The sequence below is a fragment of the Bacillus sp. BML-BC051 genome (assembly GCF_019656175.1).
Classification (GTDB): domain Bacteria; phylum Bacillota; class Bacilli; order Bacillales; family Bacillaceae_G; genus Bacillus_A; species Bacillus_A mobilis.
This window is the reverse complement of the sequence record NZ_BPLI01000054.1, coordinates 1-57,671: the sequence shown is the minus strand read 5'-3', so window position 1 is coordinate 57,671 and position 57,671 is coordinate 1. Positions and strand designations below refer to the sequence as shown.

The window sequence follows — 57,671 nt, the reverse complement described above, 5'->3', positions numbered from 1 at the left end:
ACCGTTTCGAGCCGCTGTAATAGATGTTGGGAAGGATTCCATAGTTGTGCAAGTAACTGGTACGCAGGAGAAAGTAGAAGCATTAATTGAATTACTTCGTCCATACGGTTTGAAAGAAATTGCTAGAACAGGTGTAACAGCATTTACGCGTAGTATGAAAAAACAAGATAAGCAAGTTATGTTAATTCAATAATCATTTAAATATAGGGGGAAATGAAAATGGCAAAAGTTTATTATGAGAAAGATGTAACGGTAAATGTATTAAAAGAAAAGAAAGTAGCAATCATCGGATACGGCTCGCAAGGTCATGCGCATGCGCAAAACTTGCGTGATAACGGATTTGATGTAGTAGTAGGTTTAAGAAAAGGGAAGTCTTGGGATAAAGCGAAAGAAGATGGATTTTCTGTATATACAGTAGCAGAAGCAGCAGAGCAGGCTGATTTAGTAATGATTTTACTACCTGATGAACTGCAGCCAGAAGTATATGAAGCAGAAATTGCACCAAATTTGCAGGCAGGAAATTCTCTCGTTTTTGCACACGGATTTAATGTTCACTTTGATCAAGTGAAACCACCAGCGAATGTAGATGTATTTCTAGTAGCGCCTAAAGGCCCAGGGCATCTTGTACGCCGTACGTTTGCTGAAGGCGGAGCGGTTCCTGCATTATTCGCCGTATACCAAGATGCGACAGGAGTTGCGACTGAAAAGGCACTTTCTTATGCTGATGGAATTGGAGCGACGAGAGCGGGCGTATTAGAAACGACGTTTAAAGAAGAAACAGAAACAGATTTATTTGGAGAGCAAGCTGTACTTTGCGGCGGAGTAACTGCGCTAGTAAAAGCTGGATTTGAAACGCTAGTTGATGCAGGATACCAGCCTGAACTTGCATATTTTGAATGTTTACATGAACTAAAACTAATCGTTGACCTTATGTATGAAGGCGGACTTGAAAATATGAGATATTCAGTTTCAGATACAGCGCAGTGGGGCGACTTCGTATCAGGACCACGCGTTGTAACGGAAGATACGAAGAAAGCGATGGGTGCAGTGCTAGCCGAAATTCAAGATGGTACATTTGCAAGAGGCTGGATTGCAGAGCATAAAGCAGGAAAACCGAATTTCCATGCGACAAATGAGAAAGAGAATGAACATGAAATCGAAGTAGTTGGACGTAAATTACGTGAAATGATGCCTTTCGTACAGCCGCGAGTAAAGGCAGGGGTCAAATAATATGAAGCAGATTTTTTTCATGGATACGACGCTACGTGATGGCGAACAATCACCAGGAGTGAATTTAAATGAACAAGAGAAATTGCAAATTGCAAGGCAATTAGAGAGACTGGGTATTCATGTCATGGAAGCTGGCTTTGCAGCAGCTTCCGAAGGGGATTTTCAATCGGTAAAACGCATCGCAAATACGATTCAAAATGCTACAGTTATGAGTTTAGCTAGAGCAAAAGAAAGTGATATTCGAAGAGCATATGAAGCGGTGAAAGGTGCTGTATCTCCCCGTCTACACGTATTTTTAGCTACGAGTGATATTCATATGAAGTATAAACTTTGTATGTCAAAGGAAGATGTGTTAGATAGTATTCATCGCTCGGTTACACTTGGGAAATCGTTATTTCCGACAGTACAATTTTCTGCAGAAGATGCAACAAGAACAGCAAGAGATTTTTTAGCTGAAGCAGTAGAAGTTGCGATTCGTGCAGGAGCAAATGTAATTAATATTCCAGATACAGTTGGATATACGAATCCAGAAGAGTATTATTCTCTTTTTAAATACTTACAAGAATCCGTTCCTTCATATGAAAAAGCAATTTTCTCTTGTCATTGTCACGATGATCTTGGGATGGCTGTAGCCAATTCATTAGCTGCGGTTGAAGGTGGAGCGTTGCAAGTAGAAGGAACAATTAATGGAATTGGAGAAAGAGCAGGGAATGCGGCGTTAGAAGAAGTCGCAGTTGCTCTTCATATTAGAAAAGATTTCTATAAAGCGGAGTCTTCTATGACGCTAAAAGAAATTAAAGCGACGAGTACACTAGTAAGCAGATTGACAGGTATGGTTGTACCGAAAAATAAAGCGATCGTTGGAGCGAATGCATTCGCTCATGAATCAGGAATTCATCAAGATGGTGTATTAAAAGAAGTGACAACGTATGAGATTATTGAACCGGAGCTAGTAGGCGAATCTCAAAATCTATTTGTACTTGGAAAACATTCTGGACGTCACGCGTTTACAGAAAAAATGAAAGAGCTTGGCTATGAATTTACAAAGGAAGAACGAGATGCGGTGTTTGAAGCGTTTAAAAAATTAGCTGATCGTAAGAAGGAAATTACGGAGGAAGATTTACGTGCACTTATGCTTGGTGAAGCAGCATTTGCGGCTCAGCAATATACCATTACACAACTGCAAGTACATTTCGTATCAAATAGTGCACAATGCGCGACAGTTGTGCTAAAAGATGAGGAAGGAAATGTATACGAAGATGCAGCTACTGGCTCTGGTAGTATTGAAGCGATTTATAATGCAATCCAAAGAATTTTAGGATTAGAATGTGAATTGGCGGATTATCGCATACAATCTATTACACAAGGTCAAGACGCACTAGCTCATGTTCATGTTGAATTAAAAGAAGGAACGCATCAAGTATCAGGTTTTGGTGTCGCGCAAGACGTATTGGAAGCGTCGGCGAGAGCATATGTCCATGCGGCTGGGAAATTAAAATCTTTTATCCAGCTTGTGAAGTAAGTGGTTGATAGGTGAAGAAGCTTTCCTCACCTATCTGATTAAAGTTCTGAAAATTCAGTTAAAAGGAGTGTTGAAATTGGAAAAACGTATCGTTTGTTTAGCTGGTGATGGTGTTGGCCCGGAAGTTATGGAAAGTGCGAAGGAAGTATTGCATATGGTAGAGAGATTATATGGGCATCGTTTTCATTTGCAAGATGAGTACTTTGGTGGGAGTGCTATCGATTTAAATGGGCAACCATTACCACAACGAACGCTTGCCGCCTGTTTAGCAAGTGATGCAGTTTTACTAGGAGCAGTTGGTGGACCAAGGTGGGATAGTGCGAAAGAAAGACCAGAAAAAGGATTATTAGCTTTAAGAAAAGGACTCGGCGTATTTGCGAATGTTCGCCCTGTAACGGTAGAAAGCGCAACGGCACATTTATCGCCATTAAAAAAGGCTGATGAAATTGATTTCGTTGTCGTTCGTGAATTAACAGGCGGAATTTATTTTTCTTATCCGAAAGAACGAACGGACGAAGTAGCAACCGATACACTTACGTATCATCGTCATGAAATTGAACGTATCGTTTCGTATGCTTTTCAATTAGCGAGCAAGCGGAAGAAGAAAGTAACATCGATTGATAAGGCGAATGTTTTAGAGTCTAGTAAACTATGGCGAACTGTGACAGAAGAAGTAGCACTTCGTTATCCAGGCGTTGAACTAGAACATATTTTAGTAGATGCCGCAGCGATGGAATTAATTCGAAATCCAGGACGGTTTGATGTAATTGTAACGGAAAATTTATTTGGAGATATTTTGAGTGACGAGGCTTCCGTATTAGCTGGATCATTAGGGATGCTTCCATCAGCAAGTCACGCGGAAAAGGGACCTTCATTATACGAGCCTATTCACGGATCAGCACCGGATATTGCCGGGAAAAATAAGGCGAATCCAATTGCAATGATGCGCTCTGTTGCAATGATGCTTGGGCAATCGTTCGGATTAACGAGAGAAGGGTGTGCAATTGAAGAAGCAATTTCTGCAGTCCTTACATCAGGGAAATGTACAGCAGATATCGGGGGAACTGAAACGACAACTTCATTTACGAAGGCAGTTATGCAAGAAATGGAAGAGCAAGCGTTAGTAGGGAGAGGAAGATAATGGGGAAAAGGTTACTAGATAAACTTTGGGAAAGACATATAGTTACGACAAACGAAAATGGGTTGGATTTATTATATATCGATCTGCATCTTGTCCATGAAGTAACGTCACCGCAAGCCTTTGAAGGCTTGCGGCTTACAAATCGAAAGGTCCGTAGACCAGATTTAACATTCGCAACGATGGATCATAATATTCCAACGAAAGATGTTTGGAATATTACCGATCGCATTGCGAAACAGCAACTAGATACACTTCGTGAAAATTGTAAACAATTTCAGGTGCCGTTAGCGGATATTGGAGATGAAGAGCAAGGGATTGTTCATGTTATCGGACCAGAACTTGGGCTCACGCAGCCAGGAAAAACAATTGTTTGTGGTGATAGTCATACAGCAACACACGGTGCGTTTGGCGCGCTAGCATTTGGCATTGGCACGAGTGAAGTGGAACATGTATTGGCGACACAAACGTTATGGCAACGTAAACCGAAAGCGATGGGCATTGAGTTAAAAGGGAAATTACAGAAAGGTGTTTACGCGAAAGATATTATTTTGCATCTCCTTTCAAAGTACGGTGTAGCAGTTGGAACCGGATACGTAATGGAGTTTTATGGAGAGACAATTGGAGCTATGGAGATGGAAGAGAGAATGACGCTTTGTAATATGGCAATTGAAGGAGGAGCGAAAGCTGGTATTATAGCACCAGATGAAAAAACATTTGCTTATGTAAAAGGACGTCAATATGCACCGAAAGACTATGAAACTTTCGAGAAAAAATGGTCTGAACTGTATACAGATTCAGATGCGATTTATGATTTACATATTTCAATTGATGTGGCGGATTTAGCACCGTACGTTACGTGGGGAACAAACCCGAGTATGGGTGTTCGTATTGATGAAAAATTGCCAGAAAAGCATGATGCAAATGACGAAAGAGCATTTTCTTATATGGGATTAAGCCCTGGACAAAGTACGTATGACATTCCAGTTCAGCATGTTTTTATTGGATCTTGTACAAATTCCAGGCTCTCTGATTTAGAAATTGCTGCATCTGTTGTGAAAGGAAAAAAGGTAAAAGAAGGTGTGCGAGCACTCGTTGTGCCTGGATCGAAAAGAGTAAGAGAAGCTGCGATGCAAAAAGGACTACATCACATCTTTGAAGAAGCAGGATTTGAATGGAGAGAACCTGGATGTTCAATGTGTCTTGGAATGAATCCAGATCAAGTACCTGAAGGAGAACATTGTGCTTCCACTTCAAACCGTAATTTTGAAGGAAGACAAGGAAAAGGAGCACGAACACATTTGGTTAGCCCAGCAATGGCGGCAGCAGCTGCATTATATGGTCATTTTGTTGATACTAGAAAGGAGAGTTATGATGGAGCCATTTCGTATTCATAAAGGTACTGCCGCAGTACTGATGAATGATAACATTGATACAGATCAAATTATTCCGAAGCAATATTTAAAGAGAATTGAAAGGACGGGATTTGGAAAATATTTATTCGATGAATGGCGTTATGATAATAACCGCCATGAAAACCCTAATTTTCCACTTAATGCACAAGATAGAAAAGGAGCAAGTATATTAATTACAGGTGATAATTTTGGTTGCGGTTCTTCAAGAGAACATGCTCCATGGGCGCTTGCTGATTATGGTTTCCGTGTTATTATCGCTGGCGGGTTTGCAGATATTTTTTATATGAATTGTATGAAAAATGGTATGTTACCAATTGTAATGGATAAAGAAATGCGAGAACAACTTGTCAAAGCGGATGCGAGAGAACAAATAGAAGTAGATTTAGAGAATGAAGTCATTACAACGAGTACGCACAAGTTTCATTTTACAATCGAGAAAATGTGGAAAGAGAAATTATTAAATGGTCTAGATGAAATTAGTATTACAATGCAATATGAACAAAAAATTGTAGAATATGAAAGGGAAGTAGCTTTATATTAAGAAATAACGGAATGTTCGAAATGTATTTACATTCAGAATTAAGTATTATATACTATGTAAAAAATCAGAGGAGAAAGGGAGTAAGTATTATGAATATCGTGCAACCTCTTGAAATGCTTACACAACTACATCATCATACATAAAGCCCTTGAACCTAGCGTGAAAACGTGTAGGCACAAGGGTTATTCCCGTTGTACCTACACTCTACTAAAGAGCCTTGTAGGTATTTTGTCTACAAGGCTCTTTTTATTTTCGGTTTAGGTGAATGAAATAGGCATACATTAGAAAGGGAAAGGTGTGAGAATTTAGATGACAAAATGGAAACGGGCAAATCCAAATGGAACGAGAGACTATTTATTCGAAGAATGTACGTTAATTGAAGAAGTGGAGCAAAAATTAAGACGTACTTTTTTAGAGCGAGGTTATGAGGAAATAAGGACACCAACAATAGAATTTTATGATGTGTTTGCCTTTCAAAATAGACCGATAGATGAAGAAAAGATGTATAAATTTTTTGATGAAAAGGGACGTATTATCGTCTTGCGTCCAGATATGACAATTCCTTTAGCGAGAGTGATGGGAACGCAGAGGTGGGATACGCCGCTAAAACTGACGTATGGCGGGAATGTATTTCGGGCGAATGAGTCCCTTACTGGAAAATATAATGAAATTATACAAAGTGGTATTGAAATTATTGGGATTGATAATGTAAGAGCTGAAATTGAATGTGTTATAAGCGTCATTCAATCACTTCAAAAGGTGAAGGTGCAATCTTTTACAATAGAGATTGGGCAAGTGCAGTTATATAAATGTATTGTCAAAAAGCTCTCCATTCATGAGGAAGAAGAGAGAGTACTTAGAACATATATTGAAAGTAAAAATTATGCTGCTCTATCAAATTTTATTAGAGAAAAGAAATTAGATCGATGTGATGAAACAGTAAGATTACTTGAGAAATTGCCAAGGCTATTTGGGAATTTAGAAGTGATTGAGGAAGCAGAAAAACTCGCCTCAAGTAATGAAATGAAAATGGCCATCGCAAGAGTGAAAGAAATATATGTAGCCATTGAAAAACTAGGCTATGGATCTTACATATCAATTGATTTAGGTATGATCCAACATCTAGATTACTATACAGGAGTTATTTTCAAAGGGTATATATATGAAATTGGAGAAGAAATTGTTAGTGGTGGAAGATATGATGAGTTAATTGGAAATTTTGGAGAAATGCTGCCGGCTGTTGGACTCGCGGTGCAAGTCAATCAAATTGTGAAGGCGCTGCAAGAGCAGCAAGAACCATATGAACGAAAGAGAATAGATATAATCATTCATTATGAGTTAAATAGATTAGCAGAAGCGGAAAGATTACGAAGTTTACTTCAAAAGGACGGGAAAAAAGTAGAGCTATCCTTATTCTCTAATGTAAACGACACCTTTCAATTTGCAAGAAAAAATCAAATAGTAACGGTCGTTGAGGCGAAGAATGAATCATTAGTGGAATATGTATGGAAAGAGAAATGGGTAGTCCAGAAAGAAGGAGAAGCCTCATGCGTAACATTCAAATTGCGTTAACGAAAGGGAGATTAGAAAAGCATGTGATTCCACTCTTTGAGCAAATTGGAATTGATTGTTCAGAGCTCAAAAATAAAGGGCGAAAGCTTGTCTTTCAAAGTAAGAATACAGATATCTCATTTATTTTAGTGAAAGCAGTAGATGTTGCTACTTATGTAGAACATGGAGTAGCGGATATTGGGGTCGTTGGAAAAGATATTTTAATGGAAAATGAGAAAGATATTTATGAAATGTTGGATTTAGGAGTAGGCGTGTGTAAGTTTTGTGTAGCTTCTATTCCTACTTATAATCCGAAGAGCTACCGGAAGAAACGTATTGCAACGAAATATCCCCATATTACTTCTAACTATTTTCATGATAAAGGAGAGGATGTAGAAATTATTAAAATAGAAGGTTCTGTAGAAATCGCTCCTATTCTTGGATTGGCAGATGCAATTGTTGATATTGTTGAAACAGGAACAACATTACAAGAAAATGGACTCATTGTATTTGAAGAAATGTGTTCTATATCTGCTCGAATGATTGTAAATAAAGCTGCATTAAAAACTAAAAAAGACGAAATATTCAGTATTGTAAATATGATGGAGCAAGAAATTTTGTCAGGAAAATAGGGGGACTTGAAATGGAGATCGTTTGTGAAGATTTTCAAAAGGCGTTATCGAAAATAAAATTGCTACGAGAAAACGCTAATATAATAGAAGAAACTGTTCAAAGAAGTGTAAGAGAGATCGTTCAAAATGTAAGGGAGAATAGGGATGAGGCCCTATCTTTTTATACAAACAAGTTTGATGGTGTAAAGATGAAAGAGTTTCGTGTAAGGGAAGAAGAAATAGAACGAGCGAGTATGTTCGTAGAAAATTCATTTTTAGAAGCGTTACAAGAGGCGAAGAAAAACATTATATCGTATCATGAAAAGCAAAAAAGGCAATCTATATTCGATTGCGAGAGTAAAGGCATCATTAGGGGACAAATTATTCGGCCGTTAGAAAATGTAGGAGTATATGTGCCAGGGGGAACTGCTTCGTATCCTTCGTCAGTATTAATGAATGTATTACCAGCGAAACTCGCTGGTGTGAAAAAGATTGTAATGGTAACACCGCCGAGAGAAGGAGGAATTGATCCACATATTTTAGTTGCCGCAAGTCTTGCAGGGGTAGATGAAATGTATATGATAGGTGGTGCGCAAGCAATTGCTGCTTTAGCATACGGGACGGAATCGATTCCGAAAGTGGATAAAATAGTTGGACCAGGAAATTTGTACGTCGCTCTAGCAAAACGAGAAGTGTATGGAATAGTAAATATCGATATGATTGCTGGACCATCAGAAATTGTAGTTATCGCTGATGAAACCGGCAATGCAAAATATATTGCTGCTGATTTATTATCACAGGCAGAGCATGACGAGAGAGCGACAGCAATTTGTATTACAACGAATATAGAGTTAGCAAAAGAAGTAGAAAAAGAGATAGAAAGACAGTTAGAAACATTACCAAGAAGCGAAATTGCACGTGAATCGATAAATAGAAATGGAGCCATTTGTATCGTTCCCTCTTTAGATGAGGCACTACAATTATCGAATGAAATCGCCCCGGAACATTTAGAGTTACATATAAAAGAACCGATGAATGCACTAGCTTACGTGAAACATGCAGGATCTATCTTTCTTGGACCGTATGCGCCGGAACCACTTGGCGATTATGTAGCAGGACCGAATCATGTGTTACCGACAAGTGGAACGGCAAGGTTTTTCTCACCGTTATCAGTCGATGATTTCGTGAAAAAATCAAGCTTTCTGTCTTATACAGAGGAAGCGTTAAGAGATGTACAACATCACATTGTAGAACTTGCGAATAAAGAAGGGTTACATGCGCATGCGAGAGCAATTCAAATAAGATTTGAGGAGGAAGAATAATGCGTGAGTCCAGTCAAATACGTGAGACGACAGAAACAAAGATAAAATTAAGTTTGCAGCTTGATGAAGGAAAGGATGTTTCTGTACAAACGGGAGTTGGATTTTTTGATCATATGCTAACTTTATTTGCAAGGCATGGAAGATTCGGTTTGCAAGTGGAGGCGGAAGGCGATGTATTTGTTGATGCACATCATACAGTTGAAGATGTTGGAATTGTGCTTGGAAATTGTTTGAAAGAAGCATTGCAAAATAAAGAGGGGATTAACCGTTATGGCTCTGCTTATGTACCGATGGATGAATCTTTAGGTTTTGTCGCAATTGATATAAGCGGACGCTCGTATATTGTATTTCAAGGAGAATTAACGAATCCGAAGCTAGGGGATTTTGATACAGAACTAACAGAAGAATTCTTTAGAGCAGTTGCTCATGCTGCAAATATTACATTACATGCTCGCGTTTTATATGGAAGTAATACACATCACAAAGTTGAAGCATTATTTAAAGCATTTGGTCGAGCGCTTAGGGAAGCAGTTGATAAAAATGCCAACATTACTGGTGTAAATTCAACGAAAGGGATGTTGTAATTGATTGCTATTATAGATTATGGAATGGGAAATATTCGTAGTGTAGAACAAGCATTAAAATATATTGGAGCAGAGTACATCGTAACGAGTGATAAAGAAGAGATTTTTAGAAGTGATGGAGTGATTTTGCCAGGAGTAGGTGCATTTCCAAAAGCGATGGATGTATTGGAAGAAAAAGATTTAGTGTGTGTATTAAAAGAAGTCGGGCGTTCAGGAAAACCGCTTCTAGGCATTTGCTTAGGAATGCAACTTTTATTTGAAAATAGTGAGGAACTACAAGACTGTAACGGATTAAGTTTATTGCCAGGTGTTATTCGAAAGCTAAAAGTCCCTTATAAAATTCCACATATGGGATGGAATGAGCTAAAGAAAGAGGGAGAAATAGCGCTTTGGAATGGAGTAGAGGACGGTTCATTCGTATATTATGTCCACTCTTATTACGCAGATTGTCCTAATGAAATTGTATATGGAATAAGTGAATATGGATTGAAAGTACCTGGTTTTGTAGCGAAAGGAAATATATACGGCGCACAGTTTCATCCTGAAAAAAGTGGTGACATTGGGATGCAAATGTTGAAAAATTTCAAAGGGGTGGTAGAAGCATGGAAATCTTCCCAGCTATCGATTTAAAAGAGGGACGATGCGTTAGACTGTATCAAGGAGAGTTTAGTAAAGAAACAGTAATGAATGAAGACCCGGTTGCGCAAGCGATTATATTCGAAAAATCAGGAGCGAAAACACTGCATATTGTTGATTTAGATGGTGCAATTGCTGGGGAGTCAGTAAATTTGCTCGTTATTGAAAGGATTTGCAAGGCAGTACGTATTCCAGTGCAAGTAGGAGGAGGTATTCGATCACTTGTAGCGATAGAGAAGTTATTGTCAGTAGGTGTAGATAAAGTGATTTTAGGAACAGTTGCTCTTTATGATAAGGAATTTTTAGAGGAAGCAGTTCGTCTATATAAAGAAAAAATCATTGTTGGAATTGATGCGAAGAATGGTTTCGTAGCAACGAGAGGCTGGCTCGACGTGTCTGAAATTTCTTACATTGATTTAGCGAAGCAAATGGAGAATGTAGGTGTTCAAACGATTGTGTTTACAGACATTTCGAAAGACGGAACACTTGCAGGGCCAAATGTAGAGCAATTGGAGTTACTACAAAAAAGTGTTACTATTCGTCTTATTGCTTCTGGAGGAGTGGCATCTATTCAAGATGTGAAAAAATTAAATGATATGAATATATACGGCGTCATAATTGGTAAGGCTCTTTACGAGAAAATGATTAATTTAGAAGAAGTGTTAGAGGTAACAAAGTTATGTTAGCGAAACGAATTATTCCATGTCTAGATGTGAAAGAAGGGCGAGTCGTAAAAGGTGTAAATTTTATAGGATTACAAGACGTCGGTGATCCTGTTGAAATAGCTGCTTTATACAATGATGCGGGAGCAGATGAAATTGTATTTTTAGATATTACGGCAACGCATGAAGGACGAAAAACAATTATCGATGTTGTAGAACAAACAGCTTCGAAAGTATTTATTCCTCTTACAGTTGGCGGGGGGATTTCAAGTGTTAAAGATATGTACAATTTACTAAGAGCTGGAGCGGATAAAGTTTCAATTAACTCAGCGGCAGTGCGAAATCCAAAGCTAATCAAAGAAGGGGCAGAACACTTTGGCTCACAATGTATTGTTGTCGCAATTGATGCTAGAAAAATAGTAGAAGATAAGTGGAATGTATATGTGAACGGCGGAAGAGTTGATACGGGAATGGATGCAATTGAATGGGCAAAGCGCGTTACCGAGCTAGGGGCAGGCGAAATTTTGTTAACGAGTATGGATGCAGATGGAACGAAAAATGGATATGACCTTGGTTTAATAGAAGAAATTTCAAAAAGCGTTTCCGTACCAGTCATCGCGTCAGGCGGGTGCGGTCATGTTGATCACATTATAGAAGTCTTTCAAAAGACAACAGTTGATGCAGCGTTAGCGGCATCCATCTTTCATTACGGTGAGGCGACAATGCAAGACGTAAAGAGAAAATTAAGAAATGCAAACGTTGAGGTGCGGTTATGAAACCAAACTTTGCAAAAGGATTATTACCAGCAGTTGTAATGGAAGAAGGTACAAACGAGGTTTTAATGCTAGCTTATATGAATGAAGAAGCATATGAAAAAACGCTAGAAACGAAAAGAACATGGTTTTATTCTCGTTCAAGAAGGTCGTTATGGAATAAAGGAGAAACATCAGGAAATGTCCAATATGTGCAATCGCTTTATCTAGATTGTGATCAAGATTCAATCGTTGTTGTCGTAAAACAAGTAGGACCTGCTTGTCATACAGGAGAGAAAACGTGTTTTCATTATAAAATTATATAGGGGGATACATATGGGAAACGCCTTTACATTACTATTTGAAACAATTGAAGAACGAAAGAGAAATCCACTTCCTGAATCGTATACAAATTACTTGTTTTCAAAAGGAGAAGATAAAATTTTAAAGAAAATTGGTGAAGAATGCACGGAAGTAATTATCGCATCTAAAAATAATGATAAAGAAGAATTAGTGAAAGAAATGGTGGATGTATTGTATCACTGCTTCGTTTTATTAGCCGAAAAAAATATATCATTAGAAGATGTTATGGAGGAAGTGACAGAAAGAAATGGGAAGCTTTCGCGAGTAGGGGACAGAAGAGACATAGATACATTATAAGGGGGAATATAGATGAAGGTGGATTATCACATTCATTTAGAAGAAGGGCCATATTCAATAGGGTGGCTAGCTAAAATAAATGAATCATTGCAACAGTATGAACCGCTTAAAGAAGAAAAACATTCTATGGAATGGCTTGTGAAAACACAAGAACGCCTGCAAAGACGTGTGAAAGAAGGGCCATTTACAACGAAATGGATTGATTTATATTTAGAAGAAGCTTTGCGAAAAGGTATAAAAGAAGTTGGTATTGTCGATCATTTATACCGTTTTTATGAAGCGAAAGAATACTATGAAAGATATGTCGATATTAGTGATTCTAAGCTTGGTCGTTTACAGAAGGAATGGCTAGATCAAGTAAGGGTAGCATCACTACATGATTTTACAAAGGCAATAGAAGAAGCGAAAGAACGTTGGAGTAAACGAGGCGTGACGCTTAAACTTGGAATTGAAGCGGATTATTTTATTGGTGGTGAACAAGAATTACAATCTTTACTAGCATTAGGAGACTTTGATTATGTAATTGGTTCTGTCCATTTTTTAAATGGCTGGGGATTTGATAATCCAGACACGAAAGAATATTTTAAGGAGCATGACTTATATGCTTTATATGATACGTTTTTCAAAACGGTTGAGTGTGCAGTTCGCTCTCAGTTATTTGATATAATAGCTCATCTTGATAACATAAAAGTATTTAATTATCGGTTAGATGAGAATGAACAACTTTCGTATTATAAGGAAATTGCGCGTGCATTAGTAGAAACTAATACGGCAACGGAAATAAATGCAGGATTGTACTATCGCTATCCTGTGCGCGAAATGTGTCCGAGTCCACTATATTTACAAGTATTAGCTAAGCACGAGGTTCCGATTACTCTCTCCTCAGATGCTCATTATCCGCATGATTTAGGAAAATATGTGGAAGAGAATATAAAGATGTTACGTAATCATGATATTTCACACTTAGCTACCTTTACGAAACGAGTAAGAACGATGAGATTACTGGAAGAAGAAGTATCCATTTCAAAATGATCACGATTTTTTGATGAAAACTCTCCTTTTTGTTCAAAATAAGAAAGAATAAAAAGGAGGGTAAGAAATGGCGAAACAACAAAATAAACAAAATGTACAAAGTGCACAGCAACAAGCGTATACTTCTGAAACGAATGCTACATCTCAATCCGTTATTGAGGAACAAATTAGTGATACAGTTGCAGAAGGAACGATCGATGTGAAGCTTGGAAAAGAATCGCAAGAAAAAGCATAAGAAGAGGGGAGACTTGCATCTCCTCTTTTTTTATGGAAAAGTGTCGATTTTCAAAACTATAATCAAATTCCTTGGTTTTTATATGTGGATTTCTTACAATGAAAGATAAGAGGTATCTTATTTTCTATAGAAGAGGTGTTAGTAGTGGCGAAAATATTAGTAGCAGGAAAAATTCCAGCAATCGGATTAGAACTATTAAAGGATCATGATGTAGAAATGTACGATAAAGAGGCTTTAATTTCTTTAGATGAATTAACAGAGCGTGCAAAAGATAAAGATGCATTGTTAAGCCTACTTTCTACAAAGGTGACAAAAGAAGTAATTGATGCGGCACCTAATTTAAAAATTATTGCAAACTACGGTGCTGGTTACGATAATATTGATTACTCGTATGCCGGAGAAAAAGGCATTGCGGTAACGAATACACCGAAAGTATCAACTGAAGCGACAGCAGAATTAACATTTGCACTTCTTTTAGCAGCTGCACGTAGAATTCCGGAAGGTGATACGCTATGTCGTACAACTGGATTTAACGGATGGGCACCATTATTTTTCTTAGGCCGTGAAGTACATGGGAAAACAATTGGAATTATTGGCCTTGGAGAAATCGGAAAGGCAGTTGCAAAGCGTGCGAAAGCGTTTGGAATGAATGTTTTATATACAGGACCAAATCGAAAACCTGAAGCTGAAAGTGAACTGGAAGCAACATATGTAACATTGGAAGAATTATTACAAACAGCAGACTTTATTACAATTAACTGTGCGTATAATCCGAAATTGCATCATATGATTGATGAAGAACAGTTTAAAATGATGAAGAAAACAGCGTATATTGTAAATGCTTCACGTGGACCAATAATGCATGAAGCGGCACTTGCTCATGCATTAAAAACGAATGAAATTGAAGGAGCGGCTCTTGACGTGTTTGAATTTGAACCAAAAATTACTGAAGAGCTAAAAGGATTAAAGAATGTAGTACTTGCTCCTCACGTAGGAAATGCAACATTCGAAACGCGTGATGCGATGGCTGAAATGGCAGTAAGAAATATTTTAGCCGTATTAAACGGTGAAGAGCCTGTAACACCTGTAAATCAAAAAGCAGTAGTTACAAAATAAAAAGAAACCTTCCGAAATAGGAAGGTTTCTTATTTTTCTTTATTTGCTCTTTTAGATGGTCTTTGTCTAAGAAATTGAGATAGCATATACAAAATATATAGTGGAATAGCAATGAATAAGAAAACAGAAAAGTTACCGATCCCTGTTTGGTACATTGTGATAATGCTACCAACTAAAAATAGTGTAATAATGATGCTATATCGTGGAAGTGGTACATCTTTTAAACTTGGGATACGAATGCGGCTCACCATTAAAAATGCGAACGTTACAAAGACTGTAATAAGAACGATTTTTGGAATGATATGTGAAAATAATGTTAAGAAAGCAACAAGCCCTCCCGCTGCTGTAATCGGTACCCCAGTGAAATATTTCATTGAAGTAGAAGATGGTGTTACATTAAATCGTGCTAAGCGATATGCTCCGAAAAGAGGGAATAGTCCCGCTATGTATAGTCCGATGATTCCGTAATTGGAGAAAGATGTGTAATACATAAGAACAGCAGGTGCTGCACCAAATGTCACGACATCCGCAAGTGAGTCAAGCTCTTTTCCCATTTGTGAATCAACGCGTAATAAACGAGCAACACGCCCATCAAGACTATCTAACATCATCCCGATAAGTACTAAAATAGCAGCTGATTTATAATATCCTAAAGATGCATAGCCGATTGACAAGAATCCACTATATAAATTTCCGAGCGTAAATAAGTTTGGAATAGCTGCTCTATACAAAATCTGATCCCTTGCTTTCTGTAATAAATTCTTAATTAGTGTATGAAATTTTACTTATTTTATCATACCATAAATTTCTTCCTCATACGAAAGAAATTCCCAATTTGTGAAAGATTTCATAGAAGAATGATTTGAAAAATAAGTAAAAAAAGAAGCAACTTTTATAAAGTTGCTTCTAGTACTACTCAAATTTCGTTGTCATTGTTCCAGTTTTATAACGATTGTTAGGATCGAAACGTAATAAATCTCCATAAATGAGTTTATCGGAGAGTTTCAATTCAGTTTTTGCTTTTTCAATATTTGGTTGGCATAATGAAATGTCAGCTTCTTCACCTGTATTTCGTTTATAACACATGTTTTTTGTATACACATAATCTTCCGAAACGAAGCTACCATCACGCATTACCATAAGTGGATCTTTTTCTTTAATAAATAAGTCAGTTCCAAATTCAACGGATTGATTTGTTTTAATACCGAGTAAATGAAGTAGTGTTGGTTTAATATCAATTTGACCAGATACTTTAGAAATAACTTTTCCTTCTTGACCAGGTACATGAATAATGAGAGGGACGCGTTGTAATTGCATAGAATCAAACGGTGTAATAGCGTCTTTCCCAAGGAACTGGGCCATAGCTGCATTATGGTTTTCTGAAATGCCGTAATGATCTCCATAAATGACAATAACAGAATTATCATACAGTCCTTCTTCTTTTAACTGTTTAATAAATAATTTAAGAGCTTCATCCGTGTAACGAACGGTTGGGAAGTAGCGGTTTACAACACCACTTTCCGAATTAAACTCATCAACATATTGATCTTCTGGATTTAGAAGAAATGGAAAATGGTTTGTTAAAGTAATAAATTTTGTATAGAACGGTTGTGGTAAAGATTTTAGCTTGGGAATCGATTGTTCAAAGAACTCTTTATCTTTTAATCCCCAACCGACAGACATTTGTTCTGTGCCTACGTAATCATTTAAATTAAAGTAACGATCATATCCAAGTGCAGGATACATTACATCACGATTCCAAAACGTTTTATCGTTTGAATGGAAGACAGCAGAAGAATATCCGTATTTCTTTAATTGCTCTGGTGTAGCTGTATATTCATTTGTTGCGTGAGTAAAGAATACAGAACCGCGGTCTAACGGATAGAGTGAATTTTCAACGATAAATTCAGCATCAGATGTTTTACCTTGTCCCGTTTGATGATAGAAGTTATCGAAATAAAAACTATCTTTAATAAATTCATTTAAAAATGGAGTAATTTCTTTTCCATTTATTTTTTTATTAATAACAAAACTTTGTGTAGATTCCATGGAAATCAAAATAACATTTTTACCTTTTGCAGTTCCAAATAAGTTTTTATCAACTTGCTTATCTTTTGAGTCTGTATAGTTTTTAATTTCAGAGAACCCGTCTCCACTTGCAAATACACGTTCAGCTGAAGATTTAGATTGAAGTGTAATATCAAATAGATGATATGTGTATAAACCTAAATTTTTTACGACTGTTTGACGATCAAATGAGCGTGAGAACATTTGTGGTTTATAAATAACGGAAACAACAATTTGTAGTGCTAATAAAGCTGTTACACCGCTAAAGAAAGTTCGCTTCTCAGATCGAGAAAGCGGCGTCTTGTCACAAAATGCCGGGAATTTACGCGAAAGAAACATTAAAATAATCGCATCTGCAAATAAAAGTAATGTTTTGTACGTAAAGAGTTCTTTTATACTCGTCCCTAAATCAGCCATATTATTTGTTTGGAATAAAACTGGGAACGTAACGAAATCGTTATAAAATCCATAAAACATTGCATTTCCAAATAAAATAAAGGACAGTATAAAACTGATTCCAACTATAATGCGGTTTCGGTGTTTAGATGCAAATAAAGCAAAACCAAAAAATAAAAGTAACGCAGCTAGTGGATTAATAAAAAGCATAAATTCTTCAAAGAAATTATCAATTTTAATATCAAATGCTAGCTTGTACACAATATATGTTTTTATCCATAATAAAACGACTGCAACGAGTGCAAATCGCAGTTTTGGAAATAGACGTTGTAGCATAATATACTCCTCTCCTAAAAAGCATGACCGTTCTTGTGAGCCGGTTTGATTAGCGCCTCATTTTATATATACGAACAGTCCTTTATTATTATGTTTATTATACTATGAGTATCATTATACGAAAATAAAAGAGAGTTGTGGGCTTTTTTATAATAATTGAGTAGAAAAAGGGCAGAGGGAGACAATAAAACGGAGTTTCTATGTATGATAATTATCGTGCGCAGAAAGAATCGTGTAATAATACGGAGGTTATAATGCGAAAATTATTATATTTTATAGTATGCAGTAGTGTTATACTTTTTGCTTCACCGAGTGTGTCGGTAGCCCAATATGATGCGCCTCTTATGGAAGATGCCCTTTATTCTGTTTTATTTCCGAAAATAAATAAAGCAATTGAAAAACAATATGGGAGTTTGAAGCCTTATCAATGTCCTAAAATCATCAGTTTAAAAAAAGTGTATAGCGGTACATATTTATTTCAAGCGGTTATTGAAGTGACGAAGTATGAACAGGTTGGTGGGAAGATTGTTCCGCCATTTGAAAAAGTAACAATTACTTTTAATAATGAAGAAGGCGAATGGGAAGTGACAAAGATTTTAGTAAAGCGCTTACCAAATGATACGAAATTAAACTGTAAAAAAACAATATAAAAAATTGTTTGACAAATAAAATGGTCCTTTGGTATTGTTAATAGCAACAATTAGATGTTTGAAAATTAAATAGACTTACCTCATCTACTCTCAAAGGTAGAGGCCGCAATAGGAAAGAGTAAGCTATGGGAGATTTAATGGAATCTGTGATCATAGGTTGAAAGGGACTATTGCCGAAATATAAGAATAACCATCTTATTCATATATTGGGACTGCATTGAATAAATGTAGTACTGTCATAAGATTATTTTATGGAGAGCTATTTGGAGATGTTGATGCGGTTTCTTATTTTGAGGAGATAACAACTCGTTTATTTTTTCAATATATATTTTTCCTAATAAGAAACGCGTGTGAACATTGTTCCGCGCGTTTTTTGTCTATCTAAAAGCGTGCTGCAATGAATAGAAGATTGGGGTTATGAGTTTTAGAGGAAATAAGGGAGGAATTCAAATGTATTTACACGGCACAAGCCGAATCAATGGGCAAGGACACTTAGAAATTGGAGGGTGCGATACGACGCAGCTAGCAAAACAATACGGAACACCACTTTATGTATACGATGAAGAGTCTATTCGAGGAAAGTGCCGCGCGTTTCATCGTGCTTTTAAAGAAAGTGGGTTCTCTTATCAAGTAGCATATGCAAGCAAGGCGTTCTTGTGCATGGAGATGTGCCGAGTAGCTCGTGAAGAGAATATGTCATTAGATGTTGTTTCTGGAGGGGAATTATATACGGCGCTTCAAGCAGGATTTCCAGCATCGCGTATTCATTTTCACGGCAATAATAAAACAGAAGAAGAGATTGTGATGGCGCTTCAGGCGAATATTGGTTGTTTTGTTGTCGATAATTTCTTAGAATTAGAAATTTTGCATGATTTAGCAGGGCAACATGGGAAATTTGTGAACATATTAATCCGTGTAACGCCTGGAGTAGAGGCGCACACACATGAATATATTACAACAGGCCAAGATGATTCAAAATTTGGATTTGGCGTGTCAAATGGTCAAGCGATGCAAGCAATTGAGCTTGCTTTACAAAAATCAAATTATAATGTGTTAGGAATTCATTCACATATCGGATCTCAAATATTTGAAACGGCTGGATTTGTTCGGGCGATTGAAGTTCTTCATCAATTTTTAGAAGAAGTGAGAGAGAGAGCGAACTATGTAGTGAAAGTATTAAATGTGGGCGGAGGATTCGGAATACGCTACACAGAGTCAGATACACCATTAACTCTTGAGACATATGTGCGAGCTGTAACCAGTGCAGTGAGGGAACAATTTACAGCATGTAATTATCCCTTGCCAGAAATATGGGTTGAACCAGGCCGTAGTATTGTAGGTGATGCTGGAACGACAATTTATACAGTTGGATCTGTGAAAGACATTCCTGGTATTCGGAAATATGTATCAGTGGATGGTGGGATGACTGATAACTTAAGACCTGCTTTATATAACGCGCGTTATGAAGCGATGTTAGCGAATCGAGGAAATGATGAGAATGAGGAAGTCGTTTCGATTGCTGGGAAATGTTGTGAGAGTGGAGATATGTTAATTTGGGATATTACTCTACCGAAAGTTGCTTCTGCCGATTTACTAGCAATTTCTTGTACAGGGGCATACGGGTACTCGATGGCGAATAATTATAATCGGATTCGTAGACCAGCTGTCGTCTTCGCGAAAGGCGGCACATCACAAATTGTTGTAGAGCGCGAAACATATGAAAATATTATTGGGAACGATCGCATACGTATTAAAGAATTGGTTTAAAATGAGGAAAAAGGAGTTGTTCGGATGGACAATTCCTTTTTTATAAAATAAAATAATTAAAATATATCGGAAAACTAGGATTGAAAAAAATCAGAATTGTGATAAAATACAAATACAAAGCTTATCAAGAGAAGCGGAGGGAACTGGCCCGACGAAGCTCGGCAACCTGCTTATAGAAAGCAAGGTGCTAAATCCAGCAAAATGGAATCCATTTTGAAAGATAAGGTAAAATATATTACCGAACAGTCTTTTCGAAATGGGAAAGATTTTTTTTATGAATAAAAAGGGGGGGCTGTTCGCGTGAGCGTACGGGAACATTTTGAGGAAGTATCTGAGAAAATTCAAGCGATGCTTGCTGATATGAAATATGGTTCAATTACAATTGTTGTGCAGGATGGGAAAGTCATTCAATTAGAGAAAAGTGAAAAAGTACGTTTAAAGTAAAAAGCGCTGACTAGAAAAACTAGAGGCGGTTTTAACCTATTTTATTAGGTTAAAACCGCCTTTTTGCTTTTACAGGGGGAAAAAACATGTTGACGTATGAAACGTGGGAAGAAAATAATGTTTCATTTTCAGAAGAAGATGAAACAAAAGGCGCGCTATCTGTTTTAAGTTGGGCTTATAAAGAATATGAAAGTGAAATTGTATACGCATGTAGCTTTGGAGTGGAAGGGATGGTACTACTGCACCTTATAAACCAAGTAAATCCATCTGCTAAAGTTGTATTTTTAGATACAAATGTTCATTTTCGCGAAACGTATAAATTAATTCAAAAAGTGCGGGAACGATTTCCTTCATTAAATATTATAGAAAAACAGCCGGAACTTACACTTGATGAACAAGCGAAGTTGCATGGTGAGAAATTATGGGAAAGTAATCCGAATCTTTGTTGTAAAATTAGAAAAATTTTACCGTTAGAAAAATCATTAGCAGCAGAAAAAGCGTGGATATCGGGCTTAAGGAGGGAACAATCAGAAACACGTAAGCATACAAAGTTTATAAATCAAGATCATCGCTTTCAATCTATTAAAGTTTGTCCACTCATTCACTGGACGTGGAAAGAAGTGTGGCGATATGTATACAAACATAGCTTGCCGTATAACCCGCTCCATGATATTGGGTATCCAAGTATTGGGTGTGAGAAATGTACGTTACCTGTAGGAGAGGGTGGCGATTCGAGAGATGGTAGGTGGGCCGGGAAAGTGAAAACAGAATGTGGTCTTCATTACCAATAAGATGAATTTGAAAATAAAGCTAAGAGAGGGTATAGAAAATGAGTACAAGAAACGAATTAATAAATCGAATAGACGAGACATACGACGTATCACAAATTGAAAAAGAAATTGGGCTAGACAACATTGCATTAAGTGATTTAGAGCTATTAGCGACAGGGGGATATAGCCCACTTACAGGTTTTTTAGGAAAGAAAGATTACGATTCGGTCGTAGAAACGATTCGTTTAGCTAATGGGAGCGTTTGGAGTATCCCCATTACATTACCGGTAACAGAAGACGTAGCAGAGAGTCTGAAAATTGGAGAGGAAGTAAAGCTTGTCAGTGATGGAAATATATATGGTGTCATTCAAATAGAAGATATTTTTGTACCAGATAAAGAAAAAGAAGCGTTACTTGTATATAAAACGACGGATGAGGCTCATCCAGGAGTGAAGAAGTTATATGAGCGACCGAACGTTTATGTCGGTGGAGCTATTATTCTTACAAAACGTTTTGAAAATAATCCATTTCCTTCTTATCATTTAGATCCAATTGAAACGAAAGAAGAATTTAAGAAACGTGGTTGGAAAACAGTAGTCGGATTTCAAACGAGAAACCCGGTACATCGTGCTCATGAGTATATTCAAAAATCTGCTCTTGAAATTGTAGATGGCCTCTTTTTAAATCCGCTCGTTGGGGAAACGAAGTCGGATGATATTCCTGCTGATGTAAGGATGGAAAGCTATGAAGTATTACTTCAAAACTATTATCCGAAAGATCGTGTCTTTTTAGGTGTATTTCCTGCAGCGATGCGTTACGCAGGACCGAGGGAAGCGATATTCCATGCATTAGTTAGAAAGAATTTTGGATGTACTCACTTTATTGTAGGACGCGATCATGCAGGGGTAGGAGATTATTACGGTACTTATGAAGCGCAAGAAATTTTTACAAACTTTACAGTGGAAGAGTTAGGAATTACACCGTTATTTTTTGAACATAGTTTTTACTGCACGAAATGTGAAGCGATGGCTTCGACGAAAACATGCCCGCACGGCAAAGAAGATCATGTTATTTTATCGGGTACGAAAGTAAGAGAGCTATTAAGAAATGGTGAGGTTCCGCCAAGTACATTTAGTCGTAAAGAAGTAGTAGAAGTACTAATTAAAGGTTTGAAAAAAGAAGTAGTAACAGAATAAGGAGAGAATGAGATGGATACAAATATTACTTGGCATACAGCATCTGTTTCAAAAGATGAGAGAAGAGTAAGAAATGGGCATCATAGTTTTGTAGTTTGGTTTACTGGTCTATCAGCTTCAGGTAAATCTACGGTAGCGAACGCAGTTGCTCGTAAACTATTTGAAAAGAAGATTGGAAACTATGTACTAGATGGGGATAATATACGCCACGGTTTAAATAAAGACTTAGGTTTTTCTGAAAGTGATCGTATGGAAAATATAAGACGGATTGGTGAAGTGGCGAAGCTATTTGTAGATCAAGGTACTGTTGTTCTTACAGCGTTTATTTCACCATTTCGAGTAGACCGAAAACAAGTTAGAGATCTATTAGCGGCAGATGAGTTTATAGAAGTGTTTGTAAAGTGTCCAATTGAAGAGTGCGAGAAGCGTGATCCGAAAGGGCTTTATAAAAAAGCGAGACAAGGTGATATTAAAGAGTTTACTGGTGTTGATTCACCGTATGAGGAACCAGAACAAGCAGAATTAATTGTAGAAACGCACAAGTATTCTATTGAAGAATGTGCAGAACAAATCGTGAAGTACTTACAAGAGCGTAGTTTTATATAGGGGGATAAAAAATGAGTTATGAAAAAGTATGGGCTAACAATGAAAAATTAAATCAAACTGAGAAAAATAAATTAAAAAAAGATGGATTGGAAATCTTTAATGATATTCCTTACTATGCAGAGAATGGCTTTGAATCTATTCCGAAAGAAGAGTGGGATGCCTTTAAATGGGCAGGGTTGTATTTACAAAGACCGAAAGAAGCTGGTTATTTTATGATGCGTGTAAATATTCCGTCAGGGATTATTACGAACACGCAGGCAGAAGTGCTTGCTTCTATCGCTGAAGATTATGGGCGTGACGTAATAGATATTACGACAAGACAGGCGATTCAGTTTCATTGGTTAGAAATTCATCAAATTCCAGATATTTTTAAAAGATTAGCAAGAGTTGGGTTATCTTCAGCTGGGGCTTGTGGTGATATAACGCGTAATATTACAGGGAATCCACTTGCTGGCATTGATGCAAATGAATTATTTGATACAACGCATATTGTGAAAGAGGTATATGACTACTTCCAACATAATGAAGAGTTTTCTAACTTACCACGTAAATTTAAAATGTCTATTAGTTCTAACATTTATAATTCAGCAAACGCAGAAATTAACTGTGTTGCGTTTACACCTGCTACGAAAGAAATAGATGGTGAGAAAAAAGTTGGTTTTCATATAAAAGTAGGCGGTGGATTATCAGCTCGTCCATATTTAGCTGATGAATTAGATGTATTCGTTTTACCAGAAGAAGTAAAGACGGTAGCGATTGCAATTGCTACGATATTCCGTGATTTTGGATACCGTGAAAAACGTCATTTGGCTCGTTTGAAATTTCTTGTTGCAGACTGGGGAGCGGAGAAATTTAAAGAGAAACTAATAGAGTATGCAGGACCATTGCAAAGTAGAGGAGAAAGTGCTCTAAAAGGCTGGAATGCTGGATACTTTTATGGTGTTCAAGATCAAAAACAAGATGGACTAAAATATGTAGGTTTTAATGTGCCGGTAGGACGTCTACATGCAAAAGAAATGTTTGAGATTGCAAAAATTGCTAAGCAGTATGGAAATGGACAGATTCGTACATGTAACTCGCAAAATTTCATTATTCCGAATGTTCCGCCAGAAAATGTAACGGGTTTACTGAATGAACCGTTGTTTGAAGCAATATCAGCAAGTCCGAAATCGTTTATTGGTCATGCGGTTTCCTGCACTGGTATTGAATATTGCAATCTTGCTTTAGTAGAAACGAAAGAAAGATTGCGAAAAATTGCCGAATACTTAGATACACAAATTGCACTCGATGTTCCGATTCGTATTCATATGGTAGGATGCCCGAATTCATGTGGTCAACGTCAAATTGCTGACATTGGATTACAAGGGGTGAAAATGAAAACGAAGGAAAAAGGAATTGTTGAAGCATTTGAAATATATGTAGGTGGAACGTTGTTAGATGGTGGTGCTTACAATCAAAAGTTAAAAGGGAAAATAGATGGTGAGGAGCTACCTGATGTACTGGCATCATTTATAAGTTATTTCAAAGAGAATAAATTACCAGCTGAAACGTTTTATGATTTTGTCGGTCGTATCGGTGTAGACACATTACAAATAGCGTTAAATACCGTATTAGAAGAAGTAATAGCGTCTTAGGAGGGACAATATGGATTTATATCGATTTGAAGCCGTGTTAGTGAATAGTATTGTTCCGATTGTTGTCGTTGCTCAAAGTGAAGAACAGGCATTTAAGCTCGCGGAGATGGAGCTTGAAAAGCATTTTTTACCGCTGCCAGAAGTAAAGGAAATTTCTCTATTTGAAAAAAAGAAGATTCGAAAAGGTGCGGCATTTGTTATTCATGAGTAGGGAACAGGTAATAGGAAATGATGAAAACTTCCATTCGTATATAAGGATGGAAGTTTCACTTTAATAGTAGAAATGAGGAGAGATGATGGGGAAGGTTTATATCGTTGGAGCAGGTCCTGGTGATCCAGATTTAATTACTGTGAAAGGATTGAAATGTATTGAGAAAGCAGACGTTATTTTATACGACCGTCTTGTAAATAAAGAGTTGCTTTCATATGCAAAGCCTGAAGCGGATTTAATTTATTGTGGAAAGCTACCAAATTATCACACGATGAAGCAAGAGACAATTAACACATTTCTTATTAAATACGCGAAAAAAGGAAAAGTTGTAACGAGGCTAAAGGGTGGGGATCCATTTGTATTTGGTAGAGGGGGAGAAGAAGCTGAAGCGTTAGCGAAGCAAGGGGTGCCTTTTGAAATTGTTCCTGGTATTTCAGCTGGAATAGCTGCTCCTGCTTATGCTGGCATTCCAGTGACACATCGTGATGCGAGTGCAAGTTTTGCTATTGTGACGGGGCATAGGAAAGAAGATGCTGAAGAGGAAGTGAAGTGGGAACATTTAGCGAAAGGTGTAGAGACTTTAGCCGTATATATGGGGGTTAGTAATTTACCCTACATATGTGAACAACTGATGAAGTATGGAAAAGATACAAGTACGCCTGCTGCTATTATTGAGCGGGGAACGACTTCTATGCAGCGCACAGTTGTCGGGACGTTAGGGACAATTGTAGATGTTGCGAAAAAAGAACAAATTCAAAATCCGAGCATGATTGTAATTGGAGAAGTGGTCCGTTTTAGGGAAAAGATCCATTGGTTTGAGAAACAGACGGAAAGTACGTATCAAGTAAGCGGAGTGTTATAAAATGAAAGCCATCTTATATATATGTCATGGAAGTCGTTTGAAAGCCGCTAAAGAAGAAGCGATTACGTTTATTACGTCATGCATGAACCGTGTAGAGGCAAGTATTCAAGAAGTTTGTTTTTTAGAGTTAGCGAGTCCAACGATTGATGAAGGGTTCCGTACATGTGTGAGTCGTGGTGCTACAGAGATTATTGTTATTCCAGTTTTTCTATTAGCGGCAGGTCACGTGAAAAAAGATATCCCGTTTGAATTAGAAAAGTTAAATAATCAATTTTCAAGTGTTAAAGTGACCTATGGTAATCCGTTTGGTGTATCAGAAACACTCGTTAAATCAGTGTATAACGGAAGTGGTATCGAACAGGAAGATAAGAATGAAGTGACGTTACTTCTCGTTGCAAGAGGTAGTAGCGATCCTGAAGTATTAAAAGATATAAACTGGATCGCTTCTTTATTTCAAACGGAAGAGAAAATTAAAAAAGTAGAGGTTTGCTATTTAGCAGCTGCCGAGCCGAAATTTGAGGAGAAGTTAAAGGAAGTTGTAGAACGAAAAGAAAAGAATATCGTTGTACTGCCTTACTTATTATTTACCGGTTTACTTATGAAACATATTGAAAAAGAAGTGCGCCAATATGAGTCGGATGAGATAAAAATAAGTCCTTATTTAGGGAAGAATGAAGCGTTTCAATATATGTTAATTCAGAAAACGAAGAAATTATTGAAGGGAGATCAATATGTATCCACTTACAGTGCGAGTTGAGAAGAAACGTGTTGTTGTCATTGGTGGAGGGAAAGTCGCGGGATTTAAAATTATTCCTTTATTAAAACAAGGTGCGGATATAATTGTGATAAGTCCTGAATTGGATGCGAATTTAGTGAAACTAGTGGAAGATAAGCAAATTCGTTGGTATCAAAGGGAGTATGAAAAAAGTGATATTCAAGGTGCTTTTTTAGTTGTTGCAGCGAGTGGCGATGCCGTATTAAATGAACAAGTTGCTGAAGATAGTGCAGAGAATCAATTAGTAAATGTTATTACGAACCCGGAAAGTGGGAATGTTCATTTTCCGGCGGCGATTCATCGTGGATTACTGAATGTGGCTGTTTCTACTGGAGGAGCGAGTCCGAAACTGGCAAAAAAAATTCGTGATGATATCGCAAATAAATATGATGAGGCGTATGAAGCGTATCTTGATTTTTTATACGAAGTTAGAATAAAAGTGAAAGAATTACAAATAGAGAAAAAGCAGAGAAATATATTGTTGCAAGAAGTGTTAAAATCGATATACATTCAAAATGAACAAAAAAGAGAATTGTTTTTACAAGAATTAGAGAGAAGAGTTCATATAGGATAATGAATAAATTGTACTTTACAACTATAAAAATATAATTTATAATCACAAGTAACTTCAATAGATGAAATCGATGAGCAAGAAGAGTACGTATATTTGATACGGTCAGAGAGCTGGGGTAAGGTGTGAGCCCGGTACGATAAAATATACAGAATGGGCTTGCGAGAGGTATGTTGAACATTGTAGTAGGCAACCCGGGTTCCGCCGTTAAAAGGATAGAGTATCGGAATTTTTCCTGTACTTGAACAAGTGGGATTTATCAATCCAATTGAGGTGGTACCACGGTATTTACATTACATATATCGTCCTCTACATGCATATTTGCGTGTAGGGGACTTTTTTATTTTCTAAAGGAGGTGTGCGAGTATGAAATGAAAGTGTATAATTAACAAAAGTTTAAATATTCAGAAAAGGAGAAATTATGATGAAAGAAACACAGCAATGGACGTCGAAAATAGGCTTTGTACTCGCAGCAGCCGGAGCCGCAGTAGGTCTTGGTGCCATATGGAAATTTCCATATGTTGCAGGTAATGGTGGGGGAGGCGCATTCTTCCTTGTATTTTTACTATTAACTTTATTTATAGGTATGCCACTTCTTTTAGCTGAATTTGTTATTGGACGTAGCACGCAAAAAGAGGCAGTTACAGCATATAAAGTATTGGTGCCAAATAGTAAGTTATATCCTTGGATTGGTCGCATGGGAGTTGTTACTTGTTTTAGTGTACTATCATTTTATAGTGTTGTAGGTGGATGGATTTTACTGTATTTATACTATAGTGTTACAGGAAGCTTCTGGAATGGTGTTGTTGATTACGGGAAATTATTTGGTGAAACAATTTCAAATCCAGTAAGTGCGATTGGAGCACAATTTATCTTCATGCTTTGCACTATTTTTGTTGTAAGTAAAGGTGTCGAGAAAGGGATAGAAAAAGCAAGTAAGTATATGATGCCGCTATTATTTATTTTGTTTATTGCGATTATAGTTCGTGCTTTAACACTCGATGGTGCTTTTGCTGGAGTAGAGTTCTTCTTGAAACCAGATTTTTCAAAGCTAACAGCAGATACGATTTTATACGCGATGGGACAATCGTTCTTCTCGCTAACAGTAGGTGCTTCAGTAATGGTCACGTATAGTTCGTATTTGAAGAAAGAAGAACATTTAGCTAAATCAGCAACATCTATTGTAAGTTTAACTGTTTTTATTACAGTGCTTGCAGGATTAGCAATTTTCCCGGCGATTTTCGCATTAGGCGTTAAGCCGACTGAAGGACCAGGACTACTGTTTATCGTCCTTCCAGCAGTATTTGCAAAAATACCATTTGGACAATTTTTCTTCATTATGTTTTTAGTTTTATTCTTCTTTGCAACGTTAACATCTGCGATTTCTATGCTTGAAATTGTAGTAGCATCTGTTGCGAAAGATAATGAGAAAAAGCGTCCGTCAGCATCATTATTAATTGGTATTCTTATTTTTGCAGTTGGAATCCCGTCAGCATTATCGTTTGGAATTATGAGTGATGTGAAAATATTTGGTAAGACATTCTTTGATTTCGTCGATTTTTCGGTAAGTAATGTATTACTGCCGCTTGGCGTACTAGCCATCTCGCTATTCGTACCAAATAAAATGAGTAAAGAAATGTTAATGAAAGAATTAGAAGTTACGGAAACGAAAGGGAAAACATTATTTAATATTTGGTTCTTCTTGCTTCGTTATGTTATTCCAGTAACGGTAATTATTGTATTTTTAAATGCGATAGGCGTATTTAAAATGTTTGCATAATAAAAAGACGGAGAAATCTCCGTCTTTTTATTATGTTGTAGGTGTATTTAATAAACGATTATATGCTTTATAGGCTGTGACGACTGCGATGAATGATCCGATTAAAAATAATGCGGAGCCGCCAAATGTAAATATCCGGCCGATATACGTCTCTCTAGCTTCTTCTATTTCTTGTAGTAATTGTGTATTCATAGTTGATCACCCCATAAACTATAGGCATTTAGTTTTAGTCTATGTGGAAAGCCTATATTGTGTGAAGTATAAATAAAAAACTCGGTATGCACCGAGTTTTTTATAATCCAATATAAGGAGAGGGGTCAACTGCGTTTGTTTTGCCGACATTCCATTCTCCAAGGTGAAGTTCGAAGTGTAAATGTTGTCCGTATGATTGGCCAGTATTCCCCATAAATCCAAGTTGAGTGCCTTGTTTTACAGTTTGTACATTTGATACAGAACGGCTACTCATATGAGCATATACTGTCGTGTATGTTTTTCCGTTTATACGGTGAGATAAGTAAACAACATTTCCGTAACTAGATGATAATTCTGAGCGAATCACAACGCCGTCAGCAGCGGCAATAATTGGAACAGTTCCTGAAGCTGCGATATCGATTCCTTTATGGTTATCTATAGAGCGCACGCCAAAACCAGAAGTTTTTGATCCAGCTGCTGGCTTAATAAAGCCGCCAATATTTGTATCGTGTGGTGTTGGAGCTGCTTGAGCTGTTTGAGCAGATGTAGTAGCTTGTTTACGAGCTTCCTCTGCCTTACGTGCCTCTTCAGCCTTACGAGCTTCTTCTGCACGTTTTTCTTCTTCAATTGCTTTTTGAACGGCTTGACGCTGATTTTCTAAAATACCTTTGGATTCTTCTAATCCTTCAATCTCTGAATCTACTTTTGCTACTTTCGTATGTAGATCGCTAATAAATGTTTGCTGTTGTTGTTGATTCGTTTGCAACTCTTGTTGTTTTTGAACTAATTTCTGTTCAGCTTCTTTTAGTTGTTGCTCTTTTTTCTCAACAGCCTCTTTTTCTTTCGTCACAGCATTTTGATCAGTTGTTTGTTTTTTCACAATATCAGTATCGTTGTTTAAAATTAAGCTTACAGAGTACATATTATCAACAAGATCAGCGATATTTGTAGAAGTTGTTATTACCTCTGTAATAATATTTGTACGAGGTTTTTCTTGCATAGATTGTAAACGTTGCTTAATAACTTCCTGACGTGTATCTATGTTTGTTTGTAATTGCTCTATATGTTTCTTTTTTTCAGTGATTACTTGTTGAGTTTTACTAATTTCTTTTTTCGTATCGTTTAATTCAGCTTCGTTTTTATTAATAGAAGTAGTTAAATCGTCAATTTTCTTTTGTAATTCTTGAATTTCTTTTTCTATTTGGTCTTTCTCAGCTGATTTATTTTGTAAGTCATTTTGTTTTCCTTCTAATTCAGATTGAATATTAGATAATTTATCTTGATTCGTTTCAGCGTATACGGGTGAAAGTAGCGGAGAAACAAAAATCGTTCCTGCTGCTAAAACACTAAACGCTGCAAATTTCTTTTTCATGGTTGTCTGGCTCCTTTCCCTATGAATGTTATATATCATAAGAAGAAGAGTGTCTATCGTTGTAATCATAATGTAAAGAAAATTTTATAAAATTGCTAAGTTTTGTCGGAATTTATCATCTTTTAATGATAATTGTCATGTTGGATGCGTTTTTTAATTCGTGCAACAAGGATGTATTTTTTGGATTTATTTGTAAAATAAAGGGAAAAATATTTGTTTTATATAGTAAAATAGTAGATAGGAATCCAATAAAACACTGATAAGGAATCGTTCTCATGTGAGGTTTTCTGACATGGGTTTTGTTTTTGTCAAGAAAATTATTTGCGTTCGGGCAAACTTATTTTGTTGTCAGATTTTAAATTTTGATTTATGATTTTTAACAGGGACAAAATGTAGTGAATTGTCGAATAATATGTAATACTCTTAATTTCAAGTTTTATAGAGATAGAATGAGAGATAGAGTGACACATCGAAGAGGGGGTTACAACAAATATGAAAAGAATAGGACTTGCATGGCAAATATTAATAGGACTTGCGCTAGGTATTGCAGTTGGGGCGGTTTTCTTTGGCAATCCGGCAGTGGTGAGTTACTTACAACCAATTGGTGATATTTTCATCCGATTAATTAAAATGATCGTTGTACCGATTGTTGTAGCAAGTATTGTTGTTGGGGTTGCTGGTGTTGGCGATGTTAAAAAATTAGGCCGACTAGGCGGAAAAACAATTATTTACTTTGAAATTATTACAACAATTGCAATTATTGTTGGTCTATTGATTGCGAATATTTTCCAACCAGGAAAAGGCGTAAATATGGAGCAGTTAACAAAGACAGATATTTCAAAATATACACATACGACAGAGCAAGTACAAAGTCATTCATTTGCAGATACATTTGTAAATATTGTTCCAACGAACATTATGAAGTCATTAGCTGACGGAGATATGCTTGCTATTATCTTCTTCTCTGTATTATTTGGTTTAGGTGTAGCGGCAATTGGTGAAAGAGGAAGACCGGTTCTTCAATTTTTCCAAGGTGTAGCTGATGCAATGTTTTACGTAACAAACCAAGTTATGAAATTTGCACCATTTGGTGTGTTTGCACTAATTGGAGTTACAGTTTCTACATTTGGTCTTTCTTCATTAATTCCATTAGGGAAATTATTAATTGTAGTATATGGAGCAATGATTTTCTTCGTTGTAGTCGTATTAGGGATTACAGCGAAAATATTTGGAATTAACATTTTCCAATTCTTTAAGATTTTAAAAGACGAATTGATCTTAGCATACTCTACAGCAAGTTCAGAAACAGTTTTACCGAAAATCATGGAGAAAATGGAGAAGTTCGGTTGTCCGAAGGCAATTACATCTTTCGTTATTCCGACAGGTTATTCATTTAACTTAGATGGATCAACTTTATATCAAGCAATTGCGGCTATTTTCTTAGCGCAAATGTACGGTATTGATTTATCCATTACACAACAAATTACATTATTACTTGTATTAATGCTTACATCAAAAGGTATTGCGGGTGTACCTGGCGTATCATTCGTTGTATTATTAGCGACACTTGGTACTGTAGGTATTCCAGCTGAAGGTTTAGCCTTCATCGCTGGTATTGACCGTATTTTAGATATGGCTCGTACAGCAGTTAACGTTGTAGGTAACTCTTTAGCGGCTGTAGTTATGTCTAAGTGGGAAGGTCAGTATGACGCTGAAAAAGGACAGGCCTATTTGAAAGAGATTTCTAATAAGCAAGCAGCTTAATTATAATTTGAACAAGCTCTCACATAATATGTGGGGGCTTTTCTATATAGAAGGGAAGCGGACGTAATGAAACGTAAATATGGTGACGGTTCTTCGTGGAAGCGACTAATAGAGAAAGATTATACAGTTAAGCAAATAGAAGAAGGAATGCTAGGAATACTGGAAATAAAAAAGGTGAAAGAACCTAGTTGTAAAGAATATGATGGTAAGGAACTTTGTATTGCAGGGAATCAGTTTACGTGGATTCAATATTTCATAGACGGGAAAAACTTTGCGATTACAGCTATGTTAGATGATCAGAAAAAATTAGTGCAATATTATATCGATGTGGCGAAAGAATATAAAATTGACGACCGTGGTTTACCGTATTTTGATGATTTATATTTAGATGTAGTGTTATTACCGAACGGTAAAATGTATATATTGGATGAAGATGAGCTAGAGGATGCTTATAAGAGTGGCGATGTTACAAAAGAAGAGTATGAGTTAGCTTGGTACACTACGAAATGGATAATAGATGCAATAAAAAATAGTGAATTTTATTGGATTTCAATATTGGAAGAAGAAATCAAAAAGTTAAAATGATTGTTGTATTCAAATTTTTGTATAATTACCAAAAAAATCTATACAAAAAATAATTGACTTTTGTTTTGTAAGCGAGTAAAGTTAGGGAAGAAATTATTATTAAAAAATAAATATGAAACCTTCTTATAAAGAGAGGCGGAGGGACTGGCCCTACGATGCCTCGGCAGCGGACTCGATTTCAGAGTGCTGTGCCAAATCCAGCAAGCATGTGCTTGAAAGATGAGAAGAGCGTTCCTTATAGATGTATAAGACCTCTTCTCATTGGAAGAGGTCTTTTGTTATTCATTAGAAAAAGGTTGAAACTAGGGAGAGATGGTACTTTGAAAGAAACGAGAGGAAATGGTTTGGCTTTATTACCACTTGGGATATTTTTGGCGCTATTTATTGGTTCTGGAATTATTACAGGTGATTTCTATAAATTGCCGATACTTGTAGCAATTTCAATTGCTGTAGGAGTCGCTTTAGCGATGAATCGTAAAGAAAGTTTTAATGTAAAAGTAGAACGATTTGCTAAAGGTGCAGGGAACCCGGATATTATGATTATGGTTCTGATTTTTGTACTTGCAGGAGCATTTTCTGAAACAGCAAAAGGGATGGGCGGCGTTGATTCTACAGTTAACTTAGCGTTATCCATTTTGCCGCAAGGATTTATCGTAGCTGGAATTTTTGTTATAGGGGCATTTATTTCATTAGCGATGGGAACTTCAATGGGAACGATTGCTGCATTAGCACCAATTGCTGTAGGGATTAGTGGACAAACTGATATCTCCATTGCACTTACGATGGCTACTGTTGTTGGTGGAGCGATGTTTGGTGATAATTTATCATTTATTTCAGATACAACAATCGCAGCTGTACGTTCGCAAGGAACAGAAATGAAAGATAAGTTTAAAACGAACTTTTTAATTGTATTACCAGCAGCGGTTATTACAATTGTACTATTAGTAATCATTACTTTAGGAAGTGATACGCAGATTAAAGCGCATAGCTTTGACTGGATAAAGATTTTACCGTATGCAGGAGTACTTATTACAGCGTTACTTGGCTGGAATGTACTTATCGTGTTAACTGGTGGAACTGTACTATCTGGCGTTATCGGTCTTTTAGATGGAAGTTACACGTTAGAGAGTTTCTTTAAAAGTATAACGACTGGAATGGGCGGTATGATGGAGTTAGTATTACTTGCTATTTTAATTGGCGGTATGGTCGAACTGATTCAATATAATGGTGGCATTCAATATTTAATGAATATTTTAACGCGTAACATTCGTTCGAAAAAAGGAGCGGAGTTCGGTATCGCTGGCTTAGTAAGTATGACGAATATGTGTACAGCAAATAATACGATTTCTATTATCTTTACAGGTCCGCTTGCGAAAAACATTGCAGATCAGTATGAAATTGATCCTCGTAAATCAGCGAGTGTATTAGATCTTTTCTCATGCTGTGTGCAAGGGTTAATCCCGTATGGTGCTCAAATGTTAACAGCAGCAGGGTTTGCGGCGTTATCTCCGATTGAATTGTTACCATATGCGTTTTATCCAATCTTAGTTGGAGTATGTGGAATCATTTCTATATTAATTGGTTTCCCGAGGTTTTCTAAAGTGGCGGGAAAGAAAGAATATCATAAAACAGCATAATGAAAAATGAAGTTTATGCATAGCGATGAAAGCCGTACAGAGAGTATTCTCTGTACGGCTTTTTATGTGCAATAAAAGAGTGGAACATCCTATCCAATCGTAGTTTTTGCACAAGGCTGAATGCGACTCGGTCTTAAGTCTGAGTTAAAAACGGTTCTTAAGCTCGTTATGGAAAGATGAAAAAATAGTTAAGATAAGAGTATCAAATCGAAGGGAGGCAAGCACAAGATGAAACAATTTCTAGCGTTTATCGCGGCTGGTATTTTAGCTTTAATTGCTCTTGGCAGTCTTGCTGGTATTATAGGGTTCGCAATTGGAGCAGGAGTTGTGTACTGGAGCTATAAATCATTTGTGCGAGCACAATCATTTTTTGGAAAGTTAGCTTGGGGTATTGTTGGTTTGATCGGCTTGTCCATCGCCCTTTCTCATTCCCCAGCACTAATCGGTATCGCAGCATTAGTAGTTTTATACTACGGATATCGTGAGTGGAAAAAAGAAAAAAATGTAGTTGTTGATTCTGCACCAGAAAGTTCTAAACCATATAGCAACTTTGAAGATGAGTGGAACAAGTTAATGAAAAACTAATAAAAAACTAATAAAAATCAAATCAAATTTATAAAGTAGAAGAGAGGAAGATTATAATGAAACAATCTTTATTCGGACGTGTACGCGATGCAATTTTAGCAGATTTTCATAATGTGTTAGATGAGAAAGAAAGAAAAAATCCAATCGCTATGTTAAACCAATATTTACGCGATAGTGAGCGTGAAACAACAAAAATTGAGAAGTTAATTCAGCGTCATAAAACATTAAAATCTAATTTCGCTCGTGAGCTTGAGCAAGCGCGTTATTTCGTTAATAAAAGATCAAAACAGGCTATCATCGCTCAAGAAGCAGGCGAAATACAGTTACACGAACGTGCATTAGAAGAAGTAGCTTATTATGAAGGGCAAGTAACTCGATTAGAAGAAATGTATGCTGGTGTTGTAGAGCAAATCGATGAGTTAGAGCGTCGTCTTTCTGACATGAAAAATAAATTAAAAGAAATGCACGCAAAGCGCATGGAACTAATGGCACGTGAAAATATGGCACATGCAAATCGCCGTATGAATACAGCGATGCATAAAATGGATGAAAACAATCCGTTCTTACGCTTTGAAGAAATTGAAGATCATATTCGTGACTTAGAAACTCGTATGAATGAGGAGCATGAACGTGACACATTTGATATGAAGATTGCAAAGCTTGAGCGTGAAATGAAAGAAAAGAATGATGTATCGTTAACGAAAGAGTTAACAAAATAATAGTAGTATATTATAAAACAGGCTTATGATATAGTGATAGGAGAAAAGGTGTTGGAAAGCAATGCCTTTTCTTCTATGTATATGTGAAAAGAAGGGGGGGGAGCTGAAATGAAGAAGCATTTTTCAAAAACACAATTAATGGGGATGCTCCTCATCATATTTGGATTCGGTCTTTTTCTTGATATGATACTTGGACATTTTGAACCAGGTGGTCTCATTTTTGCATTTATTATGCTTATGTTTGGAAGGCATTATCGTAAAAAGAATCGTTATGTACGGGGAAATGTATTTTTATTTGTTGGTGGTATCGTATTTTTATTCTTCTTATTTTCATCAGCAGCATTTGTTCTTGTCGTATTTGCTTGTTTAGCTTTAATTGGTTATCAACTGATTCAACAAGGACATCAGCAAAAAGCAATGAAGGTTGAAATTAAAGAAAAAGGGATTATAGACGAAGAGAAGCAAATATACCGTACAGAACCGTATTTAAAAAATATGTTTGTAGGGAATATACGAATGATGGATCATATTTATGAACTTGAGGATATTAATGTTCAATATGGTGCTTGTGATGTGGAAATAGATTTAACAACTGCTATGATCCCAGAAGGGGAGACGGTAATTGTTATTCGCGGTGTCGTTGGTAATATCCGTTTATATGTGCCATATGATATTGAACTGTCTTTAAATCATTCTGTTCTTGTCGGACGTGTGCTTCTGCCAGGTCATGAAGAAACAGGATTTAACCGCAATGTTACATTTAGAACAGAGCAGTATAAAGAGGCTCCTCGTCGTATTAAAATTATTTCTTCGCTTGTCGTAGGCGATACGGAAGTGAGGAAAGTATAATGAAAAAACAAAAAAATATTTCGTGGATGTATATTCGTTATTCTATGCTGTCCTCTGTTAGTATCGCACTTATTTGTACAATTGTATATGTATGGAAAAGCGAGCAACAAGTGTATGATTTATTATGGAAGGAATCCATCGCTTCTGTTCCAATTGGCTTGTTTATTATGACTACAAGTTTACTTATCGGGGGAATTGTAGGATATGCAATCGGTTACTATATAGAGCAGCGTATACAAGGATTAAATACTTTTCTATTTGAAGTAGAGCGAGGGAATTTTCCGAGCGATGTTTCGTTTACTGCAGATGATGAATTTCATGAAGTGGAACGAAAAGTAATCGTTCTGGCTCGTCGATTAGAGGAGCAAGCTGGACTCTTTCAAAAAGTAACGAATGAACGAGCTCATTGGAATGAAGAGATGAGACAAGAAGCGATTTCCCAGGAAAGGCATCGATTAGCGAGGGAGCTGCATGATTCTGTAAGTCAGCAGCTTTTTGCAATGTCGATGATGATGTCGGCTATTAATGAACAAGTAGCTGAAATTCCAGAAATGACGAAAAAGCAGTTGCAGCTCGTTGAAAATATGGTTGTAAATGCACAGTCAGAAATGAGAGCATTGCTTCTTCATCTACGCCCAGTGCAGTTAGAAGGTAAGAAACTAACAGAGGGTATAGAAGAATTATTAACAGAACTGTCTAGAAAGCAACATATGAAAATTGAATGGTTAATTGAACCAATTCAATTAAAAAAAGGTGTAGAAGATCATTTATTCCGTATTGTACAAGAGGCGCTGTCTAATACTTTACGGCATGCGAAGGCAAAGAAAACGGAAGTACGTCTACGCAAAATTGAGCAATATGCAATATTGAAAATTATTGATGATGGTGTCGGTTTTAAAGTAGGGGTTAATAAGGCTGGTTCGTATGGTTTAAGATCAATGCAAGAGCGAGTTCATGAAATTGGTGGTACATTAAAAGTACTTAGTTTTCCAAATAAAGGTACACAAATAGAAGTGAAAGTACCGATTATGATTGAGAGAGGGGGAGAGTCATGATAAAGGTATTACTAGTGGATGATCATGAAATGGTTCGAATGGGTGTATCAGCATATTTATCAACGCAGCCAGATATTGAAGTAGTTGGAGAAGCTGAAAATGGAAGAAAAGGTTCAGAGTTAGCTTTGCAATTAAGACCGGATATTATTTTGATGGATCTTGTCATGGACGAGATGGATGGGGTTGAAGCAACACGTGCTATTATTCAGGAATGGCCAGAAGCGAAAATTGTAGTTGTAACGAGCTTTTTAGATGATGAGAAATTGTATCCTGTTATTGAGGCGGGAGCGACTAGTTATTTATTAAAAACATCAAGAGCGAGTGATATAGCAGACGCTGTACGAGCTACTTATGATGGAGAAACGGTATTAGAACCAAAAGTTACTGGTAAAATGATGTCTCGTATACGTCAGAAGAAAGAACAACCTTTGCATGAGGACCTAACAGAAAGAGAGTCTGAAATTTTGTTATTAATTGCAGAGGGGAAAAGTAATCAAGAGATTGCAGACGAATTGTTTATTGCCCTCAAAACAGTAAAGACACATGTAAGTAATATATTAAATAAGCTAAATGTAAGTGATCGGACGCAGGCGGTTATTTATGCGTTTAGACACCAATTGACGAAATGATAAAGTGAAACTTTAAGCAGTAGGGGGATCCCGCTGCTTATTAGTTTGCGCCAAATCTTTTTATTGACGTTAATTAATGTAAGCGTTATCATTAAATTGTTAACAGTACATACAAAGGGGAGAATGTATATGTTAGTTCAAACTATATTTGGCATGGATAAGTCTAAAAAATTAGGGGATTATGTGAACGCATTGCAATCGCTTTGTGAACAATATAATGTAGAAACCGATAAAATTGCAATTGTTGAGGCGACAGAAGAGTACTATTTATTTTTAGTGAAACAAGAAGATTGCTACGATGTTGTCAAAGTAGAAACAGTGGATACAAATATCGACTATTATACGAAAGCTTATAAAATAAGCAGTTTTAACCATACTGCTTTTCAAATGTAAAAAAACTCCCGAAAGGGAGTTTTTTTAGGATGCTTTTACTTCATGAGATTCGGTTAGTAAGGGCACTCTTTTCGCACCACTTGACTTAGCGATTATAAGGCCAATAAGAGCTCCGGCTAATGCTGGTATGAGCCAACCTATTCCTTCCTTATATAAAGGGATAAGTTCAAAATATGGTGTGATAAATGAAACTGAAATACCACCTTGTTTTAATCCATCAAATACGCTTACGATTGCTGCTCCAATTAAAGCGCCTACATAAACAGAGCGATATCCACCGAAATATTTATGAAGTAATGATAGTAGAACAAGTACAATTGCAATTGGATATACAACAAGTAGAATTGGAACAGAGATGGCGATAATTTTTGTTAATCCTAAGTTGGCAACTAATAATCCTAATGCACAAATGATGCTCGCGAATATTTTGTATGAAAATGTAGTCAATAAGGTTGAGAAATACTGACTACATGCAGATACAAGTCCAACACATGTCGTTAAGCAAGCGAGTGTAACGATAAGAGATAATAGAAGTAAACCGTATGGACCGAATAATTGTTGTACGATAAGAGTAAGTAATTGTCCTCCATTTTTTGCATATCCGAGAGAGACGCTAGTTGCACCGAGCCAGCCAAGTGCACCATATACAAGTACGAGACCAGTAGCGGCAATAAGTCCTGCTTTCGCTGTTGCGATGGCAATGGATTTACGATCCTTTACACCTTTAGAGCGAATGGCATTTACAACGATAATTCCAAATGCAAGTGCAGAAATGGTATCCATCGTTAAGTATCCTTCCATAAAGCCTTTGAAGATTGGAGAAGTTTGATACTCTTGCATTGCTGGTCCGGATTGCCCGAGTGGTGTAAATACACTTTTAACAAATAATAAGAAAATAGAAAGTAATAAAATAGGTGTTAATATATTTCCGATGCGATCGACAAGTTTGGATGGATTTAAACTAAGCCAAAATACGATAGCGAAGAAGACGACAGTGTATAAAAATAGTGCTAGGTTACTAGAGCGAATTGTTTCTGGTAAGAAGGAACTAACGCCCATTTCATAAGCGACATTCGCAACACGTGGAATTCCCATAGAAGGACCGATTGCGATGTATACAACTACAGTAAAGAAAATTCCGAATAATGGGTGAACATGACTTGCGAGTTGTTGCATACCGTTTCCTGATAAAGAAATTGCAATAACAGTTAATAATGGTAAACCGACTCCTGTTAGTAAAAATCCAATCATTGCCGGCCAAAAATTTTCACCTGCATTTTGTCCAAGCATGGGAGGGAAAATTAAATTACCTGCCCCAAAAAATAAAGAAAATAGCATAAGACCCGTGAAAAAAATGTGTTTTTTTGATACAGTGTTCATTGTTTTTCCTCCTTTTTTAAATTCATTTGTAAGAACACAAAAAACTCGTCCCTAAAGAAAGGGACGAGTTATATTTACCCGCGATACCACCCTAATTTATACATGTAGAAATGAGTCTATATGTATACGGCTTTACAACGTACAACATGATACGTGTTCCTTGTAACGGGGGACAGCCGGTAAGAACTTACTGTAACATTCGGTTCTACTTCTCGGAGATGATTTTCGGCTACGCACTGAACGTTGGCTTTCAGCAATTCGCCAACTCTCTGGGGGACAGTCCTATAACGTACTCGTTCTCGTCAATGAATTTTTATTCAAGTATTCTGACAGTATTGTTGCATGTTTTTTTTTGAAAGTCAATATATTTTTTGAAAGGCATATTTATATACGGAAATATTGGATGTGATATTCGTTGATGTGAAGGGAATAGTGAATTGTAAAACGGGAGTAAAAATTTGTAGAGAATTGTAAAATTTGTAGAGAAAGTTGATATTTATAGGAGTGAAGAAGGTATTGTTTGAATTTACAGAGAATAATACAACAATCCACTTGCTGGAAAGAACAAACCAAAAGAGGTGACTGAAATGCTTGCGATGGGAGTATTATTTGGCATTATTGCTATAATTGGTTTTATGTGGTTATATTATTCGCGTTCGTTTAAACAAGCAGAAGTTTTACTCTTTCAAAAAGGTAGTTTATTGACAAATCAGTCTAGATATTTAGTATGTCCGAAGTGTGGAAGTGCACAGGCCAGAAGTGGAGGATATCAAGAGTGTTGCAAAATTAGATTATGAAAGAAGGAAGCCTCACATTATTTTGTGAGGCTTCCTTCCTTACAATTTCATGGCACTCCAAATTGTCCACCGATCTCTTTCAATGATAGGAGAGATGTTTTGTAAGGCGGTCTGGATCTGTTGTAGAAGTTGAGAAAGTTCATGGTCTGTTAATTCGTATAGAATGGACCGACCTGTTCGAGGTGATAAATCTTGTAACAATGCTTCTACAGAATCATGTATTTTGCGTACTTCCCATTGTGTTTGAGTAGGGAACACGTGAAGGAAATATTTTTGTAATTCTTGTTGTATCGTGGTGGTTTTTGGTCTCCTTGTTGCTTCTATTTCAATAAGTTTTGGAAAGATGGAGAAAAAATATCCACGAATGTGTTCGGGGCTTCCTGGAATTGTACAATCTTCAATGGTGCGGTCTTGTACAATGAGTACACCGTTTTTCTTTAATATACGAGAAGCTTCACGTAGAAATGTAGGAATGTCTTGTAAATGATGAATAACTGCGCGCGAAATAACAATGTCGAATGTTTCATTAGGATATGGGACGCTATGTGCATCACCCTGAATGAAAGAAATGTTTGGAAAACCGCTACAATTTTCTTTTGCTGCCTGTAATATTTCTTTTGAAAAGTCAAGCCCAACAACACTTTTTGCTCCCATAAGGGCGAGTTCTTTCGTATAAATACCGCCACCACAGCCGATATCGATTATTTGCTTGTTTTGTATATTTGTAATACCCTTTATCATTTCACCCCAAGAAATATGGGCGTCTCGCTGTGCGTATGTGTATTTATTATTTGCATCGTGAAAATTAATGGACATGAAAAAGCCCCCCTTTCAATGCTTAGTATAGCGTATTTTATAGTGTGTCACGTTTTTGTTTTTTGTATGAAGATTATAAGGATTTCTTATTGTAAAGGGAGGATTAAGTTGAAAAGGAAATATGTATTATTATTGTTGTTTGCTATGTTACTAGCATCTTGTAGTCAAGTTGAGCAAAAAAAAGAAACAAAAAAAGTAGAAGAGACGGTGAATGAAGTGAAAGAAACAATAGGGGTAACCGTTATACAAAAAAAACATAAAGAGAAAAAGTTACAGGAATCAGAAGCTAAGTTAGTAATAGACATTATAGATAAAGCGGAAAAACAAGACGTAACAGGTAGTTTTGGTGAGCCGGAATATGAAATGCAAATTAGTAGAGATGGAAAAAAAGAAACCTATTATGCATGGCTAAGAGGAGAAGATAGACGAGGATGGCTACAATATAAGAACGCTATGTACATGCTAAATAAAAAAGATACGGAAAAGCTATTAGCTATATTTCCAAATGTTTCAGAACCAAAAGAAGATGAGATGCAGGCAGGTCCTTTAACGGAAGTAACAAAAAAAGATTTGCAGATTACCGCATTTCATATTAAAGCAGGTGATCAAAATGTGAATTATACGGTACGGTATACGATTTCACAATCACTATACAACAAGTTAGAGAAGGAACAAGAATATTATTTGCAAGTCATTTTCCCAGAAAAAGTTCAAAAATTAATTGGAGCAAAAGAGAGTGGGAAAATTTTAGGTGAAAAGGTAAAGGAAGGATATAAACAGTATGAATTACATGCTACTGTTCCGATAAAAGATGCTTCAGAATCACAATTAAAGTCATTAGAAACCTATTATGAAAATTATGATTTAAAAATATTAAATAGTAAAAAAGAGAAAATAGGTGTTTTTCAAAATATCATCCAAATTGTTAAAGAGTATGGTGAAAAAATGGATTTACAAAGATAAAGTGAAACTTTAATTAGTCCTGGAGGATCGGGATGAATGTAAAGTCGTAAAGTCTATATGACCTTTCCTAGGAAATGATAATAGAGAGGGGAGTCCCCTCTCTATTACTTTGCTTTTGCAGATGGCTCATTCATTGATTTTCGCGTAATAAGAAAGGAAATCATAAGAGCGGAAAGGATGATAAAAGCAATAAATATGTGATTTGGCAACAAATCTAATAATAATACGTAGCTAACGGTATAAAAAATAAGAGTTGAAGCTAAAAATGATAGAGCGCCTATTATGAGTGATTGTAAATTCATTCGTATACACCTCCTTTTATTTATATTTTTGTCTAAAAATGGATTATATAAACATTATTTCTAACAATAGAAAAAAATATGTCATAATAGAGAAAGAACCGGCGTTAATGAATAAATATGATTCATTAATGAGAGATAAAGGAGAGGAATATGAAAAATAATAAAAAAGGATTATGGGGAATTGTTGTTGCCATAGGTTTATTTTTACTTTCTAAGTTAAAGTGGGTATTTGCAATCTTTAAATTAGCAAAGTTTTCAACGGTATTTAGTATGTTTCTATCACTTGGTGCATACGCAGTTATATATGGGTGGAAATTTGGAGTAGCGCTCATTTATTTGTTGTTTATCCATGAAATGGGCCATTTATGGGCTGCGAAAAGAAAAGGTATACCAACATCACCAGCAATATTTATTCCATTTATGGGTGCTCTTATTGGGATGAAAGAGATGCCGAAAAATGCAAAAGATGAAGCTTATATCGCCTATATGGGACCTCTTTTCGGATTGTTGTCATTTTTGCCTGCAATTCCACTTTATATAATAACGAAAGAGCCATTTTGGGCATTAATTATTTTGCTTGGAAGTATGATTAACTTCTTTAACTTGATTCCAGTTTCTCCATTAGATGGTGGACGAATTATCTCAGTTGTAAGTACAAAGATTTGGGGAGCGGGTCTTATTGTATTGCTCGGTTATTCCATTTACTTTAAAAGTATTTTAGGAGGATTTATTGTTATTATCGGCTGTATGGAATTATATAGAGTAATAAAGCGAGATGAGCCGATTAAGGAATTAGGATATAGAATTGATGGAATGAAAGAATATATTGCAAGGCTTGAAGAGGAATTAAAAGAAACGGGTGCAGTACATCGAAATATATATATGATGCAACATGAAATAAATGTATTAAGGCATAAAGAAAGAGAGAAAGAATTAAAAACAGGAGAACTTCAAAAGATTGAAGTGTTAGAGTATCTTTTACCGAAGTTTGAGCCGCTTGATTACGTTCCATATGAAGATGAAAAAGAAACGCATACAATTCATATAAGAGAAGCATTTGAAATATCAGAAAGAAAATTACAAGAATGGGATACAGAAAAGAGACAACAGGAAAACTATTACAAAGTGGATATGAAAACGAAATGGACGGTATTTGCTAGTTATATCGGATTAATGGCTATACTCGGTTACGCAGCTTATGAAGGGTATATGGTTTTACAAGAACATTTGCCAACGAGGAATGTATAGAAAAATATTGTCGAAATGATAGGAAGAATTTATACAGGAATTATATTTCTACGAGAGAATGTTACAAGTATAGTACTACATTGTAATATCTCTAGTAGAGAAGGGGTTCTGTATATGAAGAAATTGTTACGTGTATTCGGGATTATTATCGTGATGATCATTGCGAGTTATAGTCTTATGAAAGTGCTGTTACATTATGCGAATAAGCCTGCTGAGGTAAATACGATAGCTCAAATAGAAGATGTACAAGAAGAAACAAAAGTACTGGATTTTATTCGTATGACACATGAAAGTTATAATAATTTCTTAAATTATGGTAAAGCAGAGAATTATACAGAAGGGGACTGGAACCAATTGAAACAATGGTTTCAACAGCAAGAATCGTCTTTAAAAAATATACATACGGAAATAAAGAATGAAAAAATAAAACGTGATGTAAATAGAAGCTATGAAATTGCAAAAAAAGGTGTGGAACTTCAAAATGTTGAGTATGTAGTTTATGCGCATCGTGTATACCACGACTTGGATATTATCGTAAATAAATATAGAGGTGAAACGAATATCTGGGGGTATACAGAATTTGGAGATGGGAAAGATATAAGGGTAATTGAACAAGCGATACAGTCCAAATAATAATAAGCTAGCTAGCATTCTAGTTGGCTTATTTTCTTTTGTAAGTGCAATGTTCATATATTTTTCACAAAAACACCGTGTGAATAGTGATTAAAATCACAATATGTACTATACAATTCAGTTAAACTAAAAACAGTTAAGGAAATAGAGGAGTGGGATACAATGTTAAGTACAAAAACAATTGAAATCGTAAAGTCAACAGTACCATTATTACAAGAAAAAGGCGTTGAAATTACAACGAGATTTTATGAAATTTTATTTTCGGAACATCCGGAGTTATTGAATATTTTCAACCATACAAATCAGAAAAAGGGAAGACAACAACAAGCGCTAGCGAATGCTGTTTATGCAGCTGCAACGTATATTGATAATTTAGAAGCTATTATTCCAGTTGTAAAACAAATTGGTCATAAGCATAGAAGTTTAGGTATTAAAGCGGAACATTACCCGATTGTAGGTACATGTTTACTACGCGCAATTAAAGAGGTTGCAGGTGCACCTGATGAAGTTTTAAATGCATGGGGAGAAGCTTATGGTGTCATTGCTGATGCATTCATTAGCATTGAAGCAGAGATGTATGAAGAAGCGGCACATAAAGAAGGTGGATGGAAAGATTTCCGTAACTTTGTAGTTGTTAAAAAAGTGAAGGAAAGCGATGTTATTACGTCATTTTATTTAAAACCTGAAGATAGCGGGAAAGTTTCTTCATTCATCCCAGGACAATATGTAACGATTCAAATAAATATCGAAGGTGAAACATATACACATAATCGTCAATATAGCTTATCAGATGCTCCTGGAAAAGAATATTATCGTATTAGTGTAAAAAAAGAAAAAGGTGTAGATACACCGGATGGTAAAGTATCTAACTACTTACATGATCATGTAGAAGAAGGGGATATGTTACCAGTAAGTGCACCAGCAGGAGATTTCGTATTAAATATGGATTCAACTTTACCAGTTGTACTAATTAGTGGTGGAGTAGGGATTACACCGATGATGAGTATGCTAAATACGTTAATTGAACAAGACACAACACGTAATGTATGTTTTGTTCATGCAGCGATAAATAGTAATACACATGCAATGAAAGAACATGTTGAGGCAGTAGATAATAAATACGAGCAAGTTAAAGCGTACACTTGCTATTCTGCACCAACTGAAAAAGATTTGGAAATGAAGACCTTTGATAAAGAAGGTTTCGTTGAAGCAGAATGGTTACAAACTATTATTCCGGCAACGGAAGCAGAATTTTATTTCTGTGGTCCCGTACCATTTATGAAACATATAAATGCTGCACTAACTGATTTAGGTGTGAAACAAGAGCATATTCATTATGAATTTTTCGGTCCAGCAGCAAGTTTACAATAAGATAGATTTGAATAAGCGAAAAACGAGGTATTATTTTACCTCGTTTTTTATTTGTTCTCGTAATAGTCGATTTACCGTTTCACGGCGTATACCAATCAGTTGGCCGATTTCAGTTTGCGTTAATATTTCATATATAGGAATGTCACCTAAATATAGTGTGAACCATTCTTGTAAACGATGAAGACGTTCTTTCGGAGAGACGGTTGTTAATTGATCGATACGCTGCTGCATCATTCTTAATTTTGATTGTAATTGCATAGCGATATTTGCGTATGATGCGGGATTTGCCTGAAGTTGATTGTACCATTCACTACTAATGATAGGTTCAACTTCTGTTTTCATTAAAGCGATTGCTGTACCGTGATACTCCTTCGGTGAAATTAAAGAATGGTGAGGTATCGTTTCACCTGGAACAATAATGTTGAATAAAAATGGTGTTCCATCTTCTTCGATCCTTACTACTTTTAATAAGCCTGTTTTTATAAAATATAAAGGACCGTCCTCGCCTTGACGGAATAGTACATCTCCTTTGTGTAGAATCAATGTTAGCCCCCCATTTAAACATTTCTATTTCTTTTATTGTAGCGTATATGTATAAAGACAATATGCTATTTAAACAGCAATTTCATTGACGAAATGTATGCTATTACAGTAGTATACTATTTAGTGTGTAATAGTACTAGCAATGAATACGCTGTAGGGGGTTTAGTATATTGTTAGATGCGATAAAAATGACGGATATGAGAATTCCGGCGAATGCTATCATTCATGTAGAAGAGATGAAAGGTGGAGTCGTATTATCCGTTGAAGTAGATGGCCAAATTATTTATACGATGGCTTATGATGAAGAAACAGATAGTTATGCTGAATTATATGATCGAAACGATAAGAGGGCGTGCCAAGTACATGAGGATTTTATGGGATGGTCACTTCTTCATTAAAAAAGATGTCAATATGACATCTTTTTTTATTAAACCGATAGAATATACAAAGAAATGAAATATAAGGATAAAATTTGTAATAAATGATTTTGCATTGTTAGCACTTTGTAACTGCAAGTAAACTATTTTTTCGCTATCATAAAGATAATAGTCGCAGTTATAGGAGTGGTCAACTTGAAGAAAGTACATATTTCAAATTATATGCTATTATGTGTTTGTTTAATTTTATTTGTTCTCTTAGGAGGATTTTTATATTCATGTGTATAAGAAAAAACGTATTCTAAAAAGAACACGTTATAAAAAAGAAGTAATAATTAATCTAGTCCCAAGAATAATTAATGTGATACGTAATAAATTAATTACGGCTTTACCACTTAATTTTGTATTGATATAAGCCCCGATTTTTCCACCAATCCATGCACCAGGAATAAGAATTAATGCATAAATCCAGCTGACATTTCCAAGGGAGATGTGAGTTGCAGAACTTACAATGGCTGATAGAAATACGATAAACATCGAAGTTGCTACAGCGATATGTGCTGGGAATGCAAAAAGTAGCATCATTGCTGGAACAAGTAAGGCACCGCCACCAATTCCAAATAACCCAGATATAAAACCAACTATAAAGGCGATAAAGATAGCGAGAAGCGGTGGAAATTGATAGTGTACAGTGTTTCCTTCGTTATCTGTAAAAGAACGTTTAATTACCGTCATATTTGATAAAGAAAGAGGGTTTAATTTGTCTCGTAACATAAGAAGAATAGAGACGAAAATAAGGAAAATCCCAAAATATAAAGAAAATGTATCTTGGTTTAAAAATTTGTTTGCCCACGAGCCGATGATACCACCAGGGCCACTCCCGATAAATAAAATAAGTCCACTTTTGTAATCTACTCGTTTATGCTTCATATAAGTAAGGGTGGAAGATAGTCCTGTAAAAACGACTGTTACCATTGAAGTTCCTACTGCAAGTTGTGGTGATAGACTGTGTAATCCGATTAATAACGGGACAATAATAATTCCGCCACCAAGCCCGACTAGACTCCCGACTGTCCCGGCGATTAGCCCGATGAAAAGTAACATGATGTATTCCAAAATTGCCAACTCCTCTATATAACTTATCCACCAATTATTATACACGCTTTTTCATGAGAAAAAGGTTTGTTCACAAAAAAGTCGTCTTCCTGGAATAATAAGGAAGACGACTTTTGATTAAAAGATTAATTGTAATAAAGAGTAAAATAAAGCAGCTAAAGAAGCTGAAATAGGAAGTGTGATAACCCAAGTAATTAACATGCGTTTTGCAGTTCCCCATTTTACACCTTTTACACGATGAGAAGCACCAACCCCTAAAATAGAAGAAGAGATAACGTGCGTCGTACTAACTGGTAAGTGAATGAATGTTGCACCGAAAATAACAAGTGATGATGATAAATCGGCAGCTACCCCATTTACAGGACGAATTTTCATAATTTGTCCACCGACAGTTTTAATAATTTTCCATCCACCGACAGAAGTACCAAGACCCATTGCAATCGCACAAGATAATTGTACCCAGAACGGGATGTCGCTAGAAGTATGATAGCTATTAGCCATAAGAGCCATCGTAATGATTCCCATTGCTTTTTGCGCATCATTTGTACCATGTGTATAAGCTTGTAATGCAGCAGTGAAAATCTGGAATATACGGAAGTTTTTGTTCGTCTTCGTTAAATTAAAGTTTTTAAAGACTACTTTAAATATGCTGTATACGATATAACCAATAACAAAAGCGATAATCGGTGAAATGATTAAAGCTTCAAGGATTTTTATGAACCCTTTAAGATTTAATGAGCTAATACCTGCCGCAGCGATAGCTGCACCTGCGATCGAGCCAATGATTGCATGCGAAGAACTACTTGGAATACCGTAGTACCAAGTGATTAAATTCCATGCTATTGCCGCAAGTAAAGCAGCTAAAATTACAAGAGAACCATTTTGCAAGGCAAATGGATCAACGATATCTTTTGTAATCGTTTTTGCTACACCTGTAAATGTCATCGCACCTAAAAAATTCATAATAGCTGCCATAATAATTGCATGTCTAGGCTTTAGAGCTTTTGTTGAAACAGCCGTTGCAATAGCGTTTGCTGTATCGTGAAATCCATTAATAAAGTCAAAAGCTAAAGCGCAAATGACTACTAAAACGGTCAGTAACAAGAGTGTATCCATGATCAAACTCCTTACGCGTTCTTCATAATAATTGTTTCTAATACGTTTGCAACGCTTTGGCAGCTATCCGCTACTTCTTCAAGCTCTTCGTAAATCTCTTTGTATTGAATAATTTTAATCGGATCTTTCTCACGAGAGAATAAGTGCTTAATCGCATGACGGCGAATATCATCACATTGTGATTCGTAATCCTTAATCTTAATCGCGTTCGTACGAATGTCGACTAACTTCTTTTTAGACAGTAGTTCAACAGAATTTGCAATCTCAATCGCACATTGATTAATTGCTTCAACGAATTTAATCATGTATTCATCAGCTTCTGTAATAGAATACATTTCGAATAGACCAGCACTATGATCTAATCCGTCTAATACATCATCCATACTCATTGCAAGTTGTAGGATGTCCTCACGTTCAATTGGAGTAATAAACGCTTTGTTTAGCTCCATAATGATTTCGTGAATAAATGAGTCACCTTTTGACTCATACTCTTTCATGCGCATAGAAAACTCTTTTAAATCGCTAGCATTTTTAATTTTATACTCCACGAAAAACTGCGCGCCTTCTTTTAAATTTTCGGAAACATTCATTAACATTTCAGAAAATTTATCTTTTTTTGATTTAAATACCATTATTAGTTACCCCCACAAAAGTAATATATGTAAAATATATTGGCTAGTCAATTCTAACAAAAAACTGTCGTTTTTTAAAACATTTTATCGAAAAGTTTACAAAAACTTAACATAACTCTCATTGTTGTATTAATAATATTAATAATCAATATTGAATATCTTACTTGTAGAATGTCCTTTTCCTACAAAAAGTATGAATGTGAAAGAAAAGCTTTACACTACAGGAAAGACTACGTTATTATAATAAATTTAAAAGGAGGTATATTCTTCCTTTTGAAAAGAAGAGTGTAAACAAACGAAGGAAGTGAACGAATGAAATTGAAGAACACTCACTTAAAAAAAATGCAGGAGTGGTTCAATAAGAGGAAGAAACTTCGTAATTCATTAATTGTATTAGGAAGTTTACTTGCTACTCTATTTATTGCTATAAATATAATAATTTCCATTCAAGACATATCTGAATTAAAACAAGCTGTTCCGCAACCGACCTTAATTTATGATGCAAATAATGAAGTTGCGACTAAATTAGCTTCCTCTAAAACAGAAGGTGTTAAAAGGAAAGATATTCCTGACATTATGGTTCAGGCAATTGTTGCAGTAGAAGATAAGGGATTTTTTAACCATCACGGTATTTACTATAGTGGAATTATAAGTGCAGTTTTTAAAAATATTACAGCAGGAGAAGTTGTAGCAGGGGGAAGTACAATTACACAACAACTTGCGAAAAACGTATTTCTGACACAAGACCGCACATACTCTCGAAAAATAAAGGAATATTTTTTAACAAAAAAAATAGAGCGTACGTATACGAAAGATGAAATTATTGAAATGTATATGAATCAAATTTATTTTGGTGAAGGAGCTTGGGGTATAAAAAGGGCAGCTAAATCTTATTTTGATAAAGATGTAAAAGATTTAACAGTTTCAGAAGCTGCGACGATTGCTGGATTGATTAAAGCACCGTCTGCCTATTCGCCTTATAAAAACTTTAACAAGTCAATCGAACGACGTAATGTTGTATTAAGTTTAATGAAAGAGCAAGGATATATTTCTGACGAACAGTATAATAGAGAAAAAGAGAGCGGCCTTGTGTTAAAACGTGGTGTGGATGATAAATACAAGGGGAAATACTCTCAATATGTAGACTATATTGTTAGAGAAGCGATGGACAAGTACGAATTAACACAAAATGAAATTTTAGCGGGTGGTTATCGTATTTATACAGAGCTTGATCCAAAAAAACAACAGGCTGTGGAAGACGTTGTGAATAATGAGAGTTATTTCAAAGATAATGGGTCGGACCAGCTTATGCAAACGGGTGTAGTTCTTATGAATCCAAAAACAGGTGGTGTACCAGCTTTAGTTGGAGGTAGAGGTCCGTATCAGTTTTTACAGTTTAACCATGCAACCCAATTAAAAAGACAACCGGGCTCAACGTTAAAGCCTCTGGCTGTATATGTACCAGCGTTAGAGGAAGGGTATGAAGTATACGATATATTAAAAGATGAACCATTTAATATTAAAGAATATAAACCGCAAAATAGTGATCATACTTTTCACGGTGATGTGACAATGTATGAAGCCGTGGCAAAGTCGTACAATGTTTCAGCTGTTTGGCTATTGGAGCAAATTGGATTAGATAAAGGATTGAAATCTTTAGAGCGATTTGGTATTCCATTAGTGCCAGAAGATCGTACGTATCCGATTGCTTTAGGCGGGATGCATGTGGGAACCTCTCCGTTTGTAATGGCTCAAGCGTATAGTACATTTGCAAATGACGGTGTTCAAGTGGAAGCTCATGCGATTAGGGAGATACAAAATGCTGAAGGTGAAACAATTGGAAAGTGGTATAAGAAAGAGACGCGGGTGACGAGCGAGAAAATTGCTCAAAAGATGACATATTTATTAAAAGGTGTTGTTGAAAAGGGAACGGGCGAAAAGGCGAAAGTTTATAATGTTGATACGGCAGGTAAGACAGGAACTACTCAAATTGTAAATGGACCGAGCAATGGTGCAAAGGATTCATGGTTTGTTGGATACACACCAGATTTAGTAGGTGCGATTTGGGTAGGATATGATAAAACAGATAGTGATCATTATGTTCCGGGGGGAAGTCAAATTACTACGACAATGTTCCGGGATATTATGAAAAAAGCGAATGCCAATCCAGCTCAAAAAGCATTCCAGTTATCGCTCATATCTGAGGCTGATTATAAAAAACAATTGAATACAATAGAAGAGGAAAAACGAAGAAAAGAAGAAGAGAAGAGAAGGAAAGAAGAGGAACAACAAAGAAAAAAAGAGCAACAAGAGTGGATTGATAAAGTGAAAGAATGGATTCCTTCATTTTGGTAAAAGAAAGAGGCGAATAACAAAATTCGCCTCTTTTTTGTATGAAAAACAAAATGAAACTTTAATCGGTGGGGATTTTTGTCTATCCCTATTAGCTATTAATCGATATCCATTGAGATACAAGATATTACTCGTTAAGTAGAATGTTCGTACTGCCAAAGGATTCGGGATCGTATGTGACGATTATTTTTCCTTTACTAATAGGTTCGTAAGGTAATTCTTCTTCATAATTACCATTATTTTCATTGTGGATAGAAAGTGTAATTTCATCGATTTCTTTATTTGTATATTGATTTTTAATCGTTTCAGCAATTTGAAGTAACGCTTCGGAACTAGAAGCTTTCGTAATAAGCATTCCTTTTATAACTTTTTTTTCATTCTTTGTGGTATTGGAATAAGGGATGTTGCTTTGTTTCGTATACAAAAGTTTGTATGGAACAGTTTTTCTCTCTGCTTGTGATATAGTGGAATATTTTAGAGTTAAAAAAAATCCTACACATAAAATAATGCATACCATAAGAGCAAACCAAATGCGTATTAGTGACATAACTCTCATTTTCATCCCTCTTTCATATCTTTGACTTCACTATTTATCATACAGAATGAGGATTAAGGTAGAGTAAATTTGAGGTAAAGAAACATAAAGAAGGAGCACTTATCCTCCCAAATAAGTGCTCCTTTCTATATAAAGAGAGATTTAATGCACGGTAAAACGATACATATTATTATAAATATGCTTATTTAGTGAAAATTAGTAAATTCGGAATACTGATAGTGTTGCAGTTGTATCACCTGTGTTAGGAATAGAAATAGTGTTTGCTGTAGGCTGTATAGAAATCGTTGTACCAGCTTGTAAAGTAACGATTGTAGAGAACGAAACAGCACTACCGATAACATTAGTTGAGAAATTACGAGTAGGTGGTTGACCATTGAATGAAATACCAAATCCAAATGGTGAAGATCCTGGGAAAGTTGTAGACGCTGAGAAACTAATATCATATACGCCTGTTTCTAAAACTGTTAAAGTATCTGTAGTGTCATTAAAATTAATATTATTTATTTCAAAAACTTGATTGAATTGGATATTAATTCCAGGTGATATAGTTTGAGCATTGGAGTTTCCAATTGCAGCGATAGTTACAGGAATTGGAGTACCCGCTGGTCCTGTTGCGCCGGTAGCACCTTGAGCGCCGGCCGGTCCTTGAGGTCCAGTAGCACCTTGAGCGCCGGCCGGTCCTTGAGCTCCAGTAGCACCTTGAGCACCGGCCGGTCCTTGAGCACCAGTAGCACCTTGAGCACCCGCTGGTCCTTGAGCACCAGTAGCACCTTGAGCACCCGCTGGTCCTTGAGCACCAGTAGCACCTTGAGCGCCAGCTGGTCCTTGAGCACCAGTAGCACCTGTTGCGCCAGCTGGCCCTTGAATACCTTGAGGTCCTTGAGGTCCAGTAGCGCCTTGAACACCCGCTGGTCCCTGTGCACCTTGAGGTCCTTGAGCACCAGTAGCACCTTGAGCGCCGGCCGGTCCTTGAGCACCAGTAGCACACCTTGAGCACCCGCCGGTCCTTGAGGTCCAGTAGCCCCCTGAGGACCGGTAGCACCAGTAGCGCCTGTTGCTCCTCCTCCAAGGCAACCTGATCCGTATTGAACTAGGATAGTTTGGATTTCTGTAATGAGTTTAACTAGTTTGTCGATCGTACAGCAATCTACCTTGAATAATTTGGCGATATACAATAAATAATTAAGCAAGCTTTGCAGCTCAACATACAATGCTCCGCATGAGAAAGGTTTTGTTCTTAAAATAGTTAATAGATTAGCGATAATAGAATTTCCAATTTGTTTTTGTGCTGGAGACAAATCTAAGCAATTGAGGAATTTTTGTAGGTTATTTAGGGTAGCGATCAAGTTATCGATATTATTTTGAGAAGGGTTTTGAAAGACAGCTTGAATAGCTTGGCCAAGAGCTTGAAGAAGTTTAACGAATTCTGTAAGTTCGGACTTAGAGATGTTAATATGACTACAAGCTCTGACTTCGCAACAATCATTACCATAAAATACTTTTCCTTTATTTTTATTGTTCATCTTTTCATTCTTTTCTTTCATAGAATCAATAGCCATTACTATATATTAAAATGAAATTCATACTGAATTCGTGATGGACAAACTACCATTTCTAAAAAAATAAGAAGTTTGCCTACCAAGCAAAAACAATTAAGTTATGGAGAAAGATTTATAGAACTTAAAGAAGATTATTTCAACATAAAAAAGCATGCCAATTGTTGAGAGTATATAACAATTGGCATGCTTCTTGTGGAGGAGTACCTCATTAGTATTCATTTAATCTTTCAAGGGTCGTTTTAGGTAAAATTGGAATTGAAATAGCGAAAGTTGTACCATCTTCATTACTGGTCATTTTTAATGTACCGTTATGATTTTGAATAATTTTCTTTGTTACTGACAAGCCCAGTCCTGTACCTGAATCTTTTGTTGAGAAGAATGGATCAAAGATATATTCTTGAATGGCTGGTGGAATACCAATTCCATTATCAGTGAAAGTAATACGAACAAAATTATCAAGGCGATAACTAGTAATTTGGATAGAAAGTTTCTTTTCGCCTTGAGCATCGACAGCGTTCTGAAATAGGTTTAAAAAAACTTGCACCAGTTCATGACGATCAATATGGACTAATACATCATCCAATTCGGTAGAAAAATTATAATCAATTGCAATGTTATGTAAAAAGACTTCACTAGCTAGTAACTGTTGAATATATTCACGTAAAAATGTGTTAATAGGAAACGGTTCTCTTGTAAATTCCCGTGTTTTTGAAATAGCTAAAAATTTTGTAATAATACCATTTGCGCGGTCTAATTCAGGAATGAGTAAGTTTTCGAATAATTCTTTATTAGATGGAGAAACACTTTCTTGTAAAAATTGTAAGTAACCCCGTACGGTTGTAAGAGGATTACGTACTTCATGTGCAATCCCAGCTGCAATTCGCCCTGCTAACGAAAATTTCTCTGCATCACGTTCTGTGTTTAAATAATGAAAGACACTAATAACTCTAAATATTTCTCCGTTATAATCACGAATAATTCGGTTATTTAATATGCCGTAGTTTTTGTCTAAAACTTCTTCATTATATAATTCTGTTCCCGTTCTTAATGTTTCAAGAGCTTTAATTTTTTCTTCTGGCAATTTTAATAATTGTTGAATTGGTTTTCCGATTATATCATTTCGTACTACACCAAAATCATCTGCTGCAGCTTGATTACATAAAGTTATATTTCCTTTACTATCAACAAAGGTTACATGATGTGAAAAAGCATCAAAAATATGAACAAAGTATGTTTCAAGTTGTTTAAATAAAAATAATGAATCACAAGTAAGTTGAAATTCAGCCTCTTTATTTTCTCTTTTTATGTTTTGGATGGAATGAGTCGTTCTCGTTTTCTTTATTTGTAAACCAATATGTGGATTTTTATATGTAAAATGATGTGGTAATTGATTCACAAGTTCTTCATAAAAACGTACTTTATTTTCTAATTCTTCTATTCGTTTTTCATGAGATACAATATCATCGTTTGGAAGCATAAATAAATAACCCCTCAATTTAAAAATTCTTCCATCTAGTATATCATATTTTTATACGGATACTCTTAAAGAAGGGGCTACTTAATGAAATTGATTAGTCGAAGTGTTCGGTAAGTGAGTAGAATGGATAGAAGGTGAAGTTAAAAAGGGAGGGATATATTTGCTTTTCATTGGAGTGACAGGGTGGGGAGATCATGATTCTTTATATATAGATCCCTATGAAAATAGAAATAAATTGCGAACATATAGTGAGCATTTTCCTATTGTGGAAGTGGATAGTTCATTTTATGCGATGCAACCTGCGCGAAACTATACAAAATGGGCAACGGAGACACCGAAAGATTTTTCTTTTGTCGTAAAAGCATATCAAGGGATGACGGGACATATGAAAGGTGAAATTCCGTTTTCTACGTTCGACGATATGTTTGATGTGTATAAACAATCTATTCTTCCTTTAATAGAAGCTAATAAATCAAAAACGATTTTATTTCAATATCCACCATGGTTTGATTGTAAAAAGAAAAATGTGGATTTTCTTCGATATACGAAAGAGAAAATGGAAGGTTTGCCGTGTGCCATAGAATTTCGAAATCAAACATGGTTTTATCCAGAAATGAGAGATAAGACTTTACGGTTTTTGGAACAGGAGAAATGGATTCATACAATTTGTGACGAGCCACAGGCGGGGATAGGTTCGGTACCGCTCGTTTTAGAAGTAACGAATGCAGAGATGGTGTTAATACGTTTTCATGGTCGAAATGTTCATGGCTGGCTGGATAAAGGGGAAAATTGGAGAGCGGTTCGCTGCTTATATCGCTACAACAATAAAGAATTAGAAGAATGGGTAGAAAGACTAGAGCAATTGAAAAAGAAGACAAAGGGCATATATGTACTATTTAACAATAATTCGGGCGGAGATGCAGCGGATAATGCGAAACAACTTATGAAAATGATGAACATTACATATGGTGAGCCGAAGCCCGAGCAATTAAATTTATTTGAATGATAATAAACAAGAAAGGCACTGTACAAACAGGGGGAATGTACAATGCCTTTCTATATGAAAAAGAGGGGTAACAATGTTACTGAGCGTTTGGTTGATTCATCAATTGTTGGCTTCGTAATAAATGATAATGGTTATCATTATCATTGTCAATAGTTTTCCGAAAAATAAATAAAAAACTTTTTATGAGACAGTAACGGTTAGGAAGATTCCTGATAAAAAGTTAGGCAGAAGCAAAGAAGTTTTTCGAGGAGAATGCTAGTGAACTCCTGATAAAGTATCAAAAAAAGAACAGCAATTAATGCTGTTCTTTTCCAGTAACGAATTGTTGTAAATCAAAAGGAGTTATCGCTTGGATAAACTCTTTTGAAATAAGTGTTTGAACAAGAGTACTCTCAGAAATGGAAGCACCTGTTTTCTTTTCATAAGCTTGTTTTAATAAATCAAGTTTTTCAGCCGTTTCTTTCGGTAATTCAATTGTTAATGTGTTCATAATTTCTCCCCCTTATTATTAGAGTACCACTACAATATAGGAGAGACAAGAAAAGAGAATGTGAAACATAAAAAAGGTTACCATT

The 57,671-nt window shown here is 36.1% G+C and carries 61 protein-coding genes, 1 pseudogene, 3 riboswitches and 2 other annotated features (1 of these 67 running past the window's edge); of the genes and pseudogenes, 47 read left to right on the top strand and 15 right to left on the bottom strand.

Annotation, left to right across the window (positions count from 1 at the left end):
- The 18 genes from ilvN to K5S59_RS21225 all read left to right on the top strand — a co-directional run.
- Window positions 1-193: the final stretch of an acetolactate synthase small subunit gene (gene ilvN / locus K5S59_RS21310; RefSeq protein ID WP_000822948.1), read on the top strand. Its footprint begins 317 nt before the window's first position; only the last 193 of its 510 coding nucleotides appear in the window; its start codon lies off the left edge, out of view; it ends in the stop codon at window positions 191-193.
- A 26-nt stretch (window positions 194-219) separates the two neighbouring features.
- A complete protein-coding gene (ilvC, locus tag K5S59_RS21305; RefSeq protein WP_001151727.1) occupies window positions 220-1,230 on the top strand; it encodes a ketol-acid reductoisomerase in 1,011 nt (336 codons plus the stop codon).
- A 1-nt stretch (window position 1,231) separates the two neighbouring features.
- On the top strand, window positions 1,232-2,752 hold the full coding sequence (gene leuA / locus K5S59_RS21300; protein ID WP_000809324.1) for a 2-isopropylmalate synthase: 1,521 nt from the start codon (window positions 1,232-1,234) through the stop codon (window positions 2,750-2,752).
- Between the two features lie 76 nt (window positions 2,753-2,828).
- Complete coding sequence (leuB, locus tag K5S59_RS21295) at window positions 2,829-3,893, top strand: 3-isopropylmalate dehydrogenase (RefSeq protein ID WP_000415391.1); 1,065 nt, start codon at window positions 2,829-2,831, stop codon at window positions 3,891-3,893.
- Complete coding sequence (leuC, locus tag K5S59_RS21290; protein WP_120449732.1) at window positions 3,893-5,287, top strand: 3-isopropylmalate dehydratase large subunit; 1,395 nt, start codon at window positions 3,893-3,895, stop codon at window positions 5,285-5,287. Before leuB ends, leuC begins: the two co-directional genes overlap by 1 nt.
- A complete protein-coding gene (leuD, locus tag K5S59_RS21285; protein ID WP_000433207.1) occupies window positions 5,265-5,846 on the top strand; it encodes a 3-isopropylmalate dehydratase small subunit in 582 nt (193 codons plus the stop codon). Before leuC ends, leuD begins: the two co-directional genes overlap by 23 nt.
- A gap of 309 nt (window positions 5,847-6,155) precedes the next feature.
- On the top strand, window positions 6,156-7,418 hold the full coding sequence (gene hisZ, locus K5S59_RS21280; protein WP_000170309.1) for an ATP phosphoribosyltransferase regulatory subunit: 1,263 nt from the start codon (window positions 6,156-6,158) through the stop codon (window positions 7,416-7,418).
- Entirely contained in the window at window positions 7,394-8,029 is a 636-nt protein-coding gene (hisG, locus tag K5S59_RS21275) for an ATP phosphoribosyltransferase (RefSeq protein WP_001244477.1), read from the top strand. Before hisZ ends, hisG begins: the two co-directional genes overlap by 25 nt.
- An 11-nt stretch (window positions 8,030-8,040) precedes the next feature.
- A complete protein-coding gene (hisD, locus tag K5S59_RS21270) occupies window positions 8,041-9,330 on the top strand; it encodes a histidinol dehydrogenase (RefSeq protein ID WP_000406984.1) in 1,290 nt (429 codons plus the stop codon).
- Window positions 9,330-9,914, top strand: coding sequence for an imidazoleglycerol-phosphate dehydratase HisB (hisB, locus tag K5S59_RS21265; RefSeq protein ID WP_001209293.1), 585 nt, complete (start codon window positions 9,330-9,332; stop codon window positions 9,912-9,914). Before hisD ends, hisB begins: the two co-directional genes overlap by 1 nt.
- Entirely contained in the window at window positions 9,915-10,544 is a 630-nt protein-coding gene (gene hisH / locus K5S59_RS21260) for an imidazole glycerol phosphate synthase subunit HisH (RefSeq protein WP_000560349.1), read from the top strand.
- Complete coding sequence (gene hisA, locus K5S59_RS21255) at window positions 10,517-11,236, top strand: 1-(5-phosphoribosyl)-5-[(5-phosphoribosylamino)methylideneamino]imidazole-4-carboxamide isomerase (RefSeq protein WP_000402308.1); 720 nt, start codon at window positions 10,517-10,519, stop codon at window positions 11,234-11,236. The genes hisH and hisA overlap by 28 nt, the downstream gene beginning before the upstream one ends.
- Window positions 11,230-11,988, top strand: a complete 759-nt coding sequence (gene hisF, locus K5S59_RS21250; protein ID WP_000880094.1) for an imidazoleglycerol phosphate synthase cyclase subunit — start codon at window positions 11,230-11,232, stop codon at window positions 11,986-11,988. Before hisA ends, hisF begins: the two co-directional genes overlap by 7 nt.
- Window positions 11,985-12,290, top strand: a complete 306-nt coding sequence (hisI, locus tag K5S59_RS21245) for a phosphoribosyl-AMP cyclohydrolase (RefSeq protein WP_000803954.1) — start codon at window positions 11,985-11,987, stop codon at window positions 12,288-12,290. The genes hisF and hisI (K5S59_RS21245) overlap by 4 nt, the downstream gene beginning before the upstream one ends.
- A gap of 10 nt (window positions 12,291-12,300) precedes the next feature.
- Window positions 12,301-12,624 carry a phosphoribosyl-ATP pyrophosphatase gene (gene hisI / locus K5S59_RS21240; RefSeq protein WP_000525958.1) on the top strand — a complete coding sequence of 108 codons (324 nt, stop codon included), beginning with the start codon at window positions 12,301-12,303 and terminating at the stop codon, window positions 12,622-12,624.
- Window positions 12,625-12,636: 12 nt separating this feature from the next.
- Window positions 12,637-13,656 (top strand): histidinol phosphate phosphatase domain-containing protein, encoded by a 1,020-nt coding sequence (locus K5S59_RS21235; protein WP_120449733.1) that lies wholly within the window; start codon window positions 12,637-12,639, stop codon window positions 13,654-13,656.
- Between the two features lie 67 nt (window positions 13,657-13,723).
- Window positions 13,724-13,891 carry a DUF4025 domain-containing protein gene (locus K5S59_RS21230; RefSeq protein ID WP_001118891.1) on the top strand — a complete coding sequence of 56 codons (168 nt, stop codon included), beginning with the start codon at window positions 13,724-13,726 and terminating at the stop codon, window positions 13,889-13,891.
- 144 nt (window positions 13,892-14,035) lie between these two features.
- On the top strand, window positions 14,036-15,007 hold the full coding sequence (locus K5S59_RS21225) for an NAD(P)-dependent oxidoreductase (RefSeq protein ID WP_001062818.1): 972 nt from the start codon (window positions 14,036-14,038) through the stop codon (window positions 15,005-15,007).
- Window positions 15,008-15,036: 29 nt separating this feature from the next.
- Here K5S59_RS21225 and pssA read toward each other — a convergent pair whose 3' ends face one another.
- Together pssA and K5S59_RS21215 are read right to left on the bottom strand one after the other, a co-directional pair.
- Window positions 15,037-15,738, bottom strand: a complete 702-nt coding sequence (gene pssA / locus K5S59_RS21220; protein ID WP_000285414.1) for a CDP-diacylglycerol--serine O-phosphatidyltransferase — start codon at window positions 15,736-15,738, stop codon at window positions 15,037-15,039.
- 181 nt (window positions 15,739-15,919) lie between these two features.
- The gene (locus K5S59_RS21215) at window positions 15,920-17,806 is read right to left on the bottom strand and encodes an LTA synthase family protein (protein WP_000941719.1); all 1,887 of its coding nucleotides are present in this window, start codon (window positions 17,804-17,806) and stop codon (window positions 15,920-15,922) included.
- A gap of 254 nt (window positions 17,807-18,060) precedes the next feature.
- Here K5S59_RS21215 and K5S59_RS21210 point away from each other — a divergent pair, with 254 nt between their 5' ends.
- From K5S59_RS21210 to K5S59_RS21155, 12 genes are all read left to right on the top strand, one after another.
- Window positions 18,061-18,456: a DUF3888 domain-containing protein gene (locus K5S59_RS21210; protein ID WP_001228835.1), complete on the top strand. Its 396-nt coding sequence runs from the start codon at window positions 18,061-18,063 to the stop codon at window positions 18,454-18,456.
- A gap of 89 nt (window positions 18,457-18,545) precedes the next feature.
- Window positions 18,546-18,726, top strand: a riboswitch (Lysine riboswitch).
- 180 nt (window positions 18,727-18,906) lie between these two features.
- Window positions 18,907-20,223 (top strand): diaminopimelate decarboxylase, encoded by a 1,317-nt coding sequence (lysA, locus tag K5S59_RS21205; RefSeq protein ID WP_000280653.1) that lies wholly within the window; start codon window positions 18,907-18,909, stop codon window positions 20,221-20,223.
- A 118-nt stretch (window positions 20,224-20,341) separates the two neighbouring features.
- A riboswitch (SAM riboswitch) is annotated at window positions 20,342-20,450 on the top strand.
- 73 nt (window positions 20,451-20,523) lie between these two features.
- On the top strand, window positions 20,524-20,667 hold the full coding sequence (locus K5S59_RS21200; RefSeq protein ID WP_000116163.1) for a YezD family protein: 144 nt from the start codon (window positions 20,524-20,526) through the stop codon (window positions 20,665-20,667).
- 86 nt (window positions 20,668-20,753) lie between these two features.
- Complete coding sequence (locus K5S59_RS21195; protein WP_000959002.1) at window positions 20,754-21,458, top strand: phosphoadenylyl-sulfate reductase; 705 nt, start codon at window positions 20,754-20,756, stop codon at window positions 21,456-21,458.
- A gap of 38 nt (window positions 21,459-21,496) precedes the next feature.
- Window positions 21,497-22,633, top strand: coding sequence for a sulfate adenylyltransferase (sat, locus tag K5S59_RS21190; RefSeq protein ID WP_000107511.1), 1,137 nt, complete (start codon window positions 21,497-21,499; stop codon window positions 22,631-22,633).
- A gap of 12 nt (window positions 22,634-22,645) precedes the next feature.
- The gene (cysC, locus tag K5S59_RS21185; protein ID WP_000380516.1) at window positions 22,646-23,239 is read left to right on the top strand and encodes an adenylyl-sulfate kinase; all 594 of its coding nucleotides are present in this window, start codon (window positions 22,646-22,648) and stop codon (window positions 23,237-23,239) included.
- Window positions 23,240-23,250: 11 nt separating this feature from the next.
- Window positions 23,251-24,873, top strand: coding sequence for a nitrite/sulfite reductase (locus K5S59_RS21180; RefSeq protein ID WP_120449735.1), 1,623 nt, complete (start codon window positions 23,251-23,253; stop codon window positions 24,871-24,873).
- A gap of 10 nt (window positions 24,874-24,883) precedes the next feature.
- Complete coding sequence (locus tag K5S59_RS21175) at window positions 24,884-25,084, top strand: DUF3906 family protein (RefSeq protein WP_000366917.1); 201 nt, start codon at window positions 24,884-24,886, stop codon at window positions 25,082-25,084.
- Between the two features lie 85 nt (window positions 25,085-25,169).
- Window positions 25,170-25,946 (top strand): uroporphyrinogen-III C-methyltransferase, encoded by a 777-nt coding sequence (gene cobA / locus K5S59_RS21170; protein ID WP_000521272.1) that lies wholly within the window; start codon window positions 25,170-25,172, stop codon window positions 25,944-25,946.
- A 1-nt stretch (window position 25,947) separates the two neighbouring features.
- Window positions 25,948-26,703 (top strand): sirohydrochlorin chelatase, encoded by a 756-nt coding sequence (locus tag K5S59_RS21165; protein ID WP_000644350.1) that lies wholly within the window; start codon window positions 25,948-25,950, stop codon window positions 26,701-26,703.
- Window positions 26,678-27,295 (top strand): NAD(P)-binding protein, encoded by a 618-nt coding sequence (locus tag K5S59_RS21160; RefSeq protein ID WP_000283333.1) that lies wholly within the window; start codon window positions 26,678-26,680, stop codon window positions 27,293-27,295. Before K5S59_RS21165 ends, K5S59_RS21160 begins: the two co-directional genes overlap by 26 nt.
- Window positions 27,296-27,356: 61 nt before the next feature.
- Window positions 27,357-27,605: a binding site (T-box leader), on the top strand.
- Window positions 27,606-27,716: 111 nt separating this feature from the next.
- The gene (locus K5S59_RS21155; RefSeq protein WP_000665452.1) at window positions 27,717-29,072 is read left to right on the top strand and encodes a sodium-dependent transporter; all 1,356 of its coding nucleotides are present in this window, start codon (window positions 27,717-27,719) and stop codon (window positions 29,070-29,072) included.
- Between the two features lie 30 nt (window positions 29,073-29,102).
- On the opposite strand, the gene K5S59_RS21150 is transcribed toward K5S59_RS21155, so the two are convergent.
- A complete protein-coding gene (locus K5S59_RS21150; RefSeq protein ID WP_002071034.1) occupies window positions 29,103-29,264 on the bottom strand; it encodes a hypothetical protein in 162 nt (53 codons plus the stop codon).
- 100 nt (window positions 29,265-29,364) lie between these two features.
- Window positions 29,365-30,636: a murein hydrolase activator EnvC family protein gene (locus tag K5S59_RS21145; protein WP_220784086.1), complete on the bottom strand. Its 1,272-nt coding sequence runs from the start codon at window positions 30,634-30,636 to the stop codon at window positions 29,365-29,367.
- 492 nt (window positions 30,637-31,128) lie between these two features.
- Between K5S59_RS21145 and gltP the strand changes: the two genes are divergently transcribed.
- The 9 genes from gltP (at window position 31,129) to K5S59_RS21100 (ending at window position 38,852) form a co-directional block, all read left to right on the top strand.
- A complete protein-coding gene (gene gltP / locus K5S59_RS21140) occupies window positions 31,129-32,400 on the top strand; it encodes a glutamate/aspartate:proton symporter GltP (RefSeq protein WP_120449740.1) in 1,272 nt (423 codons plus the stop codon).
- 66 nt (window positions 32,401-32,466) lie between these two features.
- Complete coding sequence (locus K5S59_RS21135) at window positions 32,467-32,985, top strand: ribonuclease FAU-1 family protein (protein ID WP_120449742.1); 519 nt, start codon at window positions 32,467-32,469, stop codon at window positions 32,983-32,985.
- A gap of 120 nt (window positions 32,986-33,105) precedes the next feature.
- A riboswitch (SAM riboswitch) is annotated at window positions 33,106-33,211 on the top strand.
- Between the two features lie 94 nt (window positions 33,212-33,305).
- Window positions 33,306-34,622, top strand: coding sequence for a Na+/H+ antiporter NhaC family protein (locus K5S59_RS21130; protein ID WP_000665484.1), 1,317 nt, complete (start codon window positions 33,306-33,308; stop codon window positions 34,620-34,622).
- A 228-nt stretch (window positions 34,623-34,850) separates the two neighbouring features.
- Window positions 34,851-35,207 (top strand): lmo0954 family membrane protein, encoded by a 357-nt coding sequence (locus K5S59_RS21125; RefSeq protein ID WP_000808634.1) that lies wholly within the window; start codon window positions 34,851-34,853, stop codon window positions 35,205-35,207.
- Window positions 35,208-35,263: 56 nt separating this feature from the next.
- On the top strand, window positions 35,264-35,926 hold the full coding sequence (locus K5S59_RS21120; protein ID WP_000814151.1) for a PspA/IM30 family protein: 663 nt from the start codon (window positions 35,264-35,266) through the stop codon (window positions 35,924-35,926).
- Window positions 35,927-36,034: 108 nt separating this feature from the next.
- Window positions 36,035-36,775, top strand: a complete 741-nt coding sequence (liaF, locus tag K5S59_RS21115; RefSeq protein WP_000716092.1) for a cell wall-active antibiotics response protein LiaF — start codon at window positions 36,035-36,037, stop codon at window positions 36,773-36,775.
- Window positions 36,775-37,830 carry a sensor histidine kinase gene (locus tag K5S59_RS21110; RefSeq protein ID WP_000744332.1) on the top strand — a complete coding sequence of 352 codons (1,056 nt, stop codon included), beginning with the start codon at window positions 36,775-36,777 and terminating at the stop codon, window positions 37,828-37,830. The genes liaF and K5S59_RS21110 overlap by 1 nt, the downstream gene beginning before the upstream one ends.
- Complete coding sequence (locus K5S59_RS21105) at window positions 37,827-38,459, top strand: response regulator (protein WP_120449744.1); 633 nt, start codon at window positions 37,827-37,829, stop codon at window positions 38,457-38,459. Before K5S59_RS21110 ends, K5S59_RS21105 begins: the two co-directional genes overlap by 4 nt.
- Window positions 38,460-38,513: 54 nt before the next feature.
- Entirely contained in the window at window positions 38,514-38,852 is a 339-nt protein-coding gene (locus K5S59_RS21100; RefSeq protein ID WP_120451083.1) for a DUF3922 domain-containing protein, read from the top strand.
- Window positions 38,853-38,876: 24 nt separating this feature from the next.
- On the opposite strand, the gene brnQ3 is transcribed toward K5S59_RS21100, so the two are convergent.
- Entirely contained in the window at window positions 38,877-40,232 is a 1,356-nt protein-coding gene (brnQ3, locus tag K5S59_RS21095) for a branched-chain amino acid transport system II carrier protein BrnQ3 (RefSeq protein ID WP_001099150.1), read from the bottom strand.
- 56 nt (window positions 40,233-40,288) lie between these two features.
- Window positions 40,289-40,547, bottom strand: a binding site (T-box leader).
- A 272-nt stretch (window positions 40,548-40,819) separates the two neighbouring features.
- On the opposite strand from brnQ3, the gene K5S59_RS21090 reads away from it, so the two are divergent.
- Window positions 40,820-41,029, top strand: a complete 210-nt coding sequence (locus tag K5S59_RS21090; protein ID WP_000880630.1) for a hypothetical protein — start codon at window positions 40,820-40,822, stop codon at window positions 41,027-41,029.
- A gap of 39 nt (window positions 41,030-41,068) precedes the next feature.
- Here the strand turns inward: K5S59_RS21090 and K5S59_RS21085 are convergent, their stop codons facing one another.
- The gene (locus tag K5S59_RS21085) at window positions 41,069-41,845 is read right to left on the bottom strand and encodes a class I SAM-dependent methyltransferase (protein ID WP_000026250.1); all 777 of its coding nucleotides are present in this window, start codon (window positions 41,843-41,845) and stop codon (window positions 41,069-41,071) included.
- Window positions 41,846-41,953: 108 nt separating this feature from the next.
- On the opposite strand from K5S59_RS21085, the gene K5S59_RS21080 reads away from it, so the two are divergent.
- A complete protein-coding gene (locus tag K5S59_RS21080; RefSeq protein ID WP_000824717.1) occupies window positions 41,954-42,808 on the top strand; it encodes a YhfM domain-containing protein in 855 nt (284 codons plus the stop codon).
- Window positions 42,809-42,912: 104 nt separating this feature from the next.
- On the opposite strand, the gene K5S59_RS21075 is transcribed toward K5S59_RS21080, so the two are convergent.
- The gene (locus K5S59_RS21075) at window positions 42,913-43,110 is read right to left on the bottom strand and encodes a hypothetical protein (RefSeq protein WP_001053351.1); all 198 of its coding nucleotides are present in this window, start codon (window positions 43,108-43,110) and stop codon (window positions 42,913-42,915) included.
- Between the two features lie 150 nt (window positions 43,111-43,260).
- On the opposite strand from K5S59_RS21075, the gene K5S59_RS21070 reads away from it, so the two are divergent.
- From K5S59_RS21070 to hmpA, 3 genes are all read left to right on the top strand, one after another.
- Window positions 43,261-44,358 carry a site-2 protease family protein gene (locus K5S59_RS21070; protein ID WP_120449746.1) on the top strand — a complete coding sequence of 366 codons (1,098 nt, stop codon included), beginning with the start codon at window positions 43,261-43,263 and terminating at the stop codon, window positions 44,356-44,358.
- Between the two features lie 114 nt (window positions 44,359-44,472).
- Entirely contained in the window at window positions 44,473-44,991 is a 519-nt protein-coding gene (locus tag K5S59_RS21065; RefSeq protein WP_000735431.1) for a hypothetical protein, read from the top strand.
- A 162-nt stretch (window positions 44,992-45,153) separates the two neighbouring features.
- Complete coding sequence (gene hmpA, locus K5S59_RS21060; protein ID WP_000953332.1) at window positions 45,154-46,362, top strand: NO-inducible flavohemoprotein; 1,209 nt, start codon at window positions 45,154-45,156, stop codon at window positions 46,360-46,362.
- Window positions 46,363-46,392: 30 nt separating this feature from the next.
- Here the strand turns inward: hmpA and K5S59_RS21055 are convergent, their stop codons facing one another.
- The gene (locus K5S59_RS21055) at window positions 46,393-46,905 is read right to left on the bottom strand and encodes a Crp/Fnr family transcriptional regulator (RefSeq protein ID WP_120449747.1); all 513 of its coding nucleotides are present in this window, start codon (window positions 46,903-46,905) and stop codon (window positions 46,393-46,395) included.
- 170 nt (window positions 46,906-47,075) lie between these two features.
- Between K5S59_RS21055 and K5S59_RS21050 the strand changes: the two genes are divergently transcribed.
- Complete coding sequence (locus K5S59_RS21050; protein WP_000882907.1) at window positions 47,076-47,303, top strand: hypothetical protein; 228 nt, start codon at window positions 47,076-47,078, stop codon at window positions 47,301-47,303.
- A 294-nt stretch (window positions 47,304-47,597) separates the two neighbouring features.
- On the opposite strand, the gene K5S59_RS21045 is transcribed toward K5S59_RS21050, so the two are convergent.
- From K5S59_RS21045 to K5S59_RS21035, 3 genes are all read right to left on the bottom strand, one after another.
- Entirely contained in the window at window positions 47,598-48,398 is an 801-nt protein-coding gene (locus K5S59_RS21045) for a sulfite exporter TauE/SafE family protein (RefSeq protein WP_000455763.1), read from the bottom strand.
- Between the two features lie 117 nt (window positions 48,399-48,515).
- Window positions 48,516-49,514, bottom strand: coding sequence for an inorganic phosphate transporter (locus K5S59_RS21040; protein ID WP_000380286.1), 999 nt, complete (start codon window positions 49,512-49,514; stop codon window positions 48,516-48,518).
- 11 nt (window positions 49,515-49,525) lie between these two features.
- Window positions 49,526-50,146, bottom strand: a complete 621-nt coding sequence (locus K5S59_RS21035; protein ID WP_000231446.1) for a DUF47 domain-containing protein — start codon at window positions 50,144-50,146, stop codon at window positions 49,526-49,528.
- Between the two features lie 312 nt (window positions 50,147-50,458).
- Between K5S59_RS21035 and K5S59_RS21030 the strand changes: the two genes are divergently transcribed.
- Entirely contained in the window at window positions 50,459-52,501 is a 2,043-nt protein-coding gene (locus K5S59_RS21030) for a transglycosylase domain-containing protein (protein WP_000769286.1), read from the top strand.
- A 124-nt stretch (window positions 52,502-52,625) separates the two neighbouring features.
- Here the strand turns inward: K5S59_RS21030 and K5S59_RS21025 are convergent, their stop codons facing one another.
- The 3 genes and pseudogenes from K5S59_RS21025 to K5S59_RS21015 all read right to left on the bottom strand — a co-directional run bounded on the left by K5S59_RS21025 (window position 52,626) and on the right by K5S59_RS21015 (window position 56,090).
- Complete coding sequence (locus K5S59_RS21025; RefSeq protein WP_001265571.1) at window positions 52,626-53,054, bottom strand: hypothetical protein; 429 nt, start codon at window positions 53,052-53,054, stop codon at window positions 52,626-52,628.
- Window positions 53,055-53,249: 195 nt separating this feature from the next.
- Window positions 53,250-54,577 (bottom strand): annotated as a pseudogene (locus K5S59_RS30480) (Gly-Xaa-Xaa repeat protein).
- Window positions 54,578-54,821: 244 nt separating this feature from the next.
- Complete coding sequence (locus tag K5S59_RS21015; RefSeq protein ID WP_000937264.1) at window positions 54,822-56,090, bottom strand: ATP-binding protein; 1,269 nt, start codon at window positions 56,088-56,090, stop codon at window positions 54,822-54,824.
- Window positions 56,091-56,250: 160 nt separating this feature from the next.
- Here K5S59_RS21015 and K5S59_RS21010 point away from each other — a divergent pair, with 160 nt between their 5' ends.
- Window positions 56,251-57,096, top strand: coding sequence for a DUF72 domain-containing protein (locus tag K5S59_RS21010; protein ID WP_212982254.1), 846 nt, complete (start codon window positions 56,251-56,253; stop codon window positions 57,094-57,096).
- 295 nt (window positions 57,097-57,391) lie between these two features.
- On the opposite strand, the gene K5S59_RS21005 is transcribed toward K5S59_RS21010, so the two are convergent.
- Window positions 57,392-57,586 carry a DUF3924 domain-containing protein gene (locus tag K5S59_RS21005; protein WP_001094861.1) on the bottom strand — a complete coding sequence of 65 codons (195 nt, stop codon included), beginning with the start codon at window positions 57,584-57,586 and terminating at the stop codon, window positions 57,392-57,394.
- Window positions 57,587-57,671: the final 85 nt, after the last annotated feature.

Excerpts from the sequence above, each read along its gene's own strand:
- ilvC (WP_001151727.1), top strand. The coding sequence starts at position 220 with ATGGCAAAAGTTTATTATGAGAAAGATGTAACGGTAAATGTATTAAAA.
- leuA (WP_000809324.1), top strand. The coding sequence starts at position 1,232 with ATGAAGCAGATTTTTTTCATGGATACGACGCTACGTGATGGCGAACAA.
- leuC (WP_120449732.1), top strand. The coding sequence starts at position 3,893 with ATGGGGAAAAGGTTACTAGATAAACTTTGGGAAAGACATATAGTTACG.
- leuD (WP_000433207.1), top strand. The coding sequence starts at position 5,265 with ATGGAGCCATTTCGTATTCATAAAGGTACTGCCGCAGTACTGATGAAT.
- hisZ (WP_000170309.1), top strand. The coding sequence starts at position 6,156 with ATGACAAAATGGAAACGGGCAAATCCAAATGGAACGAGAGACTATTTA.
- hisG (WP_001244477.1), top strand. The coding sequence starts at position 7,394 with ATGCGTAACATTCAAATTGCGTTAACGAAAGGGAGATTAGAAAAGCAT.
- hisD (WP_000406984.1), top strand. The coding sequence starts at position 8,041 with ATGGAGATCGTTTGTGAAGATTTTCAAAAGGCGTTATCGAAAATAAAA.
- hisB (WP_001209293.1), top strand. The coding sequence starts at position 9,330 with ATGCGTGAGTCCAGTCAAATACGTGAGACGACAGAAACAAAGATAAAA.
- hisA (WP_000402308.1), top strand. The coding sequence starts at position 10,517 with ATGGAAATCTTCCCAGCTATCGATTTAAAAGAGGGACGATGCGTTAGA.
- hisF (WP_000880094.1), top strand. The coding sequence starts at position 11,230 with ATGTTAGCGAAACGAATTATTCCATGTCTAGATGTGAAAGAAGGGCGA.
- hisI (WP_000803954.1), top strand. The coding sequence starts at position 11,985 with ATGAAACCAAACTTTGCAAAAGGATTATTACCAGCAGTTGTAATGGAA.
- hisI (WP_000525958.1), top strand. The coding sequence starts at position 12,301 with ATGGGAAACGCCTTTACATTACTATTTGAAACAATTGAAGAACGAAAG.
- K5S59_RS21235 (WP_120449733.1), top strand. The coding sequence starts at position 12,637 with ATGAAGGTGGATTATCACATTCATTTAGAAGAAGGGCCATATTCAATA.
- K5S59_RS21230 (WP_001118891.1), top strand. The coding sequence starts at position 13,724 with ATGGCGAAACAACAAAATAAACAAAATGTACAAAGTGCACAGCAACAA.
- K5S59_RS21215 (WP_000941719.1), bottom strand. The coding sequence starts at position 17,806 with ATGCTACAACGTCTATTTCCAAAACTGCGATTTGCACTCGTTGCAGTC.
- K5S59_RS21210 (WP_001228835.1), top strand. The coding sequence starts at position 18,061 with ATGCGAAAATTATTATATTTTATAGTATGCAGTAGTGTTATACTTTTT.
- lysA (WP_000280653.1), top strand. The coding sequence starts at position 18,907 with ATGTATTTACACGGCACAAGCCGAATCAATGGGCAAGGACACTTAGAA.
- K5S59_RS21195 (WP_000959002.1), top strand. The coding sequence starts at position 20,754 with ATGTTGACGTATGAAACGTGGGAAGAAAATAATGTTTCATTTTCAGAA.
- sat (WP_000107511.1), top strand. The coding sequence starts at position 21,497 with ATGAGTACAAGAAACGAATTAATAAATCGAATAGACGAGACATACGAC.
- cysC (WP_000380516.1), top strand. The coding sequence starts at position 22,646 with ATGGATACAAATATTACTTGGCATACAGCATCTGTTTCAAAAGATGAG.
- K5S59_RS21180 (WP_120449735.1), top strand. The coding sequence starts at position 23,251 with ATGAGTTATGAAAAAGTATGGGCTAACAATGAAAAATTAAATCAAACT.
- K5S59_RS21175 (WP_000366917.1), top strand. The coding sequence starts at position 24,884 with ATGGATTTATATCGATTTGAAGCCGTGTTAGTGAATAGTATTGTTCCG.
- cobA (WP_000521272.1), top strand. The coding sequence starts at position 25,170 with ATGGGGAAGGTTTATATCGTTGGAGCAGGTCCTGGTGATCCAGATTTA.
- K5S59_RS21165 (WP_000644350.1), top strand. The coding sequence starts at position 25,948 with ATGAAAGCCATCTTATATATATGTCATGGAAGTCGTTTGAAAGCCGCT.
- K5S59_RS21160 (WP_000283333.1), top strand. The coding sequence starts at position 26,678 with ATGTATCCACTTACAGTGCGAGTTGAGAAGAAACGTGTTGTTGTCATT.
- K5S59_RS21155 (WP_000665452.1), top strand. The coding sequence starts at position 27,717 with ATGAAAGAAACACAGCAATGGACGTCGAAAATAGGCTTTGTACTCGCA.
- K5S59_RS21150 (WP_002071034.1), bottom strand. The coding sequence starts at position 29,264 with ATGAATACACAATTACTACAAGAAATAGAAGAAGCTAGAGAGACGTAT.
- K5S59_RS21145 (WP_220784086.1), bottom strand. The coding sequence starts at position 30,636 with ATGAAAAAGAAATTTGCAGCGTTTAGTGTTTTAGCAGCAGGAACGATT.
- gltP (WP_120449740.1), top strand. The coding sequence starts at position 31,129 with ATGAAAAGAATAGGACTTGCATGGCAAATATTAATAGGACTTGCGCTA.
- K5S59_RS21135 (WP_120449742.1), top strand. The coding sequence starts at position 32,467 with ATGAAACGTAAATATGGTGACGGTTCTTCGTGGAAGCGACTAATAGAG.
- K5S59_RS21125 (WP_000808634.1), top strand. The coding sequence starts at position 34,851 with ATGAAACAATTTCTAGCGTTTATCGCGGCTGGTATTTTAGCTTTAATT.
- K5S59_RS21120 (WP_000814151.1), top strand. The coding sequence starts at position 35,264 with ATGAAACAATCTTTATTCGGACGTGTACGCGATGCAATTTTAGCAGAT.
- liaF (WP_000716092.1), top strand. The coding sequence starts at position 36,035 with ATGAAGAAGCATTTTTCAAAAACACAATTAATGGGGATGCTCCTCATC.
- K5S59_RS21110 (WP_000744332.1), top strand. The coding sequence starts at position 36,775 with ATGAAAAAACAAAAAAATATTTCGTGGATGTATATTCGTTATTCTATG.
- K5S59_RS21105 (WP_120449744.1), top strand. The coding sequence starts at position 37,827 with ATGATAAAGGTATTACTAGTGGATGATCATGAAATGGTTCGAATGGGT.
- brnQ3 (WP_001099150.1), bottom strand. The coding sequence starts at position 40,232 with ATGAACACTGTATCAAAAAAACACATTTTTTTCACGGGTCTTATGCTA.
- K5S59_RS21090 (WP_000880630.1), top strand. The coding sequence starts at position 40,820 with ATGCTTGCGATGGGAGTATTATTTGGCATTATTGCTATAATTGGTTTT.
- K5S59_RS21085 (WP_000026250.1), bottom strand. The coding sequence starts at position 41,845 with ATGTCCATTAATTTTCACGATGCAAATAATAAATACACATACGCACAG.
- K5S59_RS21075 (WP_001053351.1), bottom strand. The coding sequence starts at position 43,110 with ATGAATTTACAATCACTCATAATAGGCGCTCTATCATTTTTAGCTTCA.
- K5S59_RS21070 (WP_120449746.1), top strand. The coding sequence starts at position 43,261 with ATGAAAAATAATAAAAAAGGATTATGGGGAATTGTTGTTGCCATAGGT.
- K5S59_RS21065 (WP_000735431.1), top strand. The coding sequence starts at position 44,473 with ATGAAGAAATTGTTACGTGTATTCGGGATTATTATCGTGATGATCATT.
- hmpA (WP_000953332.1), top strand. The coding sequence starts at position 45,154 with ATGTTAAGTACAAAAACAATTGAAATCGTAAAGTCAACAGTACCATTA.
- K5S59_RS21040 (WP_000380286.1), bottom strand. The coding sequence starts at position 49,514 with ATGGATACACTCTTGTTACTGACCGTTTTAGTAGTCATTTGCGCTTTA.
- K5S59_RS21035 (WP_000231446.1), bottom strand. The coding sequence starts at position 50,146 with ATGGTATTTAAATCAAAAAAAGATAAATTTTCTGAAATGTTAATGAAT.
- K5S59_RS21030 (WP_000769286.1), top strand. The coding sequence starts at position 50,459 with ATGAAATTGAAGAACACTCACTTAAAAAAAATGCAGGAGTGGTTCAAT.
- K5S59_RS21025 (WP_001265571.1), bottom strand. The coding sequence starts at position 53,054 with ATGAGAGTTATGTCACTAATACGCATTTGGTTTGCTCTTATGGTATGC.
- K5S59_RS21015 (WP_000937264.1), bottom strand. The coding sequence starts at position 56,090 with ATGCTTCCAAACGATGATATTGTATCTCATGAAAAACGAATAGAAGAA.
- K5S59_RS21005 (WP_001094861.1), bottom strand. The coding sequence starts at position 57,586 with ATGAACACATTAACAATTGAATTACCGAAAGAAACGGCTGAAAAACTT.